General features: G+C 74.0%; 56 protein-coding genes (1 of these 56 only partly in view). 24 read left to right on the top strand and 32 right to left on the bottom strand.

What is annotated here, in order from left to right:
* The 15 genes from ACIDOF_RS18180 to ACIDOF_RS18110 form a co-directional block, all read right to left on the bottom strand.
* Positions 1-608: the 5' portion of an ABC transporter substrate-binding protein gene (locus ACIDOF_RS18180; RefSeq protein ID WP_409006943.1), read on the bottom strand. It extends 352 nt beyond the left edge of the window; the window shows 608 of its 960 coding nt (coding positions 1-608); it begins with the start codon at positions 606-608; its stop codon lies beyond the left edge, outside the window.
* Positions 605-1,282, bottom strand: coding sequence for an ABC transporter permease (locus ACIDOF_RS18175; protein WP_409006942.1), 678 nt, complete (start codon positions 1,280-1,282; stop codon positions 605-607). The genes ACIDOF_RS18180 and ACIDOF_RS18175 overlap by 4 nt, the downstream gene beginning before the upstream one ends.
* Complete coding sequence (locus tag ACIDOF_RS18170) at positions 1,279-1,950, bottom strand: ABC transporter permease (RefSeq protein ID WP_409006941.1); 672 nt, start codon at positions 1,948-1,950, stop codon at positions 1,279-1,281. Before ACIDOF_RS18170 ends, ACIDOF_RS18175 begins: the two co-directional genes overlap by 4 nt.
* Positions 1,951-2,136: 186 nt before the next feature.
* Positions 2,137-3,042 (bottom strand): virginiamycin B lyase, encoded by a 906-nt coding sequence (locus ACIDOF_RS18165; protein WP_409006940.1) that lies wholly within the window; start codon positions 3,040-3,042, stop codon positions 2,137-2,139.
* A gap of 14 nt (positions 3,043-3,056) precedes the next feature.
* Positions 3,057-3,740, bottom strand: coding sequence for a TetR family transcriptional regulator (locus ACIDOF_RS18160; RefSeq protein ID WP_409006939.1), 684 nt, complete (start codon positions 3,738-3,740; stop codon positions 3,057-3,059).
* Between the two features lie 120 nt (positions 3,741-3,860).
* Positions 3,861-5,693 (bottom strand): bifunctional sugar phosphate isomerase/epimerase/4-hydroxyphenylpyruvate dioxygenase family protein, encoded by a 1,833-nt coding sequence (locus ACIDOF_RS18155; RefSeq protein WP_409006938.1) that lies wholly within the window; start codon positions 5,691-5,693, stop codon positions 3,861-3,863.
* Positions 5,686-6,558, bottom strand: a complete 873-nt coding sequence (locus ACIDOF_RS18150) for a shikimate dehydrogenase (RefSeq protein ID WP_409006937.1) — start codon at positions 6,556-6,558, stop codon at positions 5,686-5,688. The genes ACIDOF_RS18155 and ACIDOF_RS18150 overlap by 8 nt, the downstream gene beginning before the upstream one ends.
* Before the next feature lie 212 nt (positions 6,559-6,770).
* Entirely contained in the window at positions 6,771-8,144 is a 1,374-nt protein-coding gene (locus ACIDOF_RS18145; RefSeq protein ID WP_409006936.1) for an MFS transporter, read from the bottom strand.
* Positions 8,145-8,398: 254 nt separating this feature from the next.
* The gene (pcaD, locus tag ACIDOF_RS18140) at positions 8,399-9,553 is read right to left on the bottom strand and encodes a 3-oxoadipate enol-lactonase (RefSeq protein WP_409006935.1); all 1,155 of its coding nucleotides are present in this window, start codon (positions 9,551-9,553) and stop codon (positions 8,399-8,401) included.
* A 51-nt stretch (positions 9,554-9,604) separates the two neighbouring features.
* On the bottom strand, positions 9,605-11,494 hold the full coding sequence (locus ACIDOF_RS18135) for a lyase family protein (protein WP_409006934.1): 1,890 nt from the start codon (positions 11,492-11,494) through the stop codon (positions 9,605-9,607).
* Entirely contained in the window at positions 11,491-12,087 is a 597-nt protein-coding gene (gene pcaG, locus ACIDOF_RS18130) for a protocatechuate 3,4-dioxygenase subunit alpha (protein WP_409006933.1), read from the bottom strand. The genes ACIDOF_RS18135 and pcaG overlap by 4 nt, the downstream gene beginning before the upstream one ends.
* A gap of 1 nt (position 12,088) precedes the next feature.
* Positions 12,089-12,922 (bottom strand): protocatechuate 3,4-dioxygenase subunit beta, encoded by an 834-nt coding sequence (gene pcaH / locus ACIDOF_RS18125; protein WP_409006932.1) that lies wholly within the window; start codon positions 12,920-12,922, stop codon positions 12,089-12,091.
* Between the two features lie 12 nt (positions 12,923-12,934).
* Positions 12,935-14,167: a thiolase family protein gene (locus ACIDOF_RS18120; protein WP_409006931.1), complete on the bottom strand. Its 1,233-nt coding sequence runs from the start codon at positions 14,165-14,167 to the stop codon at positions 12,935-12,937.
* The gene (locus ACIDOF_RS18115; protein ID WP_409006930.1) at positions 14,164-14,814 is read right to left on the bottom strand and encodes a CoA transferase subunit B; all 651 of its coding nucleotides are present in this window, start codon (positions 14,812-14,814) and stop codon (positions 14,164-14,166) included. The genes ACIDOF_RS18120 and ACIDOF_RS18115 overlap by 4 nt, the downstream gene beginning before the upstream one ends.
* Positions 14,811-15,569 (bottom strand): CoA transferase subunit A, encoded by a 759-nt coding sequence (locus ACIDOF_RS18110; protein ID WP_409006929.1) that lies wholly within the window; start codon positions 15,567-15,569, stop codon positions 14,811-14,813. The genes ACIDOF_RS18115 and ACIDOF_RS18110 overlap by 4 nt, the downstream gene beginning before the upstream one ends.
* A 166-nt stretch (positions 15,570-15,735) precedes the next feature.
* Between ACIDOF_RS18110 and ACIDOF_RS18105 the strand changes: the two genes are divergently transcribed.
* Positions 15,736-16,173, top strand: a complete 438-nt coding sequence (locus ACIDOF_RS18105) for a MarR family winged helix-turn-helix transcriptional regulator (protein WP_409006928.1) — start codon at positions 15,736-15,738, stop codon at positions 16,171-16,173.
* 126 nt (positions 16,174-16,299) lie between these two features.
* Here the strand turns inward: ACIDOF_RS18105 and ACIDOF_RS18100 are convergent, their stop codons facing one another.
* Together ACIDOF_RS18100 and ACIDOF_RS18095 are read right to left on the bottom strand one after the other, a co-directional pair.
* Positions 16,300-16,692, bottom strand: coding sequence for a VOC family protein (locus ACIDOF_RS18100; RefSeq protein WP_409006927.1), 393 nt, complete (start codon positions 16,690-16,692; stop codon positions 16,300-16,302).
* Entirely contained in the window at positions 16,689-17,000 is a 312-nt protein-coding gene (locus ACIDOF_RS18095) for an ArsR/SmtB family transcription factor (protein ID WP_409006926.1), read from the bottom strand. The genes ACIDOF_RS18100 and ACIDOF_RS18095 overlap by 4 nt, the downstream gene beginning before the upstream one ends.
* Positions 17,001-17,107: 107 nt before the next feature.
* Between ACIDOF_RS18095 and ACIDOF_RS18090 the strand changes: the two genes are divergently transcribed.
* Together ACIDOF_RS18090 and ACIDOF_RS18085 are read left to right on the top strand one after the other, a co-directional pair.
* A complete protein-coding gene (locus ACIDOF_RS18090; protein WP_409006925.1) occupies positions 17,108-17,533 on the top strand; it encodes a PadR family transcriptional regulator in 426 nt (141 codons plus the stop codon).
* The gene (locus ACIDOF_RS18085) at positions 17,530-18,138 is read left to right on the top strand and encodes an HAAS signaling domain-containing protein (RefSeq protein WP_409006924.1); all 609 of its coding nucleotides are present in this window, start codon (positions 17,530-17,532) and stop codon (positions 18,136-18,138) included. Before ACIDOF_RS18090 ends, ACIDOF_RS18085 begins: the two co-directional genes overlap by 4 nt.
* Before the next feature lie 40 nt (positions 18,139-18,178).
* Here the strand turns inward: ACIDOF_RS18085 and ACIDOF_RS18080 are convergent, their stop codons facing one another.
* The 3 genes from ACIDOF_RS18080 to ACIDOF_RS18070 all read right to left on the bottom strand — a co-directional run bounded on the left by ACIDOF_RS18080 (position 18,179) and on the right by ACIDOF_RS18070 (position 21,200).
* A complete protein-coding gene (locus tag ACIDOF_RS18080) occupies positions 18,179-19,330 on the bottom strand; it encodes a YncE family protein (RefSeq protein WP_409006923.1) in 1,152 nt (383 codons plus the stop codon).
* Complete coding sequence (locus ACIDOF_RS18075; RefSeq protein WP_409006922.1) at positions 19,327-19,938, bottom strand: ankyrin repeat domain-containing protein; 612 nt, start codon at positions 19,936-19,938, stop codon at positions 19,327-19,329. The genes ACIDOF_RS18080 and ACIDOF_RS18075 overlap by 4 nt, the downstream gene beginning before the upstream one ends.
* A 437-nt stretch (positions 19,939-20,375) precedes the next feature.
* Entirely contained in the window at positions 20,376-21,200 is an 825-nt protein-coding gene (locus ACIDOF_RS18070; RefSeq protein WP_409006921.1) for an IclR family transcriptional regulator, read from the bottom strand.
* A gap of 97 nt (positions 21,201-21,297) precedes the next feature.
* On the opposite strand from ACIDOF_RS18070, the gene ACIDOF_RS18065 reads away from it, so the two are divergent.
* From ACIDOF_RS18065 to ACIDOF_RS18055, 3 genes are all read left to right on the top strand, one after another.
* Complete coding sequence (locus ACIDOF_RS18065; protein WP_409006920.1) at positions 21,298-22,689, top strand: gluconate:H+ symporter; 1,392 nt, start codon at positions 21,298-21,300, stop codon at positions 22,687-22,689.
* Between the two features lie 80 nt (positions 22,690-22,769).
* Positions 22,770-24,119, top strand: coding sequence for an enolase C-terminal domain-like protein (locus ACIDOF_RS18060; RefSeq protein WP_409006919.1), 1,350 nt, complete (start codon positions 22,770-22,772; stop codon positions 24,117-24,119).
* A gap of 70 nt (positions 24,120-24,189) precedes the next feature.
* On the top strand, positions 24,190-24,939 hold the full coding sequence (locus ACIDOF_RS18055; protein ID WP_409006918.1) for a sulfite exporter TauE/SafE family protein: 750 nt from the start codon (positions 24,190-24,192) through the stop codon (positions 24,937-24,939).
* Positions 24,940-24,997: 58 nt separating this feature from the next.
* Here ACIDOF_RS18055 and ACIDOF_RS18050 read toward each other — a convergent pair whose 3' ends face one another.
* Together ACIDOF_RS18050 and ACIDOF_RS18045 are read right to left on the bottom strand one after the other, a co-directional pair.
* Positions 24,998-25,855, bottom strand: coding sequence for a phosphotransferase (locus tag ACIDOF_RS18050; protein ID WP_409006917.1), 858 nt, complete (start codon positions 25,853-25,855; stop codon positions 24,998-25,000).
* Between the two features lie 57 nt (positions 25,856-25,912).
* On the bottom strand, positions 25,913-26,554 hold the full coding sequence (locus ACIDOF_RS18045; RefSeq protein ID WP_409006916.1) for a maleylpyruvate isomerase family mycothiol-dependent enzyme: 642 nt from the start codon (positions 26,552-26,554) through the stop codon (positions 25,913-25,915).
* Between the two features lie 107 nt (positions 26,555-26,661).
* On the opposite strand from ACIDOF_RS18045, the gene ACIDOF_RS18040 reads away from it, so the two are divergent.
* The gene (locus ACIDOF_RS18040) at positions 26,662-27,108 is read left to right on the top strand and encodes a MarR family winged helix-turn-helix transcriptional regulator (protein WP_409006915.1); all 447 of its coding nucleotides are present in this window, start codon (positions 26,662-26,664) and stop codon (positions 27,106-27,108) included.
* Between the two features lie 23 nt (positions 27,109-27,131).
* Here ACIDOF_RS18040 and ACIDOF_RS18035 read toward each other — a convergent pair whose 3' ends face one another.
* Both ACIDOF_RS18035 and ACIDOF_RS18030 read right to left on the bottom strand, forming a co-directional pair.
* A complete protein-coding gene (locus ACIDOF_RS18035) occupies positions 27,132-27,587 on the bottom strand; it encodes a hypothetical protein (protein ID WP_409006914.1) in 456 nt (151 codons plus the stop codon).
* 8 nt (positions 27,588-27,595) lie between these two features.
* On the bottom strand, positions 27,596-28,402 hold the full coding sequence (locus ACIDOF_RS18030; protein ID WP_409006913.1) for a sulfite exporter TauE/SafE family protein: 807 nt from the start codon (positions 28,400-28,402) through the stop codon (positions 27,596-27,598).
* 84 nt (positions 28,403-28,486) lie between these two features.
* Here ACIDOF_RS18030 and ACIDOF_RS18025 point away from each other — a divergent pair, with 84 nt between their 5' ends.
* From ACIDOF_RS18025 to ACIDOF_RS18010, 4 genes are all read left to right on the top strand, one after another.
* On the top strand, positions 28,487-29,386 hold the full coding sequence (locus tag ACIDOF_RS18025) for a LysR family transcriptional regulator (RefSeq protein WP_409006912.1): 900 nt from the start codon (positions 28,487-28,489) through the stop codon (positions 29,384-29,386).
* Between the two features lie 157 nt (positions 29,387-29,543).
* On the top strand, positions 29,544-30,659 hold the full coding sequence (locus ACIDOF_RS18020) for an LLM class flavin-dependent oxidoreductase (protein ID WP_409006911.1): 1,116 nt from the start codon (positions 29,544-29,546) through the stop codon (positions 30,657-30,659).
* Entirely contained in the window at positions 30,656-31,264 is a 609-nt protein-coding gene (locus ACIDOF_RS18015) for a CE1759 family FMN reductase (RefSeq protein ID WP_409006910.1), read from the top strand. The genes ACIDOF_RS18020 and ACIDOF_RS18015 overlap by 4 nt, the downstream gene beginning before the upstream one ends.
* A gap of 52 nt (positions 31,265-31,316) precedes the next feature.
* Entirely contained in the window at positions 31,317-31,748 is a 432-nt protein-coding gene (locus ACIDOF_RS18010; protein WP_409006909.1) for a tetratricopeptide repeat protein, read from the top strand.
* Positions 31,749-31,818: 70 nt separating this feature from the next.
* Here ACIDOF_RS18010 and ACIDOF_RS18005 read toward each other — a convergent pair whose 3' ends face one another.
* The gene (locus ACIDOF_RS18005) at positions 31,819-33,018 is read right to left on the bottom strand and encodes a hypothetical protein (protein WP_409006908.1); all 1,200 of its coding nucleotides are present in this window, start codon (positions 33,016-33,018) and stop codon (positions 31,819-31,821) included.
* Positions 33,019-33,359: 341 nt separating this feature from the next.
* Between ACIDOF_RS18005 and ACIDOF_RS18000 the strand changes: the two genes are divergently transcribed.
* From ACIDOF_RS18000 to ACIDOF_RS17965, 8 genes are all read left to right on the top strand, one after another.
* Positions 33,360-33,767: a GNAT family N-acetyltransferase gene (locus tag ACIDOF_RS18000; protein ID WP_409006907.1), complete on the top strand. Its 408-nt coding sequence runs from the start codon at positions 33,360-33,362 to the stop codon at positions 33,765-33,767.
* Positions 33,768-33,908: 141 nt separating this feature from the next.
* Complete coding sequence (locus ACIDOF_RS17995) at positions 33,909-35,423, top strand: ABC transporter substrate-binding protein (RefSeq protein ID WP_409006906.1); 1,515 nt, start codon at positions 33,909-33,911, stop codon at positions 35,421-35,423.
* 119 nt (positions 35,424-35,542) lie between these two features.
* Positions 35,543-37,255 (top strand): ABC transporter permease subunit, encoded by a 1,713-nt coding sequence (locus ACIDOF_RS17990; protein ID WP_409007068.1) that lies wholly within the window; start codon positions 35,543-35,545, stop codon positions 37,253-37,255.
* Positions 37,245-39,314: an oligopeptide/dipeptide ABC transporter ATP-binding protein gene (locus ACIDOF_RS17985; RefSeq protein ID WP_409006905.1), complete on the top strand. Its 2,070-nt coding sequence runs from the start codon at positions 37,245-37,247 to the stop codon at positions 39,312-39,314. Before ACIDOF_RS17990 ends, ACIDOF_RS17985 begins: the two co-directional genes overlap by 11 nt.
* Positions 39,311-40,159, top strand: a complete 849-nt coding sequence (locus tag ACIDOF_RS17980) for an ATP-binding cassette domain-containing protein (RefSeq protein ID WP_409006904.1) — start codon at positions 39,311-39,313, stop codon at positions 40,157-40,159. Before ACIDOF_RS17985 ends, ACIDOF_RS17980 begins: the two co-directional genes overlap by 4 nt.
* Before the next feature lie 21 nt (positions 40,160-40,180).
* On the top strand, positions 40,181-40,765 hold the full coding sequence (locus ACIDOF_RS17975) for a hypothetical protein (RefSeq protein WP_409006903.1): 585 nt from the start codon (positions 40,181-40,183) through the stop codon (positions 40,763-40,765).
* A gap of 61 nt (positions 40,766-40,826) precedes the next feature.
* Complete coding sequence (locus tag ACIDOF_RS17970; protein ID WP_409006902.1) at positions 40,827-41,159, top strand: hypothetical protein; 333 nt, start codon at positions 40,827-40,829, stop codon at positions 41,157-41,159.
* Positions 41,160-41,277: 118 nt separating this feature from the next.
* Positions 41,278-42,111 carry an NAD(P)H-binding protein gene (locus tag ACIDOF_RS17965; RefSeq protein WP_409006901.1) on the top strand — a complete coding sequence of 278 codons (834 nt, stop codon included), beginning with the start codon at positions 41,278-41,280 and terminating at the stop codon, positions 42,109-42,111.
* A gap of 22 nt (positions 42,112-42,133) precedes the next feature.
* On the opposite strand, the gene ACIDOF_RS17960 is transcribed toward ACIDOF_RS17965, so the two are convergent.
* Both ACIDOF_RS17960 and ACIDOF_RS17955 read right to left on the bottom strand, forming a co-directional pair.
* Positions 42,134-43,387: a cytochrome P450 gene (locus tag ACIDOF_RS17960; RefSeq protein ID WP_409006900.1), complete on the bottom strand. Its 1,254-nt coding sequence runs from the start codon at positions 43,385-43,387 to the stop codon at positions 42,134-42,136.
* Positions 43,388-43,420: 33 nt separating this feature from the next.
* On the bottom strand, positions 43,421-44,338 hold the full coding sequence (locus ACIDOF_RS17955; RefSeq protein ID WP_409006899.1) for an SDR family oxidoreductase: 918 nt from the start codon (positions 44,336-44,338) through the stop codon (positions 43,421-43,423).
* Positions 44,339-44,696: 358 nt separating this feature from the next.
* Between ACIDOF_RS17955 and ACIDOF_RS17950 the strand changes: the two genes are divergently transcribed.
* From ACIDOF_RS17950 to ACIDOF_RS17940, 3 genes are all read left to right on the top strand, one after another.
* Positions 44,697-45,023 (top strand): plasmid stabilization protein, encoded by a 327-nt coding sequence (locus tag ACIDOF_RS17950; RefSeq protein ID WP_409006898.1) that lies wholly within the window; start codon positions 44,697-44,699, stop codon positions 45,021-45,023.
* Positions 45,024-45,102: 79 nt separating this feature from the next.
* Positions 45,103-45,297, top strand: coding sequence for a hypothetical protein (locus ACIDOF_RS17945; protein WP_409006897.1), 195 nt, complete (start codon positions 45,103-45,105; stop codon positions 45,295-45,297).
* A 44-nt stretch (positions 45,298-45,341) separates the two neighbouring features.
* Positions 45,342-45,635, top strand: a complete 294-nt coding sequence (locus ACIDOF_RS17940; RefSeq protein ID WP_409006896.1) for a hypothetical protein — start codon at positions 45,342-45,344, stop codon at positions 45,633-45,635.
* Between the two features lie 21 nt (positions 45,636-45,656).
* On the opposite strand, the gene ACIDOF_RS17935 is transcribed toward ACIDOF_RS17940, so the two are convergent.
* Entirely contained in the window at positions 45,657-46,352 is a 696-nt protein-coding gene (locus ACIDOF_RS17935; RefSeq protein WP_409006895.1) for an SMI1/KNR4 family protein, read from the bottom strand.
* A gap of 405 nt (positions 46,353-46,757) precedes the next feature.
* Between ACIDOF_RS17935 and ACIDOF_RS17930 the strand changes: the two genes are divergently transcribed.
* Positions 46,758-48,527, top strand: a complete 1,770-nt coding sequence (locus ACIDOF_RS17930; protein WP_409007067.1) for an ATP-binding cassette domain-containing protein — start codon at positions 46,758-46,760, stop codon at positions 48,525-48,527.
* 15 nt (positions 48,528-48,542) lie between these two features.
* On the opposite strand, the gene ACIDOF_RS17925 is transcribed toward ACIDOF_RS17930, so the two are convergent.
* Positions 48,543-49,076: a hypothetical protein gene (locus ACIDOF_RS17925; RefSeq protein ID WP_409006894.1), complete on the bottom strand. Its 534-nt coding sequence runs from the start codon at positions 49,074-49,076 to the stop codon at positions 48,543-48,545.
* Between the two features lie 48 nt (positions 49,077-49,124).
* Here ACIDOF_RS17925 and ACIDOF_RS17920 point away from each other — a divergent pair, with 48 nt between their 5' ends.
* Positions 49,125-49,604: an SRPBCC family protein gene (locus ACIDOF_RS17920; RefSeq protein WP_409006893.1), complete on the top strand. Its 480-nt coding sequence runs from the start codon at positions 49,125-49,127 to the stop codon at positions 49,602-49,604.
* Here the strand turns inward: ACIDOF_RS17920 and ACIDOF_RS17915 are convergent.
* From ACIDOF_RS17915 to ACIDOF_RS17905, 3 genes are all read right to left on the bottom strand, one after another.
* The gene (locus ACIDOF_RS17915; RefSeq protein ID WP_409006892.1) at positions 49,601-52,432 is read right to left on the bottom strand and encodes a SpoIIE family protein phosphatase; all 2,832 of its coding nucleotides are present in this window, start codon (positions 52,430-52,432) and stop codon (positions 49,601-49,603) included. The genes ACIDOF_RS17920 and ACIDOF_RS17915 overlap by 4 nt on opposite strands.
* Positions 52,433-52,561: 129 nt before the next feature.
* Complete coding sequence (locus ACIDOF_RS17910; protein WP_409006891.1) at positions 52,562-53,230, bottom strand: TetR/AcrR family transcriptional regulator; 669 nt, start codon at positions 53,228-53,230, stop codon at positions 52,562-52,564.
* Between the two features lie 194 nt (positions 53,231-53,424).
* Positions 53,425-54,279 (bottom strand): NAD(P)H-binding protein, encoded by an 855-nt coding sequence (locus ACIDOF_RS17905; protein WP_409006890.1) that lies wholly within the window; start codon positions 54,277-54,279, stop codon positions 53,425-53,427.
* Between the last annotated feature and the right edge of the window lie 12 nt (positions 54,280-54,291).

Raw genomic sequence — 54,291 nt, 5'->3', positions numbered from 1 at the left:
TACGTCTTCTCCAACCCCGGCTTGCAGTACGGCCGTTGGACGCACTCGTCGCCCGCGGCCAGGCGGACGGGCAGCCGGGCGCGGCCGAGGTCGCTGAGGGTCTTCAGCCGGTGCTTGCGGGCGTACGCGGCGGTGACGGCGAACGCGTTCTGGTCGACGGCCCGGCCCGCGTCGAGGACGGTGAGGCCGCGGGGCCGGGCCAGGGCGCGCAGTGCGGTCATCGTGGCGTTCAGGTCGGGCGAGCCGACGGGCCGTGCGTCGGGCCCGTTGGCCTTGGCGTTCAGCCAGTCCGCGAAGGTCGCCGCGTACTCGGGCACGACGTCGATCTGGCCGCTCTCCAGGGCCGGTTCGTACAGCTCGCGGTTGGCGACGGAGAGGATCCGGGTGCTGTAGCCCTGCTCGCGCAGCAGCAGCGCGTACATGTGGGCGAGCAGGTCGCTCTCGGTGAAGCCGGCCGACCCGATGGTGAGGCTGCGGCTGTCGCCGGGCGGCGCGGTGACCTCGCCCTGCTCCTCCAGGGACGGTCCGGTGCCGCATCCCGCGACGACGGCGAGCAGGGCGGCAAGCGTGCAGGCCTGTCGCGTACGGCCCGTACGGGCAGTTCTCATGCCGTGGCCCTCCCGCGCGCGAGGCCCGGCGTCAGGCGTTCCGCCGCCTCGAAGCAGCCCTCGACGAGCAGCGCGAACACGGCGACGAGCACCGCGCCCGCCACCACCTGCGGTGTGGACGCCAGGTTGAAGCCCGCCGTGATGATCCGGCCGAGCCCGCCGCCCCCGGCGAGCGCGGCGATCGTGGCGGTGGCGACGAGCTGCACGGCCGCGATCCGCACCCCGTTGACGATCATCGGCAGCGCGAGCGGCACCTCGACCCGCCACAGCAGCTGCCGCCCGGTCATGCCCATCCCCCGCGCGGCCTGCACGACGCTGCGGTCGACGCCGCGCATCCCGACGTACGCGTTGGTGAGCAGCGGCGGTACGGCGAACAGGACGAGGGCGACGACGGTCGGGCCCTCGCCGTACCGGCCGAGCGGGGTGAGCAGGAGGAGGACGAGGACGGCGAAGGTGGGCACGGCGCGGCCGATGTTGGAGAGGTTCACGGCGAGCGCGCCGCCCTTGCCGAGGTGGCCGAGGACGAGGGCGACGGGCAGGGCGATGAGACAGCTGACGGCGAGGCAGACGACGGTGAGGAGGAGGTGTTCGGTGAGGCGGTGCCAGATGCCGTCGGCGCCGGACCAGTGGTCGGCGTCGGTGAGCCAGTGCCAGGCGTCGGTGAGGGTGTTCATGCGCGCTGCCAGGGGGTGAGGAGCCGTCCGGCGGCGAGGAGCAGCAGGTCGGCGGCGACGGCGATGACGACGCACAGCACGGACGCGGTGAGGACCTGCGCCTTGAAGTAGGTGTTCATGCCGGTGTAGATGAGGTTGCCGAGTCCGCCGTGGCCGACGATCGCGCCGATCGTGACGAGGGAGACCGCCGACACGGTGGCGATCCGCAGTCCGGCGAGCGCGGCGGGCAGCGCGAGCGGCAGTTCGACGGCGAGCAGCAGCCGTACGGGCCCGTATCCCATGCCCTTGGCGGCCTGCCGGGTCTCCTCGGGGACGGCGCGGAGCCCGGCCAGGAGGTTCCGCACGAGGAGGGTCAGGGAGTACAGGACGAGCCCGGCGACGACCAGCGAGGCGGAGAGCCCGTACAGCGGCAGGAGCAGCGAGAACATCGCCAGGGACGGGATCGTGTAGAGGACCGTGGTGAGCGCGAGGACCGGGCCCGCGGCGGGGCGGAAGCGGCGGGCGAGCAGGGCGAGCGGCACGGCGAGGAGCACGGCGATCGTGATGGACAGGGCGGTCAGCTCCAGGTGCTGCAGGACCGCGTCCGCGAGGATGTGGCTGCGGGTGCGCAGGTAGTCGCCGCACACCCACTCGTTGCGCGCGAGGCAGTCGTCCGGAGGCGTGGGCACTTGTCCATTGCAGCGTGCGGGCGGGGGTGGGGCGCGTCGTGGTGACCCGTACGGGGTCCGCGCCCGGAGGGGCGCGGGGAACTGCGCGACCGGCCACGACGGCGGGAAAGCCGAAAAGACGGGAGCCGGGGTCCGGGGCGGAGCCCCGAAGCTGCCGCAGGCTTTCGGGAAGGGGCGGGGAGGGGATCAGCCGTGCAACCGCGCCACCGCTCCCGTCTCCAGGGCCACCCACAGCGCGCCGTCCGGGCCGACCGTGATGCCGTGCGGTTCGGACGACGGGGAGGCCAGGTCGTACCCGGTGATCTCCGGAGCCTCGCCGGGGCGGGCGGTGATGCGGCCGACGCGGTTGCCGCCCCACTCGGTGAACCAGCAGTCGCCCCGGCCGGCCGCGACGATCGCGTGCGGCTTGGCGGCCGGGTCGGGGAGGGGGAACTCCTCGACCGTGCCGTCGAGGGAGATCCGGCCGACCGCGTTCGCCATGATCTCGACGAACCAGAGCGCCTCGCCGTCGCTCGTGATGCCGACGGGGCCCGCGCCCTGCGTCGGCAGCGGGTGGACGGTGACGTCGCCGTCGACGGTGATGCGGCCGATGGCGTCGGCCTGGTTGAGCGTGAACCACAGGGCGCCGTCCGGGCCCTGGACGAGCGCCGAGGGGAAGCCGCCCTCGACCGGCAGCTCGAACTCGGTGACCCCGCCGTCGACGGTCACACGGCCGATCCGGTCGGCGCTCAGCGCGGTGTACCAGACCGTGTCCTCGGGGCCGGGCGCGATCCCGTACGGCCCGGCCTCGGGCGTCGGCACCGGGAAGGAGGTCTGCTCGCCGTCGGTGGTGACGCGGCCGATGCGGTGGTCGCCGTTGCGGGTGAACCACAGGGCGCCGTCCGGGCCGGGGACGATCACGGTGGGTCGGCAGTCCGGGGCGTCGAGGGGGAACTCCTCCACGGCGCCGTCGGTCGCGAGCCGGGCGATGCGGCCGCTGTGCACGAGCGTCACCCACAGGGCGCCGTCGGCTCCCGCGGCGATGCCGTACGGGCCGTCCTGGGCGCCTGCGACGGTGAACTCCCGTAAGACAGAGGCGTGTTGGTGTGACATGGAGGAGGGCTCCTTCAGCGGTCGGTCGTCGTCAGGTAGGCGATCACCATGTCAGAGAGCATCGTGCGGTAGTGCTCCCGGGTGTCGTCCGCCGTCAGGTCGCGGCCGAACAGGGCGTGGAACGTGTGCCGGTTGGCGACCCGGAAGAAGCAGAACGAGCTGATCATCGCGTGCAGGTCGACGGCGTCCACGTCCGCCGTGAACACGCCCTGGGCGCGGCCCTCGTCGAGGATGCGGGAAATCACCTCGATCGCGGGCGAGTTGAGGGCGCCGAGGCTGGGCGCGGCCTCGATGTGCTCGGCCTCGTGGATGTTCTCGATGCTGACGAGGCGGATGAAGTCGGGGTGCGCCTCATGGTGGTCGAAGGTCAGCTCGGCGAGCCTGCGGATCGCGGCGACCGGCTCCAGCCCTTCCACGTCCAGCTGCTGTTCCTGCCGCCGGATGACCGCGTACGCCCGCTCCAGGACCGCGGTGAACAGCTTCTCCTTGCTGCCGAAGTAGTAGTAGATCATCCGCTTGGTGGTCTTGATGCGGGCGGCGATCTCGTCGACCCGGGCGCCGGTGAAGCCGAGCCGGGCGAACTCCTCCGTGGCCACGTCCAGGATCTCCGCCTGGGTGCGCGCCTTGTCGCGGGTGCGCCGGCCGGTCTCGGGCGCGGGTCCCTTCGACGGTGCGGTCGGCGGGGGTACGGCGGGCATGCGGCTCCTCGCGATGCGGCTGTCCGGGCCCGGTCAGCGTGCGGCTGTCCGGGCCGGTCAGTCTATCGCCGGGGCGTGTGGCGGCCCGGGGCCTGCCCGTTCGACGGCGGTCAGGGGCGGTCAGGGGCGGCCCCGGTGCGCGTACTGGGCGGCGAGCCTGATGCCCGCGTTCGGGGCGCCGTAGCCCTGGTGGGTGCCGGTGCGCTGGACCAGTTCGAAGAAGACCCGGCCGACGGCGGCGGTGTAGCAGTGCAGGAACTCGCCGTGCTCGTCGCGGTCGTAGAGGACGCCGGACTCCCGTAGCGCGTCGAGGAGTTGGGGGTCGAGGTCGTGGCGGGCGGCGAGGTCGTCGTAGTAGTTGGCGGGGATGGGCAGCAGGGCGGCGCCGCGGGCGCGGGCGGTGCGGGCGGCGGCGATGACGTCGTCGGTGGCGAGGGCGATGTGCTGCAGCATCTGGTCGTCGGCGCCGGGCCCGGGCGCGACGTTGAGGGCGAGCCGTACACCCCCGTCGGGCCCGGCGACGGCCCGGCTGCGGAACAGGCCGTACGGGTCGGCCAGGTCGAGGCTCTCGTGCACGGTGAGGCCGAGCACGCCGCGGTGGAACAGGACCGCCTCGTCGAACTGGTGCCAGGGCTGGGTGAGCGCCACGTGGTCGATGCGCTCCACGTGCCCGGGTCGTCGCGCCGCGGCCGGGACGGGCTCGAAGTCGCCGGTCCAGCTGGGGTGGTCGGGCCGGCCGGTGCGGCAGAAGAACAGCTCGGTGCCGTCGGGGGCGGCGACCGCGTCGAGGGGCGCGTCGCCGGGTGCGCGGCGGCGGGGCACGACGGGCGCGTGCAGGGCCTCGGCGCGGCGTGCGGCCTGCGCCGGGTCGGGGGTCTCCAGGCCTACGGCGGCCAGGGCGGGCCCCGAACGCCGGGACCCCGCGCCGGAGTTGAGCAGAATCCGGGCCTCGCCCTGCTCCCACAGCTCGACCGGCTTGGAGCCGTGCCGGCCGGTGCGGGCGAAGCCGAGCGCGTCGAGCAGGGCCCGTACGGGTTCGGTGTCGGGCGTGGCCAGTTCGGCGAAGGCGAAGCCGGTGGGCAGGGACGGTGCGGGCGGCGCGGCCAGGCCCGCGGACTCCTCCAGGACGAGCAGGGAGCGGAGCGCGTCGACGGCGGTCGGGGCGGCCTCGGCCTGCCGGAACACGTCGTTGAACACTTCGAGGGAGAGCGGCCCGTCGTACCCGGCCCGCACGGCCGCGGACACCACGGAGGCGACGTCAAGACCTCCCTGGCCGGGGAAGCAGCGGTGGTGGCGGCTCCACTGCAGGACGTCCATGGCGAGCTCGGGGGCGTCGGCGAGCTGGAGGAAGAAGATCTTCTCGCCGGGGATGGCGGCGATGCCGGACACGTCGCTGCCGCGCGACAGGATGTGGAAGCTGTCCAGACAGGTGCCGAGCGCGGGATGCCCGGCCTGCTCGACGATCCGCCAGGCGTGGTCGTACGTGTCGACGTGCCGCCCCCAGGCCAGCGCCTCGTACGCGATGCGGATGCCGTGCTCGTGGGCGCGGGCGGCGAGGCGGTGCAGCTGTTCGGCGGCGAGCGCGTCGTCGTCGAGGGCGCGCGGGTCGACGCTGGAGCAGACGAGCAGCAGGTCGGCGCCGAGCCGCCGCATCACGTCGAACTTCCGCTCGGCGCGCCGCAGGTTGCGTACGAAGACGTCCTCGGGGACGGCCTCGATGTCGCGCATCGGCTGGTAGAGGTCGATGGCCAGGCCGAGGTCGGCGCAGCGGGCGCGGATCTCCTCGGGGCGCAGCGGCGTGCCGAGCAGGTCGTTCTCGAAGATCTCCACACCGTCGAACCCGGCGGCGGCGATCGCGGTGAGCTTCTCGGAGAGCGGCCCGCTGAGCGACACGGTGGCGATGGACTTACGGGCGCCGAGCCGTCCGGCGGGGGCGGGGCGCGGGTCAGCCACGGCGGCCTCCGAGTGCGGGGGTCTCGGCGAGCTCGGCGAAGTCGGCGAGCATGGCGTCGGTGTGCGGTTCGAGGCCGGTGAAGAGGCGGAAGGCGTCGGCGGCCTGGAAGACGGCCATGCCGCCGCCGTCGAGGGTGCGGCAGCCCAACCGGTCGGCGGTGTCGAGAAGTTGGGTGCGCAGCGGCCGGTAGACGACCTCGGCGACCCAGAGCGCGGGCCGGAGCAGTTCGGCGGGGAGCGGCAGTCCGGGGTGGGCGGCCATGCCGGTGGGAGTGGCGTGCACGAGTCCGTCGGCGGTGGTGACGTCGGCGGGCGTGCCGGGGGCGGCGCGGCCGGCGCCGAAGCGGGCGGTGAGCGCGTCGGCGAGGGCGGCGGCGCGGGCCGGGTCGGTGTCGCAGAGGGTGAGCCGGTCGACGCCGAGGTTGAGCAGCGCGTGCGCGACGGCCGCCCCGGCCCCGCCCGCGCCGAGCTGGACGACGTGGCCGGTGGGTGCGTCGGGCAGGCCGCGCGCGAAGGCCTTGGCGAAGCCGGTGACGTCGGTGTTGTGTCCGACGGCGCGCCCGTCCCGCAGGACGACGGTGTTGACGGCGCCCAACTCGGCTGCTTCCGGGGCGAGTTCGTCGAGGTGCTCGAGGACGAGCTGCTTGCAGGGGTGGGTGATGTTCAGCCCGTCGAAGCCGAGCTGCCGGGCGGCCCGCAGCAGCTCCCCCACCTGCTCGGGCGGGGTGCCGAGCAGGTCGAGGTCGAGCGTGCGGTAGAGCAACGGCACACCGTGCCGGACCGCTTCCCGCTCGTGCAGGGCGGGGCTGAGCGAGGGCCCGATGCCGGCGCCGATGAGACCGGTGAGGTAGGAGGACGGGGACACGGGGTGGGGCCTTTCTGGTGGGGGCTTCCGGCGAATTCCAGGAGGATGCAGCCCTCCGCCTGAGGGGAGCGGGGCAAATCCAGCCCCTCCGGCCGAGGGGAGCGGGGCGAATTTCAGCCCCTCCGGCGTTTGAGGAGCGGGGGTCTGGGGGCGGAGCCCCCAGTTTCGGGAAGGGGCGGGACTGGGGAAAGAAGAACGCGGCGAGCGAGCCCTCAGACCGCAGCCGACTCCGCCTTGCCAACCCCGGCGGGCGCCAACTCCCCCGGTCGAACGCCGAGTTCGGCAGTGGGCACCCGGTACGTCTCACGCCCGGTGGCGACCGCCACCGCACACACCGCGCACACGGCGGCGGAGAACACCGCGACCCCGACCCAGTCGGCCCCGTCCCCGCCCGCGATCCGCTCGGCGATGGTCACGGCGAACCCGGCGACGGCGAAGCCGATCTGCGTGCCGACGGCCATGCCGGAGAGCCGGACGCGGGCCGGGAACATCTCCCCGTAGAACGAGGGCCAGATCCCGTTGGCGGCGCTGTAGACGACGCCGAAGAACAGCACGCCGACGGCGAAGACCAGCGGGTAGCTGCCGGTGGAGATCGCCCACAGGTAGACGAAGATCAGCCCGCCGCAGCCGAGGGCGCCGATCAGGAAGACGGGCTTGCGGCCGATCCGGTCGGAGAGCCGGGCCCACAGCGGGATGGCGAGCAGGGCGGCGGCGTTGGCGCAGCCGTTGACCCAGAGCATGCCGGTCTTGTCGAGTCCGACGGCGTCGCTGGTGGCGTACGCGAGGGCCCAGACGGAGAAGATCGTGCTGACGGTGGCGATGAGGGCCGCGCAGATGACGCGCAGGACGCTCGCCCAGTGGTTCACGAGGAGCTCGGCGAGCGGCATCTTCGCGACGGCCGCGTTGGCGCTGGCCTGCTGGAAGACGGGGGTCTCGTCGAGGGTGCGGCGGATGACGTATCCGGCGACGGCGACGACCGCGCTGAGCAGGAACGGGATGCGCCAGCCCCAGGAGTAGAGCTGCTCGTCGGGCAGGGCCGCGACCGGGATGAACACGAGGGTGGCGAGGATCTGCCCGGCCTGGGTGCCGTTGAGGGTGAAGCTGGTGTAGTAGCCGCGGCGGTGTTCCGGGGCGTGTTCCAGAGTCATGGCGTTGGCGCTGGCCTGCTCGCCGGCCGCGGAGAGGCCCTGCAGGACGCGCATCACGACGAGCAGGGTGGGGGCGAGGGTCCCGGCCTGGGCGTACGTGGGGAGGCAGCCGATCAGGAACGTGGACAGGCCCATGAGGACCAGGGTCCAGACCATGATCGTGCGCCGGCCGACGCGGTCGCCGATGTGGCCGAGGAAGAGGGCGCCGACGGGGCGGGCGGCGTAGGCGACGCCGAAGGTCGCGAGGGAGATCAGGGTGGCGGTGGCCGGGTCGTCCGGGTTGAAGAAGACCTTCGGGAAGACGAGGGCGGCGGCGCTTCCGTAGATGAAGAAGTCGTAGTACTCCAGGGCGCTGCCGATCCACGCGGCGAAGGCGGCTTTGCGGGGCTTGCCCGTCGTCGGGGCGTTCGGCACCTGGGCGGCTTCCGGGTGGGGCACGGGGGGCTCCTCGGGGGGAGATACAGGATATCGGGCGGCTCGCTGCGGGGGCTGCGCCCGAGGGGAAGTGCGACCGCACCCTGACACGTGCAGTTAACGCACTAGATAGTTAATTAACGTGGCTGTGATGCTGCCCGGCCCTCCGGGCGGTGTCAATACATCGGCGTGGACAGATCCGCGTGGACGGTCCGGGCGGATCCGAGCCGATCCGAGCGGATCCGGGACACCGGCTGACGGGGAGGGCCGGGCTCGGCTCAGTGAGCCCCGGTGCCGTCGTCCTCCTCCGCCAGCACGCGCTGTGCGACGGCGAGGGCGGAGTTGGCTGCGGGCACGCCCAGGTACACGCCGCACTGCAGCAGCACCGCGCCGATCTCCTCGGGGGTGAGCCCGTTGCGTACAGCGGCGCGTACGTGCATGGCGAGTTCCTCGAAGTGGCCGTGCGCGACGAGGGCGGTGAGCGTGACGAGGCTCCGTTCGCGCCTGCTCAGGGTGGGGTCGGTCCAGATCTCGCCCCAGGCGTAGCGGGAGATGAAGTCCTGGAACCCGGCGGTGAGCGGGGTGGTGCGTGCCTGGGCCCGGTCGACGTGGGCGTCGCCGAGGACCGCGCGCCGGACCCTCATGCCGGGACCGGGCCCGGGCGCGGTGAAGTGCTCGCGCAGGGCGGCCAGTACGGCGGCGGGCCGTTCGGCGGGCGCGAGGTGCGAGGTCCGCGCGAGTTCGGTGAGGGCCGCGCCGGGCACCGCGTCGGCGATCTCGCGGGCGTGCGCGGGCGGTGTGGCCGGGTCGTCGCGGCCGGCGAGGACGAGTGTGGGCGCGGTGATCGACGGCAGGTCGGGGCGCAGGTCGAGGCGGGCGAGCGCGTCGCAGCACGCGGCGTACGCCTGCGGGTCGGTGCGCCGCAGGTCGTCGACGAGGGCACGCCCCCGCGCCCCCTCCTCCCCCTCCAGGAACCCGGGCGTGAACCACCGCCCCGGCGCCCCGTCGGCGACGGCTCCGGTGCCGGACTCCCGTACGAGGGCGGCGCGTTCGCGCCACGGCTCGGGCGGGCCGAAGTGGGCGGACGAGCAGACCACGGCGAGCCGGTCGACCCGTTCGGGGTGGTGGGCGGCCAGCCAGAGGCCGACGGCGCCGCCGAGGGAGACGCCCGCGTAGTGGAACCGTTCGAGGCCGAGCGCGTCCGCCAACTCGATCACGAGCAGGCCGAGTCGGTCGACCGTCGCCTCGGGCCGGATGAGCTCGGCGGGCGAGTTCCCGTGACCCGGGAGGTCCCACTGGACGGTACGGAACGCCGAGCTGAGCTCGGGCGCCACGGCGTCCCACAGCGCGGTGGACGTCCCGAGCGACGGCCCGAGGAGCACTGCGGGCGCGGTGGGTGCTCCGGCGGTGCGGTGGTGCAGGGTGCTGTTCATGGGCGACTCATTCGTGGGGCACGGAGGAACTGGGTGGACTCGGGGCGTGGCTCAACGACGTCGGAGCGCACGGTCGGTGAGGGCTGCGGCGGCCCCCGTGTAGCGGGTCGGGTCGGTGAGGGCGGGAAGGTCGAGCGCGGCGATCGTCGCCTCGTCGAGGCCCTCGGCCCGCAACAGCTCGGGCCAACTCGCCTCCCCCGCAAGGCCGTCGGCCGCCGCCTCGGACAGGAGCTGCTTGGCGCGCGCCCGGCCGAGCGGGACCGCGAGCGCGGCAGCCAGGCGTTCGGAGACGATCAGGCCGTCGGTGAGGTCGAGGTGGGCCCGCATCCGGTCCGGGAACACCCGCAGCCCGGCGGCGAGTTCGGCCGCGTCACGGGCGGCCCCGCCGACCGTGCGCAGCAGGTCCCGCAGCGGCTCCCACTCGGCGTGCCAGGCCCCGGCGGGCCGTTCGTCCTCCGCCGCGACACTGCCGTACAGCGTGGCCGCGAGGCCGGGGGCACGGCGGGCCGCGGCGGCGATGAGCGTGGCACGCACGGGATTGGCCTTGTGCGGCATGGCCGACGACCCTCCACCGCCGCCCTCGGCGACCTCCCCGATCTCGGTACGGGAGAGCACGAGCACGTCCCCGGCGAACTTACCGAGCGCACCGGCCGCGAACGCCAGCACACCGGCGAGGTCGGCGACCGGGGTACGAAGGGTGTGCCACGGCAACTCGGGGGCGGCAAGCGCGAGTTGGCAGGCGTAGGCGGAGGGCAGCCGAAGGACGGGGGTCCCGCCGGGCAGGGGGGAACGGGGCTCGCCGCCCGGTCGGCCGGAACCGGGCTCACCGCTCGGCGCGGCCGACTCCGGCCCCTCCCCCGAGGAAACGCCCGCACCGCCAAGACTTGCCCCACCGCCCGGACCGGCCATCCCCTGACTCTCGGCCGGCGCAACGCGCTCTCGGCCGCCGAGGCTCGGCCCACCGAAACCCGACTCCCCACCCGACGCGGCGGCACCCGGCGCAACGCACCCCACCCCCGGGACGCCACCCGGCCCACCGGAACTCAGGGTCGAATCCGGCCCCGCCCCCGACGGGACACCCCCCGGACCGCCCGAACTCAGCTCGTCGCCCGGACTACCAAGGCTCAGCCCGCCACCCGTTCCGCCGGGACCCGGCTCGTCGCCCGGCCCGGCGGAATCCGAGGGGGCGCTCGGCCCGGCGGGAGGCGATCCGGCCCCGGAACCGACAGCGCCCGACTCCTCCCCCACTCCCCCGGGCCCCGGGACGCCGCCCGAAACGGCAGGGCCCGGCCCCTCCGCCGGCCCGGGAAAAGCTCCGAATGCGGCCAACGTCCCGGCCGCGCCGCCGAGTTGGGCGGGCAGTGCGTCCCGTACCGCAGTGAGCCGGTCGCGGGCGTCGAGGATCAGCGCGCGCCAGCCTGCCGCCTTCAGGCCGAACGTCGTGGGGACGGCGTGTTGGGTGAGGGTGCGGCCCGGCATCGGCGTGTCCCGGTGGGCGGCGGCGAGACGGGCCAACTCCGTTGCTGCGTGGTCGAGTTCGGGCAGGATCAGGTCGATCGCGCGGGACGCGACCAGCATCGCGGCCGTGTCCAGGATGTCCTGGCTCGTGGCGCCCCGGTGCACGTACTCCCGGGCGTCCTCGGGCACGGTGGCCGTGAGGTCGGCGACCAGCGGGATCACCGGGTTGCCGCCCGCGCGGGCCCGCACGGCGAGGGCGCGTACGTCGAACCGCTCGGCGCGCGCGGCGTCCGTCACCGCGTCGGCCGCCCTCCCCGGGGCGAGGCCCAGCTCGGCCTGTGCGCGGGTGAGGGCGGCCTCCGCGTCGAGCATGGCCTGCAGGAACTGCCGGTCACCGGTGGCGAGTTCGGTGGGCGCGGCGGCCCGTCCGGGGGCGAGCAGCCCCAGATCCAGCCCGTCAGCGGCGTCTTGCTCGTACGTCACGTGAACTCCAGGAACACGGTCTCGTCCGGCCCTTGCAGGCGCACGTCGAAGCGGTACGTGGCGTGCGGCTCGGCGGTCGCGAGCAGAGTGGCTCGGCGTTCGGGCGGGAGGGAGCCGAGCAACGGGTCGGACAGTGGGGCGCCCTCGACGGAAGGGGCCTCGTCCGGCACGTACACGCGGGTGAACAGGTGGTGGGTGAGGCCGCGCGCGAAGACGCAGACGCTCAGGTACGGGGCGTGCGGGCCGCGGGCGCCGGGGCGCAGGGTGCGGATCGCCCAGTGGCCGTCGGCGTCGGTGGCGACGCGCGCGAAGCCCGTGAAGTCGACGCCGTTGCGGCCGAGGAAGCCGCCGGTGACCGGGTCGCGCCGCAACGAGCCGCCGACAGACGGGAGTTGACCGGAACCGTCCGGGCCCCAGAACTCCAGGAGCGCGTCCGGTACGGGTGCGCCCGCACCGTCGAGGACCCGGCCGTGCACGGTGATCGTGTCGGGGTGGGCGTGCGGGGCGGCGTCGGGGCCGCCGGGGAAGGGCAGGGCGTAGCCGTAGAACGGGCCGACGGTGTGCGACGGGGTGGGCAGGGCCGGGGTGCTCATGTCAGCGTCCCTCCTCGATCCAGGTGGCGGCGGGGCCGTCGAGCACGATGTCCCAGCGGTAGCCGAGGGACCACTCGGGCCGGGACAGGTCGTGGTCGTAGGCGGCGACGAGCCGGTTGCGGGCGGCCTCGTCGGTCACGGACTGCAGGATGGGGTCGTAGCGGAAGAGCGGGTCGCCCGGGAAGTACATCTGGGTGACGAGACGCTGCGTGAAGGCGGTGCCGAACAGCGAGAAGTGGATGTGCGCGGGCCGCCAGGCGTTGGTGTGGTTGCGCCACGGGTAGGCGCCGGGCTTGATGGTGGTGAAGCGGTACGAGCCGTCGTCGCCGGTCAGCACCCGCCCCACACCGGTGAAGTTGGGGTCGAGCGGCGCGGGGTGCTGGTCGCGCTGGTGGGCGTAGCGGCCGGAGGCGTTGGCCTGCCACAGCTCGATCAACTGGCCGCGCACAGGCCGCCCTTGACGGTCCGACAGGCGCCCGGTGACGGTGATGCGTTCGCCGAGCGGTTCGCCCTGGTGCTGCCGGGTGAGGTCGCTGTCGAGTTCAGTGACGTCGGTCTCGCCGAAGGCCGGCGAGGACAGTTCGACGGCCTCCGGGTCGAGCCGGGTGTCGATGGCGACCGGCGGCTGCGCGGGGTGGCGCAGGACGCTGGAGCGGTACGGGGCGTAGTCGCGCCGCGGATGGTGGCTCGGCGCGGCGCCCCCGGCGAGGCTCTTCTCGTACGCCTCGCGCTCGCGGGCGATCTGCCGGTCGATGTCGGCCTGCGTCAACTCCCGTGCGGGGACGGCCTGTTCGGGAACCTGCGTCCCGGCGCTCCGGGTGGTCTCGGTGGACATGGACGTCAACTCCTAGCGTTCGAGTACGAGGGCGAGGCCCTGGCCGACACCGATGCAGAGGGTGGCGACACCCACGCCCGAGCCCTTGCGGGCGAGCTGGTGGGCGACGGTCCCGGCGAGCCGGGCCCCGGAGGCGCCGAGCGGGTGGCCGAGGGCGATGGCGCCGCCCTGCGGGTTGAGGACCGCCTCGTCGAACTCGGGCCACTCGGCGAGGCAGCCGAGGACCTGCGCGGCGAAGGCCTCGTTGAGCTCCAGGGTCGACAGGTCGGTGAAGCTCTTTCCCGCCTTGTCGAGCGCGCGGTGGACGGCCTCGACGGGGGCGAGCCCGAAGTAGTGCGGCTCCAGGGCGGACACGCCGGTCGCCGAGATCCGCGCCAGCGGCGTACGACCGGTCGCGCGCAGCCCCTCCTCGTCGGTGAGCAGCAGCGCGGCGGCGCCGTCGTTGAGCGGGGAGGCGTTGCCGGCGGTGACGGTGCCGGAGTCGGGCCGGAAGGACGGCTTGAGGCGGGCGAGAGCGTCGAGGGAGGTGTCGGCGCGCAGCGACTCGTCCCGCTCGAACGGCACCGGGTCCCCCTTGCGGGCGGGCACCGGCACGGGCACGACCTCGTCGGCGAACAGCCCCGACTCCCATGCCTGGGCGGCGCGTTGGTGGCTGCGCAGGGCGTACGCGTCCTGCTGCTCGCGGGTGATCTTGTGCTTGTCGGCGATGAGTTCGGCGGACTCACCGAGCGGCACGGTCCACTCGGGCGCCATCCGCGGGTTGACCATGCGCCAGCCGAGAGTCGTCGAGTACAGCTCGGCGTGCCCGGCGGGAAAGGCCCGCTCGCTCTTGGGCAGCACGTACGGGGCGCGGCTCATCGACTCGACGCCGCCCGCGAGGACCACCGACGCGTCCCCGACGGCGACGGCGCGGGCCGCCTGGACCACCGCTTCGAGCCCGGAGGCGCAGAGCCGGTTGACGGTGGCGCCGGGCACCGAGGTGGGCAGGCCGGCGAGCAGCGCGGCCATGCGGGCGACGTTGCGGTTCTCCTCACCGGCGCCGTTGGCGTTGCCGAAGTACACGTCGCCGATCCGCGCAGGGTCCAACTCCGGTGTACGGGCGAGGAGTTCACGGATGACGTGGGCGGCGAGGTCGTCGGGACGGACCCCGGCGAGGCCGCCGCCGTACTTGCCGACGGGGGTGCGGACGGCGTCGACGACGTAGACGTCCTTGTACGCGTTCTTGCGTGTGTTGGCGTTGGTCATCGGGCGGCGGCCTCCTCGGGGACGTGCACCGGGGCGGCGGTGCGGGCGACGATCTCGGCGGCGGTGACGCCGGGCGCGGTCTCGACCAGGGCGAGGCCGTCCGGCGTGACGTCGAGGACGCCGAGATCGGTGACGATCCGGTCGACGCAGGCCTTGCCGGTGAGCGGCAGGCTGCACTCCTCCACCAGCTTCGGCGAGCCGTCCTTCGCGGTGTGGGTCATGGTGACGATCACCCGGCGGGCCCCGTGCACCAGGTCCATGGCGCCGCCGATGCCGGTGACGAGCTTGCCGGGCACGGCCCAGTTGGCGAGGTCGCCGCGCGCCGACACCTGCATGGCGCCGAGCACGGCCACGTCGATGTGGCCGCCGCGGATCATCCCGAAGGACAGCGCCGAGTCGAAGAACGACGCCCCGGGAAGGACGGTGACGGTCTCCTTGCCGGCGTTGACGAGATCCGGGTCGACCTCGTCCTCGTACGGGTACGGGCCGGTGCCGAGGATGCCGTTCTCCGACTCCAGGACGACCTCGACGCCGGGCGGCAGGTGGCCCGGGATCAGGGTGGGCAGGCCGATGCCGAGGTTGACGTACTCGCCGTCGCGGAGTTCGCGGGCGGCGCGGGCCGCCATCTCGTCCCTGGTCCAGCTCATCGGGTCCGCACCGTCCTCTGCTCGATCCGCTTGTCGGCCGCCTGCTCGGCGGTCAGCTGCACCACACGCTGCACGAAGATCCCGGGCACGTGCACCTGGTCGGGGTCGATGTCCCCGGGCTCGACCAGTTCCTCGACCTCGGCGACGGTGACGCGTCCGGCCATAGCGGCGAGCGGGTTGAAGTTCCGGGCGGACTTGGCGAACACCAGGTTGCCGTGCCGGTCGCCCTTCGCGGCCCGTACGAGGGCGAAGTCGGTGCGGATGCCGCGCTCCAGGACGTAACTGACGCCGTCGAACTCCCGGACCTCCTTCGGCGGCGAGGCCAGCGCGACGCCGCCTTCCCCGTCGTACCGCAAGGGCAGGCCGCCCTCGGCCACCTGGGTGCCGACCCCGGCCGGGGTGTAGAAGGCGGGGATGCCCGCGCCCCCGGCGCGCAGCCGCTCGGCGAGCGTGCCCTGCGGGATCAGCTCGACCTCCAGCTCACCGGCGAGGTACTGCCGCGCGAACTCCTTGTTGGCGCCGATGTACGAGCCGGTCACGCGGGCGATCCGGCCGGCCGCGAGCAGCACGGCGAGGCCGGAGTCCATGGCTCCGCAGTTGTTCGACACGACCGAGAGGCCGCCGACGCCGCGCGCGTGCACGGCCTCGATCAGCGCGTTCGGCACGCCGCTGAGGCCGAACCCGCCGACCGCGAGCGACGCCCCGTCCCGGACGTCGGCCACCGCGTCGGCGGCCGTGGCCACCACCTTGTCCATCGTCACGCTCCTGCCCTCTTCAGCTCACCCGAAAATGCTCAGTGCACTGACTATCTACCTACGAGTCGGAAGCGTGGCATCATGTCTGGCCTGGGTCAAGACCCTCAGTACAAGGAGCATTCCGGGGACGAGGAGTCCCGACGAGGAGTCCGAAGGAAGGACGCACGTGCCCGCGCTCGACCTCAGCACGCACCCCGGCCATCTGGCCCGCCGACTGCAGCAGGCACACACCCTGCTGTGGCACACGGTCGTCTCGGAGGACGTCACGTCGCCGCAGTTCGCGGTCCTGAACGCGCTGGTCGAGGAGGCCGGCCTGGACCAGCGGACGGTGGGCGAACGCGTGCGGCTCGACCGGTCCACGGTCGCCGAGGTGATCCGCCGCCTGGTCGACCGCGGCCTGCTCGACAAGGTCCGCGACCCGAAGGACGGCCGCCGCTCGGTCCTCCACGCGACGGACGAGGGCCACCGGGTCCACCGCCGCCTCGCGCCCCGGACGACCCGCATGAACCAGCTCTTCCTGGCTCCGCTGAACGCGGAGGAGCAGGAGACGTTCCTCGGACTGCTGCAACGCGTGGCGGACGCGGCGGAGGGACTGCGGGGCTAGGGCCTGCGGGGCTAGGGCCTGCGGGGCTAGGGCCTGCGGGGCCAGGGCCTGCCGTTCAGACCTCGACCCGCCGCACGGAGGGGCGGGACACCTCGCGGCACGCGTCCCGCCCGGCACCCGCGAGGGTCACTCCGGCTGAGTCGCGATCTGGATCAGGTTCCCGCACGTGTCGTCGAACACCGCCGTCGTCACCGGCCCCATCTCCACCGGCTCCTGCGTGAAGTGCACGCCGAGCCCGGTGAGGCGCTCGTACTCCGCCTGTACGTCCGGCACGGCGAACTGGGCGATCGGGATGCCGTCGGCGACGAGCGCGTCACGGTACGGCTTGACGGCCGGGTGACCGGCGGGCTCCAGGAGGAGTTCCGTGCCCTCGGGCTCCTCGGGCGAGACGACGGTCAGCCAGCGGTCCTGGGCGCCCACCGGGACGTCGTACTTCTTCACGAAGCCGAGGGTCTCGGTGTAGAAGCGCTCGGCCTTGCTCTGGTCGTCGACGAAGACGCTGGTCAGATGGATCTTCATGGGGTGCTCTCTTCCGGTCCTGAAGGGGCGGGCGTCCCGGACACGGGCCAGCGCTCGGTGATCTGCCGCAGCGGCCCGGTGTTCAGGTCGTGGTACTTGTAGCGGCCCTCCCGCCTGCTCTCGACGAGCCCCGCGGCCTCCAGCACGGCGAGGTGCTGGGAGACCGCCTGGCGCGAGAGGCCGAGCTGGTGCTTCATGCTCAGCCGCCCGCAGATCTCGAACAGTGTCTGCCCTGAGCGCTCGGCGAGCTCGTCGAGGATCGTGCGGCGGGTGGGGTCGGCCAAGGCTTTGAAAAGGTCATCGGCCATGCATCCACCATAGGCAAGTAGCCACTTGCCTATCAACCCGACCGCGAACACGACCCGAGCCCACCCCCCTTGACCTCCCTCTCGCTGCGCAAGGTACTGTGCATTGCATGGAACCAGGCAAGGCGAGCAACCGCCCCGCCGAGAAGACCACCGGCAAGCCCCCCGGAAAGGCCCCCGGCAAAGCCGAGAGCCAGCTCCGCAAGGGCGTGCTGGAGTACTGCGTGCTCGCCCTCATGCAGGACGGGCCGCGGTACGGCGTGGAGTTGCTGCGCGAGTTGGAGCAGTCCGGGGCGCTGGCGACCAGTCAGGGCACCGTCTATCCGCTGCTCTCCCGGCTGCGCAGGGACGAACTCGTCGAGACGAGCTGGCGCGAGTCCACGTCGGGCCCGCCCCGGCGCTACTACGAGCTGACGGACGCGGGGCGTGCCGCGCTCGCCGAGTTCGCGCGGATCTGGCCGGGGTTCCGGGACGCAGTGGACCACTTTCTCGTACCGCCGCAGGGGCGGTCCGAGTCATCCGGAGGGGAACGATGAAGGCCGCAGAGAACGCAGGGAATACCGAGATCGACGCGTACCTCGCGGCCGTGCGGCGGGAGGCCTCGGCGCTTCCGCCCGAGCGCGGTCAGGAGCTGCTGGCGGACCTCGCCGAGCACATCGAGGTGGCGCTCGCGGAGCGTCCGGACGCGCTCGACGAGGTGCTGCGCGAGCTGGGCGACCCGCGCACCATCGCGGCCACCGCGCTCGCCGAGTCCGGAGTCGGGGCCGGCGCCGGAGCGGGAGCCGGGCCCGGAGCCGGAAACCCCGTCGCGCCGCCCGCCAAGCAGGGCTTCCGGGACAAGGTTCCGGCGCTGCTGCCGGTGCTGCTGATCGCGCTGTCCCTGCCCCTCGGCTTCGCGGTGCTGCCGCTCGGCACGATCGGCCGCCTCGCCGGGCTCGTGCTCCTCTGGGTCGCGACCTGCTGGAGGATCCGGGACAAGGCGATCGCCACGTTCCTCGCGTTCGTGACGACCCTGGGCATCAACGTCGCCGTCTACTACATCGACCCGCCGAACCCCACGGTCGTGGACGTCATCAGCGCCGTGCAGATCGTCCTCGCCCTGCTCGCCGCCGGGTGGCTGTGGGCGACCCGCCGCCGCTGAACCACGCAGGCCCCTCACCCGGGCGGGTCGTACGGGCCGCTCACAGCACGGCGATGCCCAACGGCCGCTCCCCCGCCGTGAGTCGGGACGTCTTGCCGCTCTCCACGTCCACGACGGTGATGCCGTGCCAGTAGCCGTCGCGGGTGAAGCCGCCGCTGACGTAGGCGGTACGGCCGTCCGGGGAGACGGCGACGTCCTCGTGCGGGCCGCCGAGCGGGATCACCCGTTCCTCGCCGTCCGCGGTGCGGATGGTGAGGGACGGGTCCTCGTCGGACGAGCCGATGGGGCCGGTGCCGACGACGAACAGGGTGCCGTCCTCGGTGATCGTCGCGCCGTGCTGGTGCGTGTTCGCCGTCATCCGCTCGACCCGGGAGTCCCCGGTGCGCGGGTCGACCACGACCAGCTTCTCGCCCTCGAAGGGGAACAGCAGCTTCCCGTCGGAGGGCCGTACGACCGCGTAGTGCGGCTTCAGCCAGGAGCCGAGGCCGCCCTCGGTGCCGTACGGGGCGACCTCGATGCGGCGCGGCTCGCCCTCGCCGTCGGCGGGGACCACGGTCACGTCGAAGGAGTCGTGGTCCGTCGCGTACACCTCTCGGCCGTCGCGCGAGACGTCCACGTCGAAGGGGCGGCGGCCGACCGGGGCCGTGTCGGTGACCTCGCGGCTGCGGGTGTCGACGGTCTCCAACACCCCGTTCCCGCCGGGCACGTTGACGCCCACGTACACGTGCTCGCCGTCCGGCGCGAGCGCGATGCCCATGCCTCCGCCGCGGTACTCGCCCGTCGCCGCGGGCCCGGAGTCCGTCTCGTACGGGATGAGCGCCTGGCGTTCGCGCGTGCGGGTGTCGACGACGGCGACGCCCTCCGCGGTCGCCACCCAGGCCCGGCCGTCCTCGCCGACGACGAGCCCGTACGGGGCCGTGCCGACCTCGACGCTGTCGATCGGGCCCTTGTCCGGGTCGACGAACGTGACCGTGTCGGAGCCGAAGTCGGCCACGAGGAGGGTGCCTTCGGGGGTACGCCCGTCCGGCTCGGCGCCCGGTGCGACCTTCGCGGGCTCGTCGCCCTCGCCCGGCCCGGCGGCCTGCGTGCTGCTGCAGCCGGCGAGCAGGGCGACGGCGGCGGCCGCCACGACCAGCCCGGTACGGCGGGCGCGCCGGGCGCGGTGCGTCGTACGGCCGATCCGGCGGCTCATCGGACGGCTCGCAGGAGGCCGGCGATGCGGTCGAAGCCGCGGCGTTCGGCGTGTTCCAGGGCGGTGACGCCGTCGCCGTCGGGGAGGCCGGGCGTGGCGCCCGCGGTGACGAGCAGCTCCACGATCTCCTGGTGGTCCCGGCCGCCGTCGCCGAGGATCACCGCCTCCAACAGGGCGGTCCAGCCCAGGTAGTTGACGTGGTCGACGTCGATGTCGGTCTCGCGCAGCAGGGCCCGTACGTAGTCGACGTGGCCGCGTTCCGCCGCGGGGATCAGCGCGATGCCGCCGAAGCGGTTGCGCAGGGTGAGGTCGGCGCCCGCGGCGAGCAGGACCCGCATCATGTCGACGCTGCCGGTGACACCGGTGACCAGCCAGGGGCTGTCGTCGCGGGCGTCCTGCGCGTTCGGGTCGGCGCCGGCGGCGACGAGTACGCGGGCGACGGGCACGTGGTCGGCGCTCGCGGCGAGGAGCAGGGCGGTGCGGCCCTGCGCGTCGCGGGCCTCCGGGTTCGCGCCGGCGGTGAGGGCGGCGCGGACGCCTTCGGTGTCGCCCTGTGCTGCGGCGTGCAGCAGGGCCCGGTCCTGCTCGTTGGTTCTGGTCACGGTCACCCACGCTCCTCGGTCCTGTCCTCGGGTTCCATCGTGCGGGGGTGGCGGTGGGGTGCCGGTCGACGTACCGGCTGGGGGATGTCATCCGATCGGTCGATGGGCGGGGCCCTTCCTACCCTGTAAGCAGCTTCTTCCTCCCCGGTGAGCGGCATCGCCCTGCGGGCTCGCGTCCTCAATCGCCGGACAGGCTCCACATCGGCCCCCACCCCGCCCCTTCCCGAAAGACTGCCGTCGGCACGGGGGCCAGCCCCTGGACCCCGCTCCTCAAACGCCGGAGGGGCTGTTTTCAGGGGCGCGGGGAACTGCGCGACCAGCCACGACGGCGCAGCAGACGAACGAACAGCGCCGCAGGCTTTCGGGAAGGGGCGGGGAGGGGATTCCACAGGACGCCGGCCACCACGGCGCCGCAGGGGCGAGCACCACCCGGAACGCACCCCTCACCGCCAGTCCGGCGCCCCCGGGACCAACGGCAGCACGCCCTCGATCCGGGCACGGATCTCCCGCATCACCATCACGATGCGCTCCTCGTGCTCCGGCGTCAGCCGACTCACCGGCACCGAGCAGCTGATCGCATCCGTCGCCGGTTCCGCGTACCGCAGCGCGAACCCGAAGCCCGCGATCCCCGGGACGGTCTCCTCGCGCTCCGCCGACCAGCCGCGCTCGCGGATGCCCGCCAGGTCGGCGAGGAGGGCGGCACGGGTGACGGGCGTGTTCTCCGTGTACGCGGTGAACGGCTCGGCGGGCAGCGGGAGTTCGGCGTCCGGCCGCTCGGCGAGCAGCGCCTTGCCGAGCGCGCAGGCGTGCGCGGGGATGCGGCGTCCGACGCGGCTCAGGGTGCGCGGGTATTCGTGCGACTCGCGGGTGGCGAGGTACACCACGTCCTGCCCGTCGAGCCGCGCCAGGTGGATGGTCTCGCCGAGCGCGTCGGACGCCTCGTCGAGGAACGGCCTGATCGTACGGACGTGCTTGTCGCTGTCGAGGTAGCTGGTGCCGGTGAGCAGGGCGCGGATGCCGATGCCGTAGAGGGAGCCGGTGCTGTCGGTGCGGACCCAGCCGCAGTCGGCGAGGGTGCGCAGGAGTTCGTACATGCTGCTGCGCGGCACGTCGAGTTCCGCGGCGAGTTCGTCGAGGCGGGAGGGCTCCTCGCCGCGGGAGGCGAGGAGTTCGAGGAGGGCCACGGTGCGCGCCGCGGACTTCACTCCGCGCGGCCCTCTGCCCCGCTCACCGCCGACCGGCCCGGATGACCTACTGCTTTGCGCCATGGCGTCGATCGTAATTCGTGGCCGCACACCCATTGACCGGCTCGGATTCACGCACCTAACCTCCGTTCGCATACGTGGACGTCATCCGGATATCCGGATGGGAGGTGAACGGGCCTCCCCCGGCCGAGGGTTCGAAGGAGAACTGAAGGTGCCTCTGCTCGTCGTCGGCATCAGCGTGCTGGTCCTGTTGCTGCTCATGACCAGGCTCAAACTCAACGGCTTCGCCGCCCTGTTGCTGGTGGCGGTCGGTGTCGCCCTGGTGCAGGGCATACCCGTGGCCGAGATATCGGAGGTGCTCGCGGAGGGCATCGGCGGCCAGATCGGCGACACCATGCTGACCATCGGCCTGGGCGCCATGGTCGGCCGCGTGATGGGCGACTCCGGCGCCGCCCAGCGCATCGCCGACCGGCTGCTTTCCGCGTTCGGGCCGCGCTGGGTGCAGGTCGCGATGGTGGTCGCGGCGATGCTGATCGGCGTGACGATGTTCTACGAGGTGGCCTTCGTCATCATCGTCCCGGTCGCGTTCACCCTGGTCCGGGTGACCGGCGCCAACCTGCTCTGGGTCGGCCTGCCGATGTCCATCGCCCTGTCGACGATGCACAGCTTCCTGCCGCCGCACCCCGGCCCCACCGCCGTCGCCGCCACGTTCGAGGCGTCCGCCGGACTCACCCTGTTCTACGGCCTGTTCATCGCCGTGCCGGCCGGCGCGCTGATCGCCCTGGTGTGGCCGCGGCTGCCGTTCGTCCGCCGGATGAACCCGGAGCTGCCGAAGGGCCTGGTCAGCGAGCGGGTCTTCGAGGACGACGAGATGCCCGGCATGGGCTGGTCGCTGTTCGTCGCGCTGTTCCCGGTCGTGCTGATCGCGGGCGCCGCCGTCGCCGACATGGTGTGGGCGGGCAGCGAGAGCCCGGTCCTGCACACCGCCGAGTTCATCGGCTCGGCGCCGATCGCGCTGCTGCTCACCCTGCTGCTCGCGATGTGGGCGTTCGGGCCGCGCATCGGCCGCAGCCTCGGCGAGGTCGCCGGCTCCTGCACGTCCGCGGCGTCCGCGATGGCCATGATTCTGCTGGTCATCGGCGCGGGCGGGGCGTTCAAGCAGGTCCTGATCGACGGCGGGATCTCCGACTACATCAAGGACGTCACCGACGGCTGGTCCATCTCGCCGCTGCTGCTCGCCTGGCTGATCGCCGCCATCCTGCGGATCGCCCTCGGCTCCGCGACGGTCGCCGTCGTCACCGCGTCCGGTGTGGTGCTGCCGCTGCTCGCGGGCAGCGGCGCGCACCCCGAGATGATGGTCCTCGCCGTCTCCTGCGGCTCGATCGCCTTCTCCCATGTGAACGACCCGGGTTTCTGGATGTTCAAGGAGTACTTCAACCTCTCCGTGATCGACGCCATCAAGGCCCGTACGACGTACACGACGACCCTCGCGGTCCTCGGGCTCGGCGGCGTCCTCGCGATGGAGGGCGTGCTCGACGCCCTCAGCCTGTGACGCCTGACTCCCCCTCAACCTCCCTCGTACGCACGGGACTTCATGCCCGTGCCAGCCGCACCGAACGACAGAAGGACCCCATGAGCCGCACGACCCGCACCTCCTCCCAGCCGACCGTCACCGCGCTCGAAGTCGTGCCCGTCGCCGGCCGGGACTGCATGGAGCTGAACCTGTCCGGCGCCCACGGCCCGTACTTCACCCGCAACGTCGTCGTCCTCACCGACTCCGAGGGCCGTACGGGGCTCGGCGAGGTGCCCGGCGGCGAGAAGATCACGCAGACGCTGCGGGACGCCGAACCCCTCGTCGTGGGTGCGAAGTTGGGCGACTATCAGCGCGTCCTGCGGGAGATCGGCGACCGTTTCCGGGACCGTGACGCGGGCGGTCGCGGCGCCCAGACCTTCGACCTGCGCACCACCGTGCACGCTGTCACCGCCGTCGAGTCCGCCCTGCTCGACCTGCTCGGCCAGCACCTCGACGTGCCCGTGGCCGCCCTCCTCGGCGACGGCCAACAGCGCGCATCCGTACGGGTGTTGGGCTATCTCTTCTACGTCGGCGACCCCGACCGCACCGACCTCGACTACGCCCGCGAGCCCGACGCCGCCGACCCCTGGCACCGCATCCGGCACGAGGAGGCGCTCACCCCTCAGGCCATCGTCCGGCAGGCCGAGGCCACGTACGAGCGGTACGGCTTCCGGGACTTCAAGCTGAAGGGCGGGGTACTGCCCGGCGCCGCGGAGGTCGCCTCGGTACGGGCCCTCAAGGAGCGCTTCCCCGAGGCCCGCATCACCCTCGACCCGAACGGCGCCTGGTCGCTGCGCGAGGCGGTGGAGCTGTGCGCGCCGCTGACGGACGTGCTCGCGTACGCCGAGGACCCGTGCGGGGCGGAGGACGGCTACTCGGGGCGCGAGGTGCTCGCCGAGTTCCGGCGGGCGACCGGCCTGCCCACGGCCACCAACATGATCGCCACGGACTGGCGGCAGTTGACGCACGCCCTGGCCCTGCAGTCCGTGTCCATCCCGCTCGCCGACCCGCACTTCTGGACCATGCGCGGCTCGGTGCGGGTGGCGCAGCTGTGCAACGCGATGGGGCTGACCTGGGGCTGCCACTCCAACAACCACTTCGACATCTCCCTGGCCATGGTCACGCACTGCGGCGCGGCGGCGCCCGGCGCGTACAACGCCCTGGACACGCACTGGATCTGGCAGGAGGGCCTGGAGCAGCTCACGACCGCTCCCCCGCGCATCGTCGACGGCGAGATCGCGGTGCCGGACGCGCCGGGCCTCGGCGTCACCCTCGACCGGGACCGGCTGGCCGCCGCGCACGAGCTGTACCTGGAGAAGACCCTCGGCGCCCGGGACGACAGCGCCGCCATGCAGTTCCTCGTCCCCGGCTGGACGTTCGACCCGAAGCGCCCCTGCCTGGTGCGCTGACCGACGCCCTCGCACTTCGGGGGGGGCAGGCGTACGAGAGAATCCGCGGGAAGGAAACGGGGGTACGGACGTGGACGGCGGTTCGGCGGTACTGCTGGTGGCGGCGGGGGTGGCGTCCGGGTTGTCGGGGTCGGTGGCGGGGCTCGCGTCGCTGTTCAGCTATCCGGCTCTCCTTGCCGCCGGGCTGCCGCCGGTCGCCGCGAACGTCACCAACACGGTGGCGCTGTTCACCAACACCGTGGGCACGGCGGCCGGTTCGCGCGCCGAACTGCGCGGCCAGCGGCGGCGGTTGGTCCGCCTCGGCCTGCTCGCGGCGGCCGGCGGGACCCTCGGCGCGGCGCTGCTGCTGACCACGCCGGCGTCGGCGTTCGAGGCGGTCGTGCCGTGGCTGATCGCCCTCGGCTCGGTCCTGATCCTGCTCCGCGAACCGCTGCGCCGCCTGGTGGAGCGCCTCCCGGCCCGCGAGGACGGCACGTCGTACGCCCTGGCGGGTGCGGTGCTGCTCGTCGGCCTGTACGGCGGGTACTTCGGGGCGGCGGCCGGGGTGCTGATGCTCGCGGTGCTGTCGCTGTCGGCGAGCGAGCCGCTGCCGGTGACGAACGCGGTGAAGAACATCGCGACCGGCGCCGCCAACGTGACCGCCGCGGTGGCCTACGCGTTCCTCGCCCCGGTCCACTGGGGCGCCGCCGCGGCCCTCGGCCTCGGCTGCCTCGCGGGCAGCCGCCTGGGCCCGGTGATCGTCCGCCACCTCCCGGAAAAACCCCTGCGCATCGGCATCGCCCTGGCGGGCCTGGGGCTGGCGGGGTCGCTCTGGTACTAGGGCACGCCCCCGGGGGACTGCGCGGCGCAACCGCCCGGTGAACCCGCGCCCGGGCCTCTTACCCCGCCCCCGACCGTCTGAGGGCACGTACCCGGTCCAGGCCCTCCGTCCGCAGGCGGGCGCGGTCCGGCATGCGGTCGTCGGACCGCCAGCGCCAGGCCGAGAACAGGGCCCAGTTGAGGGCCCGGCACGTACGGACCAGGTTCTGGTCGGCGTCCGGGCTGTGCGCGGCGACGTCCTCGGGCGCGTGCGCGAGGTCGAACTCGACGGGTCCGCGGCAGCACGTGCCGAGGTCCACGAACAGCGGCCCCCTGCGAGTGGCGAGGAGGTTGCCGGGGTGGGGCTCGCCGTGCAGCACCTGCTCTCCGGCCCCCGCCCCGGCGATCTCCGCGCTCAGCTCGCGGAGGGTACGGGCAAGGAACTCCCGCTCGGCGTCGGGCAGTTCGGGCGAGCGCACGCGGTCGGTCACGACGGCGAGCGCGGCTTCGGCCCGCTCGGTGAAGTGCGGCACCTTCAGGTCGGCCACGAGGTCCGCCTCGGCGCGGCGCAGGGCTGCGTGGTGGCGGGCGAGCGCGTCGGCGTAGGCGGCCGGGTCGATCTGCGGTTCCGTGGGCGGGTAGTACGTCCACAGGGAGATCGCGAAGCCGTCGCGGACCCGGATCCGGGGCTCGACGCGGGGGTCGAGCTCGGCCACGGGCGCGCCGACGGCGGTGAGGCGGCGCGCGATCTCGACCTCGAACCCGGCGCCCCCGGCGTCCAGTTGGGGCGTGACGCGGGCGAGCAGATCGCAGGGCAGCAGGCGCAGGGCGACCCGGTCCGAGTCGTGCACGACGACCACTTCGTCGACCGGCAGGCCCAGCCCCACGGCGGTCGCCCGGCCCGCGTCGACCGCGCGGCGGAGCTGTGACGGCTCCATACCCTCCCCCTCGTCAAGTCCCGTCGCACGACGGCGCATTGGGCGTACGTACGGGCATTATGCGTCGGCGGGCCGTCGTGCCGTGCGGGTCAGGCGGGGCTCGGCAGCCTCCGGACGGCCGGTGAGCAGCAGGAGCAGGGCCGAGACGGGGCCGCGGATCTCGTCGCCGCCACCGCGGGCCCAGTCGATGTCGGTGGCGACCAGGCGGGCCTCGGGCAGGGGCCAGGGGCGGGGCGGGAAGCGCATCGTCCAGACCCGGTCGGCGGCGTCCCGGGCGGCGCGCGGCGGCATCGGCCGGTCGCGGCCGAGCGCGAGGGCGATGTCCTGGCCGTGCACGAGCAGGTCGAGCAGCGGCTCGCGGGCGGTGGTGCCGGGCGCGAGCCGCCGGGATCCGACGATCGCGCGCAGGTCGGCGACGATCTCGGCGGTGGGCCGTGCGGCGGCGCGGACGGCGGTGTCGTGGATCATCCGGTCGGTGTCGCCGTGCGCGCGCAGGAACTCGCGCAGCGCCCAGCGGTACGTGGAGCGCGCGGCGAGTGTGAGATGCGCGGCCACGTCCCTGACCCGCCAGTCCCCGCAGGCCGTGGGCGTCTCCCACTCCGCGGGCGTCAGGCCCTCCAGGAGCTCGGCCAGGCTCGCGCGCTCGGCGTCGACGATCCGCCAGCGCTCCTCGGCTCCGAGGACTGCGGTCACGGCCATCGGGATCACCCACTCAAGTGGTAAGCTTCACTGACCAAAGTAGTCAGTTTCTCTGACTGAAGTCAAGGGTCTGCAGCGACCCGGAAGCCGGTCGGGAGGAGTCCAGGATGGCAGCGGAGAGCGAGCTCGGCACGGGCGTGCTCCTGTTCATCCCGTACCGCGCGCTGGAGAACCGGGTCTTCGCCGCGCTGGACGAGGCGGGCTTCGACGATCTGACGCCCGCGCAGGCCCGGCTCATGCAGCGCATCGGCCCGCACGGCACCCGCCTGACCGAGCTGGCGGCGCAGGCCCAGATCACCAAGCAGACGGCCGGCTTCCTCGTCGACCAGCTGGAGAAGGCGGGGTACGTGGAGCGCACCCCGGACCCGACCGACAGGCGGGCCCGTCTGGTGTGCGGCGCGGAGCGCGCGTGGGCGGCCAAGCGGGTCGCGGACGCGGTGGTGGCCGAGGAAGAGGCGAAGTGGGAGGCGCACATCGGGGCGCGCCGGATGCGGCAACTGCGCGAGTCGCTCACCCTGCTGCGCGAGATCACCGACCCCTGGGCCCGACTATGACCATCCTGTCCAACTGCCGTCGTTCACACGGAAGTTGACCGCAGCGCTCCCGACACCGGCGCCGGCCCCGCACAGCACTCCCCGTCCGCGTGCCGCAGCACCCACTCATCCAGGTCGGCGGCGGCCTCGCGGGGCGCCAGGTCCGTGTACGCGCCCCACCACGCCCCCGCCTCGCCGTCGCCCCCGGGCCCCAACTCCCCGCCCGCGGCGAGCCGTTCGTACCGTTCGGCAGCGGCCACGTACCGGCGTGCCGCGGCGAGCACGTGGTCGGCCTCGGCCAGCGTGTCCCCCGGCTGCGGCGGCGCGGGGCTCAACGGCACGGCGGCGCGGGCGAGTTCGGCGAGTTCGCAGGCCGCCTGGGCGACGGCGAGCCTGGCCCGCAGCACGTCCGGCACCGCCTGGGCGGAGCCCGCGCACGGCTCACGGGACTCGCGCGGCTCACACCGCTCGTGCCGCTCGTGCCGCTCGTGCCGCGTCATGTGCGCCGTCACCCCCGTACGAAATAGAGGACCGTCATCGTGACGGCGATGGTGAGGATCGTGCCGCGGAGCACGCGTTCGGGGAGGCGGCGGGCCACGTGGGCGCCGGTGAAGCCGCCCGCGACCGCGCCCGTCAGCATCGCGGCGAGGATCAGCGGGGTGTCCAGGGCGTCCGAGGCGAAGAGGAACAGGACGGTGGCGCTGAGGTAGACGGCGGCGAGCTGGGCGACGCGCATCGGGTTGCCGGTCGAGGTGTCGAGGCCGAGGCCGACGGACCAGAGGGCGAACATCATGATGCCTACGGCCCCGCCGAAGTATCCGCCGTAGAGCGCCAGGACGAACTGGCCGATCAGGACGGCCCGCCCGCTCATCCCGAGCGGCCGCCCGAGGGCCTCGCCGAGCCGGGTCGCGAGGCGCCTGCCGAAGGCCAGGACGAGGGTCGCGAAGGCGAGCAGCCAGGGCACGGCAGCCTCGAACGACGCCGACGGCAGGAGCAGTACGAGCACGGCCCCGAGCGCGCCGCCGAGCACGCTGAGCGCGGTCAGGGCCTTGGTGGAGGCGGGCCCGAGCGGGGTGATCTCGCGCCGGTACACCCAGGCACTGGCCACCGCCCCGGGCACCAGCGCGATCGTCGACGCCGCGTTGGCCGTCACCGGGGCGAGGCCTGCGGCGACCAGGGCGGGCAGCGCCACGAACGTGCCGCCTCCACCGACGGAGTTGAGCATCCCGGCGACGACACCGGCACAGAGCACGAGCAGAACCGGCAGCGCGGGCATGACCGGAAGGGCGGGCAGGGCGGGCAGCGTCTCGGACATCGCCCGAGCATCGCGCGGGCGCACGGGCGTGCACAATGCGTGATCGGTGTACGCAGCCTAAGGCTGAGCCATAGGCTCGACGGCGTGCGCTACGACCTCGACGACCTCCGCCTCTTCCTGCACATCGTCACGGAGGGCTCCATCACGGCGGGCGCGCGCCGTATGCATCTGAGTCTGCCGTCGGCGAGCGCACGGGTGCGGTCGCTCGAACATCACGCCGGGGTGACGCTCCTGGAGCGCGGGCGGCGCGGCGTGCGCCCCACACCGGCGGGCACGACCCTGGCCCGGCACGCGCGCGAGGTCCTGGACCGTACGGCCCGCCTGGAGAGCGCCGTCGCCGGCTACAGCCGTCCGCCCACCGCGCCGCTCACCCTTCTCAGCGGCGGCTCGGCGATGCACCGGCTCGTGCCCGAGGCCCTGGTGTCGTTCCTGCGGGCGCATCCGGACGTCGACGTGCGGCTGCGCGAGTGCCGCACCCCCGAGACGGTGCGGCTGCTCGCCGACGGGGAGGGCGACCTCGGCGTCGTGGTGGACGACGAGGCGCGCGACTGCGGGCTGCCCCTCGAACCGCTCGGCGACGACTCGCTGGTGGTGGCGGGCCAGAAGGACGGAATCCTCGCGGGCCGTACGTCGCTCACGTACAGCGAGGTCGCCGAGCATCCGCTCGTCGGGCTCGACCCGGGCTCGTCGCTGCGGCGCTGGATCGACCGGCACCTCGGTCCGCACGCCCCGGCGGTACGGCACCGGACCAGCGTCGCCAGCCTGCACACCCTGATCGCGCTGACCGCCGCGGGCGTCGGCCTGGCCGTGGTCCCGCGGCACGCCCTCGACCCGGACCTGCCCCTCGACGTGTGCGAGCTGCGCGAGCCCTGGGCCCGGCGCACCCATCTCCTCGCCCGCGGCGTCGGCGGGAGCGCACGCCCGGAAGCCGTCGAGTCGCTGGCCGAGCATCTGCGGCGGGCGGCGGCGCGCGGCACGCGGTAGGCGGCAGGCGCCCCCGGGCCCCCCACCCGCCCGAGCTCCGGACCCGGTACCGCCCCTGACCTGCGCTTCCTCCGCCTCCCCCGAGTGGGGAATATCCCGTACGCCTGCTACGCTGAGGGGGTTAGTTGAATCGTAAACTAATACGGAGGTGGCTCCCATGCAGTTCGGGATCTTCAGTGTCGGTGACGTGACGCAGGACCCGACCACGGGTCGCACGCCGACCGAGCACGAGCGGATCAAGGCGATCGTCGCCATCGCGCAGAAGGCCGAGGAGGTCGGCCTGGACGTCTTCGCGACCGGTGAGCACCACAACCCGCCGTTCGTGCCGTCGTCGCCGACCACGATGCTGGGCTATGTCGCGGCGCGGACGGAGAACCTGATCCTGTCCACCTCCACCACGCTGATCACGACGAACGACCCGGTGAAGATCGCCGAGGACTTCGCGATGCTGCAGCACCTCGCCGACGGGCGTACGGACCTGATCATGGGGCGCGGCAACACCGGCCCGGTCTATCCGTGGTTCGGCCAGGACATCCGCCAGGGCATCCCGCTCGCCGTGGAGAACTACGCCCTGCTGCGCCGCCTGTGGCGTGAGGAGTCGGTGAACTGGGAGGGCAAGTTCCGCACCCCGCTGCAGGGCTTCACCTCCACCCCCCGCCCCCTCGACGACGTACCGCCGTTCGTCTGGCACGGCTCCATCCGGTCCCCGGAGATCGCCGAACAGGCCGCCTACTACGGCGACGGCTTCTTCCACAACAACATCTTCTGGCCCGCCGACCACACCAAGAAGATGATCGAGCTCTACCGCACCCGCTTCGCCCATCACGGCCACGGCACCCCCGAGCAGGCCATCGTCGGCCTGGGCGGCCAGGTGTTCATGCGGAAGAACTCGCAGGACGCGGTACGGGAGTTCCGCCCGTACTTCGACAACGCCCCCGTGTACGGACACGGGCCGAGCCTGGAGGACTTCAGCCGTGAGACCCCGCTGACCGTGGGCTCCCCGCAACAGGTCATCGAGCGCACCCTGTCGTTCCGCGACTACGCGGGCGACTACCAGCGCCAGCTCTTCCTCATGGACCACGCCGGCCTGCCGCTCAAGACCGTCCTGGAGCAGCTCGACATCCTCGGCGAGGAAGTCGTCCCCGTGCTGCGCGAGGAGTTCGCCAAGCTGCGCCCGGCCGGCGTCCCGGACGCGCCCACCCACCAGTCCCTGCTCGCCGCGAAGAACTCCCAGGACTCCGAGAACTCCCAGGAAGGGGTGACCGTTCGATGAAGCTGACCGTCGTCTCGGCCGGGCTGAGCGTGCCCTCGTCGACCCGGCTGCTCGCGGACCGGCTGACCGCGTCCGTGCAGGCACAGGCAGAACAGCCCGTCGAGGTGCGGGTCGTCGAGGTGCGGGAGCTCGCGACGGAGATCGCGCGGAACTTCACCAGCGGCTTCCCGGGCAAGGCCCTGGCCGACGCGCTGGACGCGGTGGCGTCGGCGGACGGACTGATCGTGGTCACGCCGGTGTTCTCCGCCTCGTACAGCGGACTGTTCAAGTCGTTCTTCGACCTGCTCGACAAGGACTCCATCAGCGGGAAGCCGGTGCTGCTCGGCGCGACCGGCGGCAGCGCCCGGCACTCGCTGGTCCTGGAGCACGCGATGCGCCCGCTGTTCTCGTACCTGCGGGCCCTGACCGTGCCGACCGCGGTCTACGCGGCGTCCGAGGACTGGGGCGCCGCCGGGCTCGACGGGCGGATCGAGCGGGCCGCGCGGGAGCTCGCCGGACTCATGGCGGGCGGCGTGGTGAACCACGCGCCGCGGTCGAGCGGCACCGGCGAGGACTTCGCCGTCGTGCCGTTCGAGGAGCAACTGGCCGCGCTCCGGGCCGAGTAGCACGCCCGAAGGCCTCGCAGAGCAACAGAAGAAGAGAACGAAGGGAACGGCGATGACCGACAGGTTCGAGAGCGTGGGCCCCGACGGCCGGGCGACCGAGGACCGTTGGGCGGGCGCACTGCACCTCTTCGACGACGGCCCCGAGGCGGCCGTCACCCGGGAGGAGTCCCCGGCGGAGCGCTGGGAGCGGGCCGGGCTGCTGTACGGGGACAAGCGGTACGCGGCGGCGGCGCGGCTGCTCGCCGAGGTGGTCGAGGAGTTCCCCGAGCACACGGCGGCCCGGATGCTCCTCGCCCGCGCCTACTACCACTCCGCCCAACTGGGCCGCGCCGAGGCGGAGTTGCGCGCGGTGATCGAGCGGGACCCGGTCGACTCGTACGCCCATCTGATGCTCGGTCGCACCCTGGAGCGGCAGAGCCGGAAGGAGGAGGCGGCGCCCTGGCTGCGGATGGCGGGGGCGTTCGAGGCCGAGCCGGTGGAGTAGGCCCCCGTGACGGCGGCCGGGTGCGCGGTGCTGCGCACCCGGCCGCCGTCGTACGTGTACCGGGTCGGGCTCAGCGGTCGCGCATCGGGTGGATCGTGGGGCCCGGGAGGTTCAGCTCGGCGCAGCCGTGCCGCTTCTTCTGGTCGGCGGCGAACTCCGCGAGCAGCGGCCGTAGTTGAGAGCCCGTCAGGTAGAGGTCGGCGTAGTCGTTCTCGCGGGGCTTGCCGTACGCCAGGAAGTTGGCGTCCTCGTCGTCGCAGCGGGCGGTGGCGCGGCCGAGCCGCTCGGCCATGACGGCGTCGTCGGTCTCGTCACCCGTATCGACGTTGGCTCCGATCAGTGTCTCGAACGGCTCGCGGGTCCAGTCGCCGTACCAGCCGGTGAACTCGGCGGCCTCCCTGCCGTTCTCGCCCTTGGTGGGGTCGATCAGCACGCAGCTCGTGACCGGTACGTCGCCGGCCGCGCGCTCGGAGAACTCCCAGGGGCCGCCCGACGGGTTCTTCGGCAGCCGGGCGTCCGCGAGCCAGGCGCACTCCTTCGACCGGGCGGCCTGCGTCAGCGGACGGTTCTCCGGCTCGTTCACGCGGTCGGGCAGCGGCAGCTTCCGCGCGCCGCAGCCGTACTTCTCCGCGGTCGCGTTGGCGGCGGACACGGCGATCCGCAGCAGCGCGGGCTCGGGGTCGTCGGTGGTGACCGGGCCCAGTACGCGGGTCAACAGGCGCTGTTTCCGGCCGAGATCGTCCCGGCCGAGCTTCGGGCACTCCTGCAGGATCACGGGCCCGAACTGGTCGTTGAAGCCCGGAGTCCCGTCGGGGAACACGAACCTGGGCTCGTGCGGAATCGTGAACGACTGCTCCAGCTGCATGCCGATCGCACCCCCGCCCGACATCACCTCGACGGACAGGGCGCGGTGGTCGTCGTCGGTGAGGATCGCGCAGTCCAGGCCGCCGTCCGCCAGGTCGACCCGGTCGGGGCCCGCCTCCAGGCGTTCGTCGGGCAGGACGTCGGCGAGGTCGGCCGAGTCGAGGGTGCCGCCGCAGAGGTTCGACGCGTACCACCAGTGCTGCCAGAGGGGCTTGGCCTCGTACACGCCGAAGCCGAGGACGACCGCCGCGACCGCGGCCCAGGCGAGCGCCTTCCCGAGCCTCTTCCGCGCAGGGCAGGCCGGAGCAGGACTGTCGTCGCGAGCGGGAGTGTCGTCGGGTGCGGAGCCCCCGCCGCGACCGGAACTGGCGTCGCGAGCAGGACTCTCGTCGCGTGCGGAACTCAAGCAAACCCCCGTGGTCGTGCGTCGGCGTGATCGTCCCGCAGCCTAGACGGGCGCCGGACGCGGGCCGTCAGGGGGACGGCCGTCAGCAGAAGCCCTGCTCACGTGGCTTGTTCTCCACAGGTGCGGCACAACCCCCGCAAAATCCCTGCCCCGTGGACGGCCCGCGGCCGTAGGGTGCGCAGGACACGTCGATGTGTGGGCCCCCAACTCCCGGGAGCCGACGGCTCGTCGACCCGACTGCCCTGTGCGGGAGGCCCCGTGAGTGCGACGGCGCACACACCCGAGGACCGGCCCACGCCCCTGCCTCCGGCCGGACACGTCGGCCCCCTCGGGCGTACGAGATGAGCGGCCTGCTGGAGCGGTGGCAGCGGCGGCACCGGCTGTTCCGGTCGGCGGGGCACGAGGCGGCGTGCGGGACCGTGCACTTCCGGCTCGCCGTCGACCCGGACGTTCCGGCGGGGCCGCGTTTCCTGACGTTCTTCGACGCCGAGGAACGGCCGGTCGGGCAGCTCGACCACCAGGTGTGCGCGGAGTGCTCGGCGGTGTACGTCGCGAGCATCGCCGTCGCCACGCACTGGCAGGGCCGCGGCGTCGGCCGCGAGGCGCTCACCCTCGTCGCCGACCTGGCCCCCGGCTACAGCTGGGCCACCTCACGCCAGTCCGCCCAGGGCCGCGGCTTCTTCGCCGCGCTCGCGGAGGAGACGGGGATCGACTTCGTGGAGCGCGGGAAGCGCTGCCCGCACATGTAGCGCGGCCCGCTCCCTGCAACCGTCCGCCTGACCGTCCGCCCGACCGCCCGGCCGTCCGCCCACCGGACCACTTGTTGAAAATGATTGTCATCCTGCTAAGGTCGCTCCGCTCGCCTCCCGTCGACCTCAGAGGAATTCCCTGTGCGCCCGCTCGAACGGCTCCGCCCGTCCCGTAGGAGCCCGCTGTCCGTGCTCGCCCTGGGCGCCCTGCCCCTCGCCCTGACCGGCTGCTTCGCCCCGGCCCAGACCGCTCCGGACGGGCCGGGCGGCGAGCGGCGGCTGCGGGTCGCGATGATGCAGCCGCCTCGCTCCGGCCTCTCGCCGCTGTCGGACGACGCGTTCAAGCTGTCCCGCTGGTCCACCGCCGAGACGCTGGTCAAGCTCGACGCGAAGGGCGACGCCAGGCCCGCGCTCGCCACCGGCTGGACCCAGCAGGGCCGCACCTGGACGTTCACGCTCCGCGACGGCGTCACGTTCCACGACGGCACCCGCCTCGACGCGAAGGCCGTCGTGCGCTCCCTGACCGAGGCGTCGCAGGCGGCGCCCAAGCCGCGCATCCTCGACGGCGTACGCCTCACCGCGAAGGCCGTCGGCACGGACACCGTCAGCGTCACCACCGCCGAGGAGGACCCGCTCGTCCCGCACCGGCTCAGCTCCCCGCAGCTGTCGATCCTCGCCGCGAAGGCGTACGACGGGAAGACGGTGAACCCCGTCGGCGCCGGCACCGGTCCGTTCGAGCTGACGAAGGTCAACGGCACCGCGTCCGCCTCCCTCGACCGGTACGACGCGTACTGGGGCGGCGACGCCAAGTCCCCCGGGATCGACGTGAAGTTCGTGCCCGACGGCACCGCGCGGGCCGCGGCGCTGCGCAGCGGGGAGGCCGACATCGTCGAGGCCGTGCCGGTCTCGCAGGCGCCGCTGCTCGACGAGAAGCTGATCACCGAGGTGCCGATGCCGCGCACCAACACCCTGTACCTGAACACCGACCGCGGCCCGTTCAAGGACCCCGCGCTCCGGGCCGCGGCACGCGAGGCGATCGACGCGCGGCAGATCGTGCGCAGCGTCTACGAGGGACGCGCCGACGTCGCCGAAGGACTCCTCGGCCCCGCCCTGCCCTGGGCGTCCGGGCTCCGCGAGGACGTGCGGCGCGCCACGGCGGGCAAGCCGAAGGGCGCGAAGATCACCATCGGCACGTTCACCGACCGGGCCGAGCTCCCCGAGGTCGCGCAGCTCCTCCAGGCCCAGCTGAAGAAGGCGGGCTTCGAGGTCGAACTCGACGTACGGGAGTACGCGAACATCGAACCGGCCGCGCTGGACGGCGAGTTCGACGCGTTCGTGCTGTCGCGGGCGACGGTCCTGGACTCCGGCGACCCGGCCGCGTACCTGTACAGCGACTTCGCGACCGAGGGCTCCTTCAACATCCCGCAGCTCGCGGACGGCGACGTCGACGAGGTCCTCGACCGGGCGGGCCGGACCGCGGCCGGTGAGGCGCGTCGGCGTGCCGTGATGGCCGCCGAGGCCGCCGTGCTCCGCACCGACGCGGCCGTGCCGATGCTGCACGAGCGCGTCATCCAGGGCGACGCCCAGCGCGTGTCCGGCGCCGCGCACGACCCGCGCGAGCGCGAACTCGTCACGCTCCACACGTACGTACGGTGAGGGCCCTGCGCGAGACGGGTCGTGTCCGTACGGGCAGCGCCGGTGCGGCGGGTCGTGTCCGTACGGGCCGATCCGGTGCGGCGGGCGGCCGGGTGCGGGCGGCGCTGCGCGGCCCGCGGATCGTCGGCGTGTCGACCAGGGTGGCCGGGCTCGTCGGCGTGGTCGCGCTGGTGGGACTGCTGCCGTGGCTGTCCGGGGAGGACCCGGCACGCCGGCTGCTGCGGGCCCGGTCGGCCGAACAGGCGCCCACCGCCGAGGCGTTGGCGGCGATCCGCGCCGACCTGGGCCTGGAGTCGGGGCCGTCGGGGCTGCTCGGGGCGTGGGCGTCCGGGGTGCTGCGGGGCGACCTCGGCGTGTCGTGGGTGTCCGGGACCGATGTGCTGCCGTCGGTGCTCGGCGGGTTGCAGGTGTCGCTCGGCCTGATGGCCGCGGCCCTCCTGGTGGCGCTGGCCGTGGCGGCCGTGCTCGTCCTGCCGGTGCTCGTGCGGGGGCGCGGCACGTCCGGCGGCGTGGCCGCGATGCTCGCCGCCGTGCCCGAATTCCTCCTCGCCACCCTGCTGTTGATCGTGGCGGGCGTGTGGCTGGGGCTGCTGCCGACGTCGGGCTGGGCCGGGCCCGCGCATTTGGTACTGCCCGCACTCGCGCTCGGCGTCCCCGCGGGCGGGCTGCTCGGGCGGCTCGTCGCGGACGCGCTGCCCGCGGTCCTCGACGAGCGCTGGGTCGAGCTGTGGCGCGGCGCGGGCGTGCGCCGGGCCCGGGTCGCGGCGGCGGCGCTACGACGCGTACTGCCGCCGCTGCTCCCGCAGTTCGGGATGGTCGCGGTCGGCCTGACCGGGGGTGCGGTGGCCGTCGAGACAGTGTTCGCGATCCCCGGGCTCGGCCGGACCGCGATCGGCGCGGCCAAGTCGCAGGACCTGCCGCTGCTCCAGGGCGCCGTGCTCGTGCTGCTCGCCCTCGGCCTGGCCGTCGGGGCGCTCGCGGCGTGGCTGCGGCGCGTCCTGCTCGGGCCTGGGCTGCGGGACGCGGGCCTGACACTGCCCGCGCCGCGCCCGGTGCGGGTGCCGGTCGCGGTGCCCGTGGTGCTCGCCGCGGTGCTGGTCGCGGTGATCGGCTGGGGGCTGCTGCGCGACCCGTACGCGGTGCACACGGCGGCGCGGCTCGCCGACCCGAGCCCGGCGCATCCGCTCGGCACGGACGCCCTCGGCCGCGACGTCCTCGCCCGGCTCGGACACGGCGCGGCGTCGACGGTCGGCACGGCCGCCGCGGTGTGTCTGGCCGGCGGGCTCCTCGGGCTCGCCCTCGGCTTCCTGCCGTCGCTCGCGGCCGGGCTCGCCGACATCGCGAACGCGCTGCCGCCGGTGATGGTCGGCGTTCTCGTCGCCGCCGCGCTCGGCCCCGGGCCCGGCGGCGCGGCGCTCGCCGTGGCGCTGGTGTCCTGGCCGCCGCTCGCCGCGCACGCCGCGGCGCTCGTGCAGGAGGTGCGGGCCGCCGCGTTCCTACGAGCCCAACGGGCCATCGGCGCGCCGCCGTTGTGGATCCTCACCCGACACGTGCTGCCGGCGGTGGCCGCGCCGGTCGCGCGGCACGCCGTGCTGCGGCTGCCCGGCGTGGCCCTCGCCCTCGCCTCCCTCGGCTTCCTCGGCCTCGGCGCGCAGCCGCCGTCGCCGGAGTGGGGCCTGCTGCTCGACGGCACCGCCGACTACGTGGAACGGGCCCCGGTCGCGGCCCTCGCCCCGGCGATCGCCCTCGCGCTGCTCGCGGCGCTCGCGGTGTCCCTGTCCGCGTACACCCGCCGCACGGACCTGACCAAGGAGCCCCACGTTGCCGCCTGAACCCACTGCCGCCGCAGCCCAGTTCACTCCTGAGCCGCAGGGCGGCCCATCCCCCTCCACGAGCGACCACCCGCCGAACGCGGTACGCGAAGCCGAGTCGGGCTCCGCCGTACGCGAGGACGGGTCGGGCTCCGCCGTACGCGAGGGGCGCGACGCGCGGGGTGCGGTGGGGGCCGTCGTGCGTGAGGGGCGCGACGCGCCGGGTGCGGTGGGGGCCGTCGTGCGTGAGGGGCGGCGCGGGGCGTCCGACGAGCGGGCGGTGCCCGCCGCCGATGAGCAGGGATTGCTCGCCGCACGTGAACGGCGCGGCACGCGGGCCGAGTCGACGCCCTCCGCCCACGCGAGGCACGACACGTCGGACGGCGAGCGCCTGTCGACCTCCGCGCGCGAGGAACGGCGCGACACGTCCGACAAGCAGGCGTTGTCCTCCGCCGACGAGCGAGCCTTGCCCGACGCGCACGAGGAGCGCAGCCTGTCGAACCACCAGCCGCTTCCCTCCGCCGACGCGAGCCGCAACCCTGCCGACGAGCAGCGGTCAACCTCCGTCCGCGACCAGCGCACCTCCGCCCGCGAGGAGCAGCAGCCCGCCGCCGCCGAGGATCGCGGCTCGTCCGACGAGCAGGCGTTGCCCGCCACACCCGAAGGGCGCGGCGGCCCCCGGGCCGAGTCGGCGCCCTCCGCCCACGAGAGGCTGTTGACCTCCGCGCACGAGGAACGGCGCGACACGTCCGACGGGCAGGCCTTGCCCTCCGGCGACGAGCGGGCGTTGCCCGACGCGCACGAGGGGCGCAGCCCGTCCGACGAGCAGGCGTTGCCCGCCACACCCGAAGGGCGCGGCCCCCGGGCCGAGTCGGCGCCCTCCGCCCACGAGAGAGGCGACACGTCGGACAGCGAGCGCCTGTTGGCCTCCGCGCGCAAATCGCGAAGCCCGGTCGACGGCCGGCCGTCCCCCGCCACCCGCGAGGCACACGGCACGCTCACCGAACCAGCTGCCTCCGCCCGCCCGGACCGGGAACCGTGCGCCGAAACAGCCCCCTCCCCCAGCCGAGACCGCGTCCCGCGTGCCGAGCCCCTGCTCGTCTCCCCCCGCCGGCGCGCCCCTTCCGCATCCGCATCCGAACCCCGCAACCCCCCGCTCCTCTCCGTCCGGGATCTGCGGATTCGGTTTCCCCGGGCCGGTGTCGAGGTCGTGCGGGGTGTGTCGTTCGATGTGCGGGGCGGGGAAGTGCTGGCTCTGGTCGGTGAGTCGGGGGCCGGGAAGTCGCTCACCGCGCGGGCGTTGCTCGGGATGGTGCCGGGCGGGGCCGAGGTGCACGGGGAGGTGCGGCTCGCGGGGGCGCCCGTCACGCCCGCCGACTGGGGTCGCCGGATCGCGCTCGTCCCGCAGGACGCGCTGTCCGCGCTGTCTCCCGTGCACCGCGTCGGCGACCAACTCGCCGCCGCCGTACGGTCGGTGACCGGCGTGTCCCGGCAGCGGGCGCGGGCCGAGGCCGCCGCTGCGCTCGACCGGGTGGGCGTGCCGGCGGCGCGGACGCGCGCGTACCCGCACGAGCTGTCCGGCGGCATGCGGCAGCGCGCCGTGATCGCGATGGCCGTGGTCAACTCCCCGGAGGTCGTCGTCGCCGACGAGCCGACCACCGCGCTCGACCCGGAGCGCCAGGAGCAGGTGCTCGCGCTCCTCGCCGAACAGCGCGAGGCCACCGGCGCGGCGCTGGTCCTCGTCACCCACGACCTGCCCGTCGTACGGCGACACGCGGACCGCGCGGCCGTGCTGTACGCGGGACGACTCGCCGAGTACGGGCCCGTCGACCTGGTCCTCGGCCGGCCCCGCGCCCCGTACACCGCCGGGCTGCTCGCCGCCGTGCCCGACCCGGGCGCGCCGCACCGGTCCCGGCTGCCCGCGCTGCCGGGCCGACCCGCCACGGCCGAAGAGGCCCTGCCGGGCTGTGCGTTCGCGCCGCGCTGCGCCCATGCCGTGGACCGCTGCCGGGCCGAGGTCCCGCCGCTGCGTGTCCTGCCCGACGGCCGGTCCGTCGCCTGCCACCTGGAGCTCGCATGAACACGCCACCCGCCCCGGCCCCGGCCCCGGCCCCGACGACACGACACGCCGATGCCGGTCCGGTGCCGCTGCTCGACGTGCGGGAGCTGGTCGTCCGGTACGGGCCGGTCACGGCCGTCGACCGGGTGTCGTTCACCGTCGCCGCCGGGGAGACAGTGGGCCTGTACGGGCCGTCCGGCTGCGGCAAGTCGTCGACCGCCGAGGCCGTGCTGCAGCTGCGGCGGCCGCAGGGCGGCGAGGTGTGGTTCGACGGCACGGAGCTGACCGCGCTCGGCGAGCGCCTGCTGCGGCCGCTGCGGCCCCGGTTCCAGCCGGTGTTCCAGGACCCGTACGGCTCGCTGAGCCCGCGCCGCCGCATCCGCGACCAGCTGGCGGAACCGCTGCGGGTGCAGGGCCACACGCGGGGCGGCGAGACGCGAGACGACACTCCGGGCGGTACGGCCGCACGGGACGGGCGGCACGGCGGCCGTACGACACGCCGGGCGGCGCGGGAACGGGTCGCGGAACTCCTCGACCTCGTCGGGCTCGACCCGTCCTGCGGGGAGCGGCTGCCGCACGAGCTGTCCGGCGGGCAGTGCCAACGCGCGGGTATCGCAAGGGCGTTGGCGTCGGAGCCGCGTCTGATCGTGCTGGACGAGCCGGTCTCCGCGCTCGACCCGTCCCTGCGCGCCGGGATCGTCAACCTCCTCCTCGACCTCCAGGACCGCCTCGGGCTCGGCTACCTGTTCATCTGCCACGACCCCGTTCTCGTACGGCATGTCTGCGACCGCGTCCTGACGATGCGGGAGGGGAGGCTGGTGGAAGGCGCGGGCCTGCCGGGTACGGAACCGGCGACCGTGTTCTGAACACACCCCCGGGGGGAAAGCGTGGACGGCTGGATCGGCCAGATCGCCGTAGCGGTGCTCGGCATCGGCGGCACGCTCGCCGCCGCACTGATCACCCAGCGCGGCGCCGACCGCGCCCGGGCCCGCGAGCTCGACCACACGCGGCGACTGCAGCAGGACGAACGCGAACACGCCGCGCGTCAGGCATGGTTGGAGACGCGCCGCGCCTGCTACGCCACGCTCAGTGCCGGCACGCGGGACCTGGCCAACGTCATGTCGGCGTTCCTGCATGCCGTGGAGCGGGGCGAGGTCACGGACGAGCTGCGGGCCGACCTTGACCGGGCGCGGCGCGACCACCGGATGCGACACGCCGAGGCGCAGATGGTCGCCCCGGACCCGGTGGCCGCGGCGGCGAGCACGGCGAACCGTCAACTGGGCGCGCTCTACGGCCTGTTGAAGCGCCTGGACGCGGGCACGCCCGAGCCGGAGGAGACCCTGGACTCGGCCCGCACGCACATGGCCACCCTCTGGGACGCACTCTGGGCCCTCCGCCGCCTCATGCGCACCGACCTCGGCATCGCGTCCTCCACTCCCCCGCCGGACGAGGCGCACCCCGACCGGCCCTGACGGGCGCGACCCCGCCGGAAATCGAGCGACCGGCGAGGGCCGCCGCCGCTACCTTCCCGGCATGCGCAGAGAAGCAGAGCCTCCCCTGGTCCGTGACGTGTTTCCCGAGCTGGTCGACGAGTTGACCCGGCTGCTCGACGAGGAGGGGGAACGCGACCTGTCCGTCGTCGTGCACGACATCCGTCTGTTCGGGCCCTGCGGTTGCGGTGACGACTTCTGTCAGAGCTTCCGCACCTCCGACCACCCTCCCGGCACGCCGTACGGGCCCCGGCACCGCTGTGTGCCGCTGCTGCCGGAGCGGGGGATGCTCAACCTCGACGTGGTGGCCGGGCGGATCGTGTACGTCGAGGTCATCGACCGTCCGCCGCTGCACGACCGGCGGACGACGTCGTGACCCGTCCGAGGTCGTACGACGTGCGGACCAGGGCGGGTGGGACTTCGTGCCGTGGCGGGGGTGGAGGCGGGGGTCGTAGCGTGCGGGTCCAAGTGCCCGGCTTTCAGAAGGAGTTCTCGTGATCGTGGTGACCGGTGGGACCGGGAATGTCGGGCGGGCGCTGACCGTGCGGCTCGCCGAGGCCGGGGAGGCGGTCCGGGCGGTGAGCCGGCGGCCCGAGAAGGCCGGGCTGCCCGAGAAGGCGGAGGTCGTACGGCCGGACGCGGACGACCTGTTCGCCGGCGCGTCGAAACTGTTCCTGCATCTGCAGGCCGTGCCCGGCGACGAACTGCCCGCTCTGCTCGGCCGGGCGGAGGCTGCGGGTGTACGGCATGTCGTCATGCTGTCGTCCGGGATCGTCGGCGCGCCGGGCGACGTGGACGAGTCGCACCCCATTCACGTCTGGCACGCGCAGGCCGAACAGGCCGTACGGGACAGCGGGTTGGCGTGGACGTTCCTGCGGCCCAACGCCTTCGCCGTCAACGCCCTGCAGTGGGCCGGGCAGATCCGCGCCGGCGACTCCGTGCGCGGGCCGTTCGCCGGGGCCCTGTCGGCGCCGATCCACGAGGACGACATCGCGGCGGTCGCCGAGCGCGCCCTGCTCGACCCGGGGCACGAGGGCGCCGCGCACCGCCTCACCGGCCCCGGCGCGACCAGCAACGCCGAGCAGGTGGCGGCGATCGGGCGGGCGCTCGGCCGGGAGCTGACGTTCGTCGAGGTGTCGGCGCGGGAGGCGGAGGAGACGCTGTTCCCCGGCATGCCGAGGGACATGGTGCGTGCCGTGCTCAAGTCGACGGCGGAGCACGGGTTCGCGCCGCCGGAGGTCACGGACACCGTCGAGCGCGTCACCGGCCGCCCGGCGCGCGCGTTCGCCGAGTGGGCCGAGGACCACCGCGCGGACTTCGGCGGCTGACCCGGCCCCGACGGCGCACGGCTCACTCCACGTTCGTCAGCACGAACCCGCTGCGCGGCAGCGTCGGCATTCTGCGCAGCGGGATCCGGAGGTCCTGCGGCGGCACGTCGTGGTCGAGGCGGGCCAGGCACGGCAGGAGCGTGGCGAGGACGGCGACGGTGATGTCCTCGCCGGGGCAGCGGTGCCCGGCGGCGGCCTCGCCGCCGCCCTGCGGGACGAGCTCGTCGCGGGCGGGCTCGCGGCCGGTGAACCGCTCGGGCTCGAACTCGTAGGGGGATTCCCAGAGTTGGGGGTCGTGGTTCTGCCCGTACAGGTCGAGCAGGACCATCGCGCCCTCCGGGATCCGCTCGCCCTGATACTCCAGGGTGCGCGGCGCGAGACCGGCGACGAACGGCGCGAAGGGGTAGAAGCGGCGCACCTCGTGGGCGAAGGAGCGGGCGTACCCGTCGCGGTCGGCGCCGAGGCGTTCGCGCAGCTCGGGGTGCCGGTGCAGGGCGTGCGCGCCGAACACGGCGTACCAGGCGATGGCGACGGTCGGCCGGATGACGTTCAGGATCTCGACGGCCGCCGTGCGCGGGTCGAGCGGTGTGCCGTCGGCGTCGCGGTGTGCGGCGACCGCGCGGACGACCTGGTGGGCGGAGCCCGCGGCGGCGTCCGCCTCGTCGGGCTCGGCGAGGGCCCTGCGGCGCACCTCGTCGACCAGTGCGGCGAGGCGTTCCTCCTGGCGGCTGCGGGCCCGCCGCGCCCGCCAGTGCCGTGGCCCGGCGGTGGCGAAGCCGTCGACCATGGCGACCAGGTCCCGCGCCAACTCCCGTACGTCCCGCTCGGGTTGGTCGGCGAGCGGGGCGCCCGCCCAGGTGCACACGGCGCGGGTGAGGAGCAGCGCCACCTCGTCGAAGAGCCGGACCTGGGTGCGGGCGCGCCACTCTCCGAGCGCGCGCTCCCACTCGACGGACACGTGCTCGGTGAGGTCCTGCACGGCGGCGCGTTCCTTGAGCATGCCGACGAAGAGCTCCTTGCGGGTGCGGTGCTCCTCGCCGTCGAGGGTGTGCACGGCGCCCTTGCCGAAGAGGGTGCTCAGGACGGGCTCGGGGAGCGCGGCGCGGCGGCGCACATGGTCCTCGTCGTAGAAGAACCGCACCGCCTCCGGGCCGCGCAGGGCGATCGCGGGTTTGCCGAGCAGCCGGGTGCGTACGGGCCCGGGCCCCTTGCGACGGGTGAGGTCGGGGAGCCAGGCGTAGCCCTGGCTGAGGAGGGCGAGCGACGCGTCGAACATGGGGGACCTTTCGCGGGCCTGTCGGGCGGGGCGTCAGGGCAGGGGTGTGCCGCCGGTCGCGTTCATGATCTCGGCGGTGATGTAACTGGCGTGCTGCGAGGCGAGGAACACGTACGCGGGCGCCATCTCGGCGGGTTGCGCCGGCCGTCCCAGGGGTGACTGCTTGCCGAACTCGGTCGTGTCCGGGAGGGTCGCCGGGATCAGCGGCGTCCACACCGGGCCCGGCGCCACCGCGTTCACCCGGATCCCGTCGTCGGCCAGCATGCGCGCGAGGCCCTGCGTGAACGTGACGATGGCGCCCTTGGTCATCGCGTAGTCGAGGAGCTGCGGACTGGGTTTGTACGCCTGCACGGACGTGGTGTTGATGATGGAGCCGCCGGGCGGGATGTGCGGCACCGCGGCGCGGCAGAGCCAGAACATGGCGTACAGGTTGGTGCGGACGACGCGGTCGAACTGCTCGGTGGTGATCGCGGTGATGCCGTCGGGCTGGGCCATCTGGTGGGCGGCGTTGTTGATGAGCACGTCGATGCGGCCGAACTCGGCGACGGCCCGGTCGACGACCTCGCGGCACCGGTCCTCGTCCCGGATGTCGCAGGCCACGGGCACGGCGAGGCGGCCCGCGGCGGCCACCAACCGGGCGGTCTCGCGGGCCTCTTCGGCCTCTTCCGGCAGGTGGGTGAAGAGGACGTCGGCGCCCTCGCGGGCGTACGCGACGGCCACGGCCCGGCCGATCCCGGAGTCCCCGCCGGTGAGCACGGTCCTGCGGTCGTGCAGCAGTCCGCTGCCGCGGTACGAGTCCTCGCCGTGGTCGGGCCGCGGGTCCATCGGCCCGGTCCAGCCGGGCGGCTCCTGGTCCTGCGCGGGGAAGTCGGGGCGCGGGTACCGCGTGGTCGGGTCCTGCGTGGTCGGGTCCTGCGGTTCGGGTGGGGGCTGTCCGGTGGAGTGGGTCATCGCCTGAACTCTCGTCGGCGTCGGTCGGCCTCGGCCGGCGCTTCCCCGGGCGTACGGGGGCGCCGCCGCGTCCCTCCACCGTAGGCAGGACCGGCCGGGTCCGCGCCTGCGCGGCGTCCGCCCCACCGGGCCATGTGTACCCCCGTACATGGCTCTGACCTGCGGTTTCGGTGCGCGTTTGCTGCGCGGGACGCAGAAGCGCACAGTGGGATGCGAGGCCGGGACGGCAGGTCCGGCGCGTCTCCGCCACGGGCGGGCGCCGGCCGGTTCGACGGCCCTGCGAGGGGTACGCCGCCCTGCGAGGGGTACTCGGCGTACCCGGCACACATCACGTACGACCCGTCCGGAGGAGTGCCACATGCCCGCAGGCTCGAGTGCGAAGCGCGAGCGGCAGTACGAGCACGTGAAGGAGAGCGCCAAGCAGCGCGGGGAGTCGGAGAAGCGGGCCAAGGAGATCGCCGCCCGCACCGTCAACAAGGAACGCGCCCGTTCCGGCGAGTCGCGCACGGCGAGCCGGACGTCGACGCAGGACCCCAAGTCCGCCTCCGAACGCGGCGGCGAGCGCTCGCACTCCGGTGCGCAGGGGCCGACCAAGGGCCAGCTGTACGCCGAGGCGCAGAAGAAGAACATCGAGGGCCGCTCCTCGATGAACAAGCAGGAACTCCGCCGCGCACTGGGGCGTTGACCCCCGCCGTACTCGGGGGCGCTCCCCGCCGTACCGCGCGCGTGGCACGACGTAGGAAAGACAGGGAGTCGGAAGCACGATGGGTGACCAGATGGACGTCGTCCGGGCGAAGCTCGCCCGGATCAAGGCGGCGAAGAAGCACACCGACGGCGCCGCGCTGGGCCGCGAAGAGCTGAAGGAGGAGGGCCGCCGGGAAGGCGAGGCCGCACGCCGCGCCGAGGCGGCGGCGAAGGCCGCACGGGCCGCCCGCAAGGAGGGCAGGCACCGCCACTGAGGCCGTCTCCTGAAGTCCCGCGACCGCGAAGGGAGTTGGCTGCCATGTCCGCCGACCAGGACCCCGCGCAGACCCCGGCCCGCGAGCCCGGTGCCGTGCCGCACGACCCGCAGGACCAGCAGGCCGGCCCGGACGAGGGCACGGGCGGCGAGGACCACTGGGACGTCACGGCGCCCGAGAGCGCCCCGGACGAGGAGGGCTCCGAGTCGTCGCCGGAGGACGTGCCGGACACGGACGAGGCGGGCACGGCCCGCAGGGGCGAGGAGCGGACCGGCGAGGAGGAGGCCGACCAGGGCGGGCCCACGGAGCGGCCCGAGCCGCAGGAGCCGTCCGGCTGACGGTCCGGCCGACGGGCACGCTCACGGCTCCGGCGGCCGACCGCCGCACGCCGTGCGCTCCGCGTGCTCCAGCCAGCGCAGATACCAATCGGCGTACGACACAAGGGAGTTGGGGTCGTCGCCGCTCCGGGTGAAGCGGACGGGGACGACGCCGTGGCCGACGGCGCGCACGTCGTCCCACATGGTGCCGCGCGCCTCGCCGGTGAGGGCGAGCAGCGTGTAGTAGCCGCAGCCCTGCTCGCTGACGCAGAGGGTGCCGTCGCTGAGGTTGTCGGACAGTTCGTCCCAGCGCCGGCCCCAGTCGGCGTACGCCTGCCGGAACCGCTCCTGCTCCTCCGCCGGCCAGTCGTCGTACCCGTGCGCGACGGGCTCCGACTCCTCGTGTTCCGTGAGCTCTCGAGTGGCCTCGGGCCGGAAGATGCGGGAGGCGCGGAACGCGTCGTCGTCGAGTCGCCCGACGGGCAGGACGCCGTAGTCGGGCCCGGCCCCGCCCGCGCCGACCCGGAGCAGGAACGTGCGGTACTCGTCCGGCAGACGCACCCCCAACTGCCGTTCGATCTCGGCGACTTGGGCCTCGTCGAGGACGGGCAGCAGCTCGAAGCCGTGGCCGAAGCTGCCGAACTCCGCGCCGAACACGTCCTGCCGGTGCGGCGCCGTGCGCAGCGCGAGGACGCGTTCCCGTACGCCCGTCCAGATGTCGTGCACGACCGCGCTCACCTCCGCCGCTCCCCTGTTCCGGTAGCAACTTACCCGCGCCCCTTCGCGTTTCGGCCACTCCGGTGGCTGCCCTGTGCCGCTCCAGTGCGGCGATCACGCGTTCGAGTCCTTGGCGTTGCGGGGCTCGTACGCGACCGGAATCGAGCGCGTTCGAATCCGGGGCGGCGTCGTTGAGCCGGGCAGTGCCGGACCATCCAGGTGCGGCACGCGACCCAGGAGCTGCCCGTGACCTCGACCCGCACCACGACCGACGACTCCGCCGAGGACCCCGCCCGCACCCCCTCCGACCACGCTGCCGACGGCGTGCCCCGACCGGACCGCACCCCGCCGCCGCCCGCCCCCGCGACCATCGAGTTCCAGGCCAGGCACGCGAAGAATCCGCTGGTCGGCGCCTCGTTCGGGGCGATGTGCCGGCGCCTTCCCGCCGTGCTCGCGCACACCGCCCGGATGGCCTGGGCCGTCGACCGTGCGGGTGTCGTGCTGCTGCTCGCCTGCCAGATCCTCACCGGCGCGGCGGCCGCCGTGGTCCTCGCCTGCACCGCCCGCGCCATGACGCATCTGCTGGGCGCGGGCGCCGTCGCCGAACGTCTGCACGCCGCGCTGCCCGCCCTGGTCGTCGTGGCCGCCGCCGCGGCCGCGGGCCGGATCAGCAGCGCCCTGTCCTCGTACGCCAACGGCCGTATCACGCCGCTGCTGACCACGGAGGCGGACATCGCGCTCGTCGACGCGGTCTGCCGGGTGGAGTCGTCGGCGTACGGCGAGGACGGGTTCGCCGACCGGCAGGAGGCCGCGGAGGTCGGCATCACCCGCACCCGCCTGATGGTGCAGGACGCGCAGCGGTTCCTGGCCGCGCTCGTCCGGATGGCCGCCGCGAGCAGTGTGATCACCGCGTTGCACTGGCTGATGCTGCCGCTGCTGCTCCTCGCGGTGCTGCCCGCGGGTGTCGGCGCGGTGCTCTCGGCGCGGGTGGACTACGAGACGCACTACCTCAACGTCGGCGACCGCAACGTCCGTTCGATGATGCGCTGGTGGGCGACGGCCTCCCAGTTCGGCGACGAGGTGCGCGCCAACGGCATGACCGGCTACCTCGCGTACTGGTACCGCGCGCTGTCCACCCGTATCGACCGGCGCACCCTCGCCGCCGCCCCGCGGATGCTCCGGATCACGCTCGCGACCAGCGCGCTCGGCGGGGTGTTCCTGCTCGGCACGTGGGCGGCGCTCGCCTGGCTGGCGTCGACGGGCCGGGTCGCGCTGCCCGTGGCCGCGACGGCGGTGGTCGCGGTGCAGACGACGCTCGCCGCGCTCGGCCAGTTCGTGATCCACGGCGCCGCCATGTTCCACACCTCGCTGTATCTCGCGGACATGCGGGCCTTCCTGGAGCTGGCGCAGGAGCGCGCGCCGCAGCGGGGCACGGCGACCATCCCGGAGCGGGTCGACGAGATCCGGCTCGACGAGGTCGTCTACCAGTACCCGGGCAAGGACGAGCCGGCCGTCGCCGGGGTGTCGCTGACGCTGCGCCGGGGCGAGATCCTCGCGATCGTCGGCGAGAACGGCTCGGGCAAGTCCACCCTGGCCAAGCTGCTCACCGGCATCCTGCTGCCCGACAAGGGCCGGGTGACCTGGGACGGCACCGACCTGGCCGACGCGTCCGCCGACGCGGTGTGGCGGCGGACCGCGCTCGTCCCGCAGATCTTCGCCCGCTGGCCGCTGCGGGTGCGGGAGAACGTGACGCTCGGCCAGCCGAAGACGTACGACGACGGCCTGGTGTGGGAGACGGTCGACGCGGTCGGCATGCGCGAGCCCGTCGAGCGGCTCCCGCAGGGGCTCGACACGCTGCTCGCGAAGGAGCTGTGGGGCGGCGCCGAGCTGTCCGGCGGGCAGTGGCAGCGCCTGGCCTGCGCCCGCGCCTTGTACCGCCGTACGCCGCTGCTGATCCTGGACGAGCCGACCTCGCAGATGGACCCGCGCGGCGAGCACCGGATCTTTCTGCAGATCAAGCGGATCGCCGCGGAGCGCGCCACGGTCGTCGTCACGCACCAGCTGGAGAACACCCGCCTCGCGGACCGGGTGGTGATGATGCAGGACGGCCGCATCACCGAGCAGGGCACGTACGAGGAACTGGTCGCGGCGGGCGGCGTGTTCGCGGAACTGGTCGCGCTGGCCAAGGACAGGTGAGGTCGGACGCCACCCTCAACTGCCCGGCTGTGCCCGCCCGTTGACGATCCGGGACGCCAACCCTCCGGCCAGCACGGCGATCGACGCCACGAGGAGCAGCGCGAAGAGGACGACGGCCGGGTTGACCCAGACGGGCACGAGGTCGTAGTCGGCGTTGCACGCGTTGCGGAGCGGGAACCACCGGCTCATCTCGTCGGCGTGCAGCGCGCGGTACCCGGCGTCGAAGTGCTGTTGCCGCGCGATGCACGCCTCGCTCACGTCGAGGGCGCCGGAGAGCGCGCCGACCAGCCAGGAGACGGCCAGGCCGAGGAGGGAGACCGGCGCCGTGGCCGCGGCGAACAGCAGTCGGGCCCGGCGCGTCCGCCCTGCCTTCAGGGCGGACGTGCCGCGCCGTGCGGCGGCCATGACGAGGGTGCCGGCGCCGACGAGCACGGCCGCGACGGCCGCGAAGAGCTGCCCGAACGCGAGCACGACGAAGCCGCCCATCAGCGCCAACCCGCCCATGTAGAGCAGGCGCTCAACCTTGGGCGGGCCGCTCGGGTCCGGCATCGGCGCTCCTTCGTACGGGCGGGCGTGTCGCCCCCATAATGGCCGACCATGACGAGAACCGACCGGGTCAGCCGCTGGATCGACGCGCCTCGCGAGGCCGTGTACGACGCGCTCGTGGACCGTGCCGCCCTGGAGCGGTGGCTGCCGCCGCAGGGCATGCGGGGCCGCGTCGAGCGCTGGGACCCGCGGCCGGGCGGCGGTTTCCGGATGGAGCTCACGTACCTGGACGCGAGCGGCGGCCCCGGCAAGACGTCCGACGCGACGGACGTGACCGACGTGGCGTTCGTCGACCTCGTACGGCCCGAACGCGTCGTGCAGCGCGTGGAGTTCGAGGCCGAGGACCCGGCGTACGCGGGCACGATGACGATGACGTGGGAGTGCGCGGCCGTGCGCGGCGGCACGGAGGTGATCGTCACGGCGACGGACGTGCCGCCGGGGATCGGCCGCGCGGACCACGAGACGGGCATCGCCTCGTCCCTGGCCCAACTCGCCGCGTACGCGGAGCGGTTGCCCCCGCCCGGATCCTAGAACTCGATGTCGTCCCACTGGTCGAGGAGGGCCTCCTCCGAGTCCGTGCCCGTGTGCGGGGACGCGTTGTGCAGGGACTGCTCGGTCCAGATGACCTTGCCGCGGCTGGTGTAGCGCGTGCCCCAGCGCTGCGCGAAGCGGGCGACGAGGAACAGGCCGCGCCCGCCCTCGTCGGTGCTCTTGGCCCGGCGCAGGTGCGGGGAGGTGCTGGAGCCGTCGGCGACCTCGCAGATCAGGCTGTTGCGGTCGTGCAGAAGGCGCAGCCGAATCGGTTCGGCGCCGTAGCGGATGGCGTTGGTGACGAGTTCGCTGACGACCAGTTCGGTGGCGAACGCGGCCTCGTCCAGACCCCAGTCGGCGAGCCTGCGGGTCACGTCGGCGCGGACGCCGGACACGGCGGCGGGGTCGGCGGGCACGTCCCACTCGGCGACCCGGTCCGGGGCGAGGCGGCGGGTGCGGGCGACGAGCAGCGCGACGTCGTCGCCGGGCCGGTCCGGCAGAACGGCGTCGAGGACGGCCCGGCAGGCCTCGTCGGGGCTGAGGCCGCCGGTCTCGGCGAGGGCGGACCGCAGCAGGTCGAGGCCGACGTCCAGGTCCCGGTGCCGGTCCTCGACGAGGCCGTCGGTGTAGAGGGCGAGGGTGCTGCCCTCGGGGAGTTCGAGCTCGACGGTCTCGACGGGCAGCCCGGCGCCGAGCCCGAGCGGCGGCGACACGGGTACGTCGGGGAACTCGGCGGTGCCGTCCGGGTGGACGAGGACGGGTCCCGGGTGGCCGGCGCGGGCGAGGGTGCAGCGTCCGGTGACCGGGTCGTAGATCGCGTACAGGCAGGTGGCGCCGGTGATCATGCCTTCGCCCGCGGCCTCGGGGTCGGCCTCGTCGGCGTCGATGCGGGCGACCAACTCGTCGAGGTGGCCGATGAGTTCGTCGGGGGCGCGGTCGAGGGCGGAGAAGTTGTGCACGGCGGTACGGAGGCGGCCCATGGTGGCGGCGGCGTGCAGCCCGTGGCCGACCACATCGCCCACGACGAGGGCGACGCGGGCGCCGGGCAGCGGGATCACGTCGAACCAGTCGCCGCCCACCCCGGCCTCGGCGGGCAGATAGCGGTGCGCGACGTCGAGCGCGGACTGCTCGGGCAGGGCCCGCGGCAGGAGGCTGCGCTGCAGGGTGACGGCGACGTTGTGCTCGCGGGCGTACCGGCGGGCGTTGTCGACGGCCACGGCGGCGCGGGCGGAGAGCTCCTCGGCGAACGACACGTCGTCGGCGGTGAACGGCTCCTGCTCGGAGCGCCAGAAGTTGGCGGAGCCGAGGACGACGCCGCGGGCGCGCAGCGGTACGGAGATCAGGGAGCGGATGCCGTTCTCCAGGGCCCGCTTCGCCCCCTCCGGGTCCTGGGCGCGCCACCCCTCGGACGCGGCGAGGTCGGCGGCGAGCTGGCCGTGGCCGGTCGCGAGCCCCTCGGTCATGGGGCTGCCCGCGACGAAGCGGATGGACGCGCCGGCCGGGTGCAGGGCGGGTTCGTCGCGGACGCCGCGCACGGCGAGGCGGTGCATCACGACGTGGGTGGCGGTGGCGGGGTCGACCTCGTCGGGTTCGTCGCCGCGGGTCACGGCGTCGAGGAGCTCGACGGTCGCGAAGTCCGCGAACCGGGGCACGGCGGCCTCGGTCAACTCCTCGGCGGTACGGGCCACATCGAGGGTGGTGCCGATGCCGACCCCGGCGTCGTAGAGGAGTTGGAGGCGTTCGCGGGCGCGTTCGGCGCGGCCCGCGAGGGAGCTGAGCTCGGTGGAGTCGCGGAGGGTGGCGACGCTGCCGGCGGGGCCGCCGTGCCGGTCGACGGGCCGGACGTTGACGGCGAGGAGCCGGTCGCCGACGCGGTGCACGGCGTCGGTGACGGCCTCGCCGGAGGCGAGCAGCTCGGCCGCGGCGGGGTCGAGGCCGAGGTCGGCGACGCGGCGGCGTTCGGCGTCGGCGGGGAGGTCGAGGAGGCGGCGGGCCTCGTCGTTGGCGAGGAGCAGCCGGCCGTCGGCGCCGACGATCAGGACGCCCTCGCGCACGGAGTGCAGCACCGCGTCGTGGTGCTCGTACATGCGGGTCATCTCGATCGGGCCGAGGCCGTGCGTCTGGTGCCGCAGGCGGCGGCTGACCAGGGCGGCGCCCGCCGCGGCGACGAGGAGGGCGCCGCCGGCGGTGCCGAAGAGCACCGGCAGCTGCCCGGCCGTGTCCCGGTTGACGTGCTTGACGGTGACGGAGGTCGACACGATCCCGGCGACCGTCCCGTCGTCCCGGAACACCGGCACCACCGACTGCACGACGTCCGACTCGCCGCCCGGCAGGATCGGTCCTTCGGCGCTCTCGACGGTGGTGCGGCCCTTCAGGGACGGCTCGATGGTGCCGACGAACCGTTTGCCGATCTGTTCGGGGTCGGGGTGTGTGTAGCGGATGCCCCGGGTGTCGGTCACGACGACCGCGTCGAGGCCGGAGCGTTTCCGGGCGGCCTCGGCGCGGGGCTGCAGGGCGGCGGTCGGGTCGGGGCCGTCGAGCGCCTCCGCGAGGCCCGGGCCGTTGGCGAAGGCCTCGCCGGAGACGAGGACCTCGTCGCGGGCCTGCTCGGCCGCCTGGTTGCGCACCTGGACGAGCAGGACGACCAGGGTGGCGACGACCAGGATCACCACGACCGCGAGCTGCAGCAGGAACACCTGGCTCGCGACGCTCCGCGCGTTCAGCAGGGCCCGGCCGCGCCGCCCCGCCGGCCGCCGTGGCGCCTCCTGCCGCGCCTGTGCCCCGGCCTCCGGACGCGACCTCCGGCGTGCGGATCCGTGCATACCCATGTGTCCCAGTCTTCCCGACCCCGCTGACGAGTGGGGCCCGAGCGTACGCGCCGCCCGGCCCCGTGCCGACCGCGCCCGCCGCGCTCCGCACCGCCGCAGTATGCCGCCCCGGCGCCGGAGCGTCGGCGGTCAGGGTGGTGACCGTACGTCAGGCCGAGGTGCGGGGGAAGCGGCGGACGGGCGGGGGCGGCGGGCCGCGGGGCGGTACTCGACGAGGACGAGGGCGAGCTCGACGTACCGCTCGGCGAGGTCGTCGACGCTCTCCTCGCCGCTCTCGCGGTACCACTGGGCCACGGCGTTGCACATCGCGATGACGCCGCGGCGGGCGTCCTCGGGGTGCGGGGTGCGGAAGATGCCCTGGTCGACGCCGGCCTCGATGATCTCCTTGAACATCCGGGTGCCGTCGAACTGCCTGCGCCGGAACTCCTCCAGCTGCTCCTCGGAGAGGCTGCGCCACTCGGTGAGCGTCAGGTTGCTCTCCAGGCGGTACTCGGCGCGGTAGCGCACGGTGGCCCGGACCACCGCGGCGAGCTGCTCGCCCGGGTCGTCGCCGGCCTGCTCCGACTCCGCGCGGCAGGAGTCGAAGTAGGCCTGGCCGCTGCCGTTGACCAGGGCGTGCAGGAGGTCCTGCTTGCCGGTGTAGTAGTGGTACATCGCGGAGAGGCTGACCCCCGCGCGGCGGGCGATGTGCCGGATGGACACGGCGGCGTAGCCGCGCTCGCCGAACTCCTGCCGGGCGGCGTCCAGGATGGCTTCCTTGCCGGTCCCCCGCCCGCCGCGCTCCCCTTCGCCTGGCACCGGCGCCCCCCCTCGTACGACGTGTGGGGCCCGGATCCTACCGGAGCGGCCAGAACGACCGTTCTGTCAGCGGGCGTACGGCCACGGGGCGGGACCCGCCGCCCCCGCGCGTTCCGGCCGGAGCGGGGCCGGCCCCTCTGCCCGTGGTGACGCCTAGCCGTGCGGGCGCCAGCCCCTCTGCCTCGTGGTGACGCCTACCTCGCGGGCGCCAGCTCCTCGGCGTGGTCCGCCGCCCACTCCGCGAGGCTCCGCCCCGGGCGGCCGAGGACCCGCTGCACGTCCGGTTCGACGCGCGGCGGCTCCTCCGCGTACTCGGCCTGGTAGCCGAGCAGGTACTCGGCGATGTCGGCCGGGATCCCGCCCCGGATGTACGCGGCCCGCGCCTGCCCGTACGTCAGCGGCTCGAAGCGCAGCTCACGCCCGAGGCCCTCGCCGACGGCCGCCGCCTGCTCGCGCTGCGTCAGCGCCTCGGGCCCGCTGACCGAGTACGCCCGCCCCGCGTGCCCGTCCTCCAGGAGCGCGGCGACGGCCACGTCCGCGATGTCGGCCTCGTGCACGGGCACGCCGACGGCGTCCGGGAAGGCGCTGCGCACCGTCGACTCGGCGCGGATCGACTCGCCCCACACGGCCAGTTTGTTCCCGGCGAACTCCCCGGGCCGTACGTGCGTCCACTCCAACTCGGCGGCCTCCACGGCCTGTTCGGCCGCCAGCAGGCTCTCGTAGCTGCCGGGTCGGCGGACCGCGACGGCGCTGCTGGTGAGCGTGACCATCCGGTGCGCGCCGCCGCGCACCGCCCGCGCCACGAACGCCTCGGCCTGCTCGGCCGCCGACGCCGGGTCGAGCCCGCCGGCCAGGAAGTACGCCCCCTCCACCCCGTCGAGCGCGCCGCCCGGCTCGGCGAAGCTGCCCGCCACCACCTCGACGCCCTCGGGAAGTCGCGCTGCGGACGGGGCGCGGGTGAGCGCCCGCACCTTGCGGCCGGCGTCGAGCAGCCGGTCGACCACGATGCGTCCGACCGTTCCCGTCGCCCCCGTGACCAGGATCGTCATGCCTCTGCCCCT

It is taken from the genome of Streptomyces sp. Da 82-17, from assembly GCF_046098215.1.
GTDB lineage: Bacteria > Actinomycetota > Actinomycetes > Streptomycetales > Streptomycetaceae > Streptomyces.
Note: the sequence above shows the minus strand (reverse complement) of the source record. Positions and strands in the feature narration are given on the sequence as shown.

Excerpts from the sequence above, each read along its gene's own strand:
- ACIDOF_RS18175 (WP_409006942.1), bottom strand. The coding sequence starts at position 1,282 with ATGAACACCCTCACCGACGCCTGGCACTGGCTCACCGACGCCGACCAC.
- ACIDOF_RS18165 (WP_409006940.1), bottom strand. The coding sequence starts at position 3,042 with ATGTCACACCAACACGCCTCTGTCTTACGGGAGTTCACCGTCGCAGGC.
- ACIDOF_RS18160 (WP_409006939.1), bottom strand. The coding sequence starts at position 3,740 with ATGCCCGCCGTACCCCCGCCGACCGCACCGTCGAAGGGACCCGCGCCC.
- pcaD (WP_409006935.1), bottom strand. The coding sequence starts at position 9,553 with ATGAACAGCACCCTGCACCACCGCACCGCCGGAGCACCCACCGCGCCC.
- pcaG (WP_409006933.1), bottom strand. The coding sequence starts at position 12,087 with ATGAGCACCCCGGCCCTGCCCACCCCGTCGCACACCGTCGGCCCGTTC.
- pcaH (WP_409006932.1), bottom strand. The coding sequence starts at position 12,922 with ATGTCCACCGAGACCACCCGGAGCGCCGGGACGCAGGTTCCCGAACAG.
- ACIDOF_RS18120 (WP_409006931.1), bottom strand. The coding sequence starts at position 14,167 with ATGACCAACGCCAACACACGCAAGAACGCGTACAAGGACGTCTACGTC.
- ACIDOF_RS18115 (WP_409006930.1), bottom strand. The coding sequence starts at position 14,814 with ATGAGCTGGACCAGGGACGAGATGGCGGCCCGCGCCGCCCGCGAACTC.
- ACIDOF_RS18110 (WP_409006929.1), bottom strand. The coding sequence starts at position 15,569 with ATGGACAAGGTGGTGGCCACGGCCGCCGACGCGGTGGCCGACGTCCGG.
- ACIDOF_RS18100 (WP_409006927.1), bottom strand. The coding sequence starts at position 16,692 with ATGAAGATCCATCTGACCAGCGTCTTCGTCGACGACCAGAGCAAGGCC.
- ACIDOF_RS18095 (WP_409006926.1), bottom strand. The coding sequence starts at position 17,000 with ATGGCCGATGACCTTTTCAAAGCCTTGGCCGACCCCACCCGCCGCACG.
- ACIDOF_RS18090 (WP_409006925.1), top strand. The coding sequence starts at position 17,108 with ATGGAACCAGGCAAGGCGAGCAACCGCCCCGCCGAGAAGACCACCGGC.
- ACIDOF_RS18085 (WP_409006924.1), top strand. The coding sequence starts at position 17,530 with ATGAAGGCCGCAGAGAACGCAGGGAATACCGAGATCGACGCGTACCTC.
- ACIDOF_RS18080 (WP_409006923.1), bottom strand. The coding sequence starts at position 19,330 with ATGAGCCGCCGGATCGGCCGTACGACGCACCGCGCCCGGCGCGCCCGC.
- ACIDOF_RS18070 (WP_409006921.1), bottom strand. The coding sequence starts at position 21,200 with ATGGCGCAAAGCAGTAGGTCATCCGGGCCGGTCGGCGGTGAGCGGGGC.
- ACIDOF_RS18065 (WP_409006920.1), top strand. The coding sequence starts at position 21,298 with ATGGGAGGTGAACGGGCCTCCCCCGGCCGAGGGTTCGAAGGAGAACTG.
- ACIDOF_RS18060 (WP_409006919.1), top strand. The coding sequence starts at position 22,770 with ATGAGCCGCACGACCCGCACCTCCTCCCAGCCGACCGTCACCGCGCTC.
- ACIDOF_RS18050 (WP_409006917.1), bottom strand. The coding sequence starts at position 25,855 with ATGGAGCCGTCACAGCTCCGCCGCGCGGTCGACGCGGGCCGGGCGACC.
- ACIDOF_RS18045 (WP_409006916.1), bottom strand. The coding sequence starts at position 26,554 with ATGGCCGTGACCGCAGTCCTCGGAGCCGAGGAGCGCTGGCGGATCGTC.
- ACIDOF_RS18040 (WP_409006915.1), top strand. The coding sequence starts at position 26,662 with ATGGCAGCGGAGAGCGAGCTCGGCACGGGCGTGCTCCTGTTCATCCCG.
- ACIDOF_RS18035 (WP_409006914.1), bottom strand. The coding sequence starts at position 27,587 with ATGACGCGGCACGAGCGGCACGAGCGGCACGAGCGGTGTGAGCCGCGC.
- ACIDOF_RS18030 (WP_409006913.1), bottom strand. The coding sequence starts at position 28,402 with ATGTCCGAGACGCTGCCCGCCCTGCCCGCCCTTCCGGTCATGCCCGCG.
- ACIDOF_RS18020 (WP_409006911.1), top strand. The coding sequence starts at position 29,544 with ATGCAGTTCGGGATCTTCAGTGTCGGTGACGTGACGCAGGACCCGACC.
- ACIDOF_RS18015 (WP_409006910.1), top strand. The coding sequence starts at position 30,656 with ATGAAGCTGACCGTCGTCTCGGCCGGGCTGAGCGTGCCCTCGTCGACC.
- ACIDOF_RS18010 (WP_409006909.1), top strand. The coding sequence starts at position 31,317 with ATGACCGACAGGTTCGAGAGCGTGGGCCCCGACGGCCGGGCGACCGAG.
- ACIDOF_RS18000 (WP_409006907.1), top strand. The coding sequence starts at position 33,360 with ATGAGCGGCCTGCTGGAGCGGTGGCAGCGGCGGCACCGGCTGTTCCGG.
- ACIDOF_RS17980 (WP_409006904.1), top strand. The coding sequence starts at position 39,311 with ATGAACACGCCACCCGCCCCGGCCCCGGCCCCGGCCCCGACGACACGA.
- ACIDOF_RS17970 (WP_409006902.1), top strand. The coding sequence starts at position 40,827 with ATGCGCAGAGAAGCAGAGCCTCCCCTGGTCCGTGACGTGTTTCCCGAG.
- ACIDOF_RS17960 (WP_409006900.1), bottom strand. The coding sequence starts at position 43,387 with ATGTTCGACGCGTCGCTCGCCCTCCTCAGCCAGGGCTACGCCTGGCTC.
- ACIDOF_RS17955 (WP_409006899.1), bottom strand. The coding sequence starts at position 44,338 with ATGACCCACTCCACCGGACAGCCCCCACCCGAACCGCAGGACCCGACC.
- ACIDOF_RS17950 (WP_409006898.1), top strand. The coding sequence starts at position 44,697 with ATGCCCGCAGGCTCGAGTGCGAAGCGCGAGCGGCAGTACGAGCACGTG.
- ACIDOF_RS17945 (WP_409006897.1), top strand. The coding sequence starts at position 45,103 with ATGGGTGACCAGATGGACGTCGTCCGGGCGAAGCTCGCCCGGATCAAG.
- ACIDOF_RS17940 (WP_409006896.1), top strand. The coding sequence starts at position 45,342 with ATGTCCGCCGACCAGGACCCCGCGCAGACCCCGGCCCGCGAGCCCGGT.
- ACIDOF_RS17930 (WP_409007067.1), top strand. The coding sequence starts at position 46,758 with ATGTGCCGGCGCCTTCCCGCCGTGCTCGCGCACACCGCCCGGATGGCC.
- ACIDOF_RS17925 (WP_409006894.1), bottom strand. The coding sequence starts at position 49,076 with ATGCCGGACCCGAGCGGCCCGCCCAAGGTTGAGCGCCTGCTCTACATG.
- ACIDOF_RS17920 (WP_409006893.1), top strand. The coding sequence starts at position 49,125 with ATGACGAGAACCGACCGGGTCAGCCGCTGGATCGACGCGCCTCGCGAG.
- ACIDOF_RS17915 (WP_409006892.1), bottom strand. The coding sequence starts at position 52,432 with ATGGGTATGCACGGATCCGCACGCCGGAGGTCGCGTCCGGAGGCCGGG.
- ACIDOF_RS17905 (WP_409006890.1), bottom strand. The coding sequence starts at position 54,279 with ATGACGATCCTGGTCACGGGGGCGACGGGAACGGTCGGACGCATCGTG.